General features: G+C 39.6%; 46 protein-coding genes (1 of these 46 running past the window's edge). 31 read left to right on the top strand and 15 right to left on the bottom strand.

What is annotated here, in order from left to right; translation table 11 throughout:
* The 3 genes from AACV33_RS01760 to pabB form a co-directional block, all read right to left on the bottom strand.
* Nucleotides 1–441, bottom strand: partial view of an aromatic amino acid transport family protein gene (locus AACV33_RS01760; RefSeq protein WP_017020489.1) — the beginning only. It extends 810 nt beyond the left edge of the window; 441 of the gene's 1,251 nt are visible here — the first part of the coding sequence; its start codon is at nucleotides 439–441; its stop codon lies beyond the left edge, outside the window.
* Between the two features lie 191 nt (nucleotides 442–632).
* Nucleotides 633–1,214: a CoA pyrophosphatase gene (locus AACV33_RS01755; RefSeq protein WP_182699766.1), complete on the bottom strand. Its 582-nt coding sequence runs from the start codon at nucleotides 1,212–1,214 to the stop codon at nucleotides 633–635.
* 26 nt (nucleotides 1,215–1,240) lie between these two features.
* Nucleotides 1,241–2,611: an aminodeoxychorismate synthase component I gene (gene pabB / locus AACV33_RS01750; protein ID WP_065610594.1), complete on the bottom strand. Its 1,371-nt coding sequence runs from the start codon at nucleotides 2,609–2,611 to the stop codon at nucleotides 1,241–1,243.
* Between the two features lie 170 nt (nucleotides 2,612–2,781).
* On the opposite strand from pabB, the gene AACV33_RS01745 reads away from it, so the two are divergent.
* The 6 genes from AACV33_RS01745 (at nucleotide 2,782) to AACV33_RS01720 (ending at nucleotide 10,620) form a co-directional block, all read left to right on the top strand.
* A complete protein-coding gene (locus AACV33_RS01745; RefSeq protein WP_065610592.1) occupies nucleotides 2,782–4,326 on the top strand; it encodes a fumarate hydratase in 1,545 nt (514 codons plus the stop codon).
* Between the two features lie 152 nt (nucleotides 4,327–4,478).
* Entirely contained in the window at nucleotides 4,479–4,841 is a 363-nt protein-coding gene (locus tag AACV33_RS01740; RefSeq protein WP_023603136.1) for a DUF2799 domain-containing protein, read from the top strand.
* Nucleotides 4,842–4,933: 92 nt separating this feature from the next.
* Nucleotides 4,934–5,968 carry an efflux RND transporter periplasmic adaptor subunit gene (locus AACV33_RS01735; protein WP_026025275.1) on the top strand — a complete coding sequence of 345 codons (1,035 nt, stop codon included), beginning with the start codon at nucleotides 4,934–4,936 and terminating at the stop codon, nucleotides 5,966–5,968.
* Between the two features lie 2 nt (nucleotides 5,969–5,970).
* Nucleotides 5,971–7,050 carry an efflux RND transporter periplasmic adaptor subunit gene (locus AACV33_RS01730; RefSeq protein WP_017020483.1) on the top strand — a complete coding sequence of 360 codons (1,080 nt, stop codon included), beginning with the start codon at nucleotides 5,971–5,973 and terminating at the stop codon, nucleotides 7,048–7,050.
* Nucleotides 7,050–10,127 (top strand): efflux RND transporter permease subunit, encoded by a 3,078-nt coding sequence (locus AACV33_RS01725; RefSeq protein WP_182699765.1) that lies wholly within the window; start codon nucleotides 7,050–7,052, stop codon nucleotides 10,125–10,127. The genes AACV33_RS01730 and AACV33_RS01725 overlap by 1 nt, the downstream gene beginning before the upstream one ends.
* 106 nt (nucleotides 10,128–10,233) lie before the next feature.
* Entirely contained in the window at nucleotides 10,234–10,620 is a 387-nt protein-coding gene (locus tag AACV33_RS01720; protein WP_023603139.1) for a DUF2750 domain-containing protein, read from the top strand.
* Between the two features lie 61 nt (nucleotides 10,621–10,681).
* Here the strand turns inward: AACV33_RS01720 and AACV33_RS01715 are convergent, their stop codons facing one another.
* From AACV33_RS01715 to AACV33_RS01705, 3 genes are all read right to left on the bottom strand, one after another.
* Nucleotides 10,682–10,990, bottom strand: a complete 309-nt coding sequence (locus tag AACV33_RS01715) for a hypothetical protein (protein WP_182699764.1) — start codon at nucleotides 10,988–10,990, stop codon at nucleotides 10,682–10,684.
* A gap of 1 nt (nucleotide 10,991) precedes the next feature.
* Entirely contained in the window at nucleotides 10,992–11,159 is a 168-nt protein-coding gene (locus tag AACV33_RS01710; protein WP_182699763.1) for a hypothetical protein, read from the bottom strand.
* Between the two features lie 173 nt (nucleotides 11,160–11,332).
* On the bottom strand, nucleotides 11,333–12,526 hold the full coding sequence (locus AACV33_RS01705) for a cystathionine beta-lyase (RefSeq protein WP_182699762.1): 1,194 nt from the start codon (nucleotides 12,524–12,526) through the stop codon (nucleotides 11,333–11,335).
* A 253-nt stretch (nucleotides 12,527–12,779) separates the two neighbouring features.
* On the opposite strand from AACV33_RS01705, the gene AACV33_RS01700 reads away from it, so the two are divergent.
* The 5 genes from AACV33_RS01700 to AACV33_RS01680 all read left to right on the top strand — a co-directional run bounded on the left by AACV33_RS01700 (nucleotide 12,780) and on the right by AACV33_RS01680 (nucleotide 19,311).
* Nucleotides 12,780–13,130, top strand: coding sequence for a hypothetical protein (locus tag AACV33_RS01700; RefSeq protein WP_182699761.1), 351 nt, complete (start codon nucleotides 12,780–12,782; stop codon nucleotides 13,128–13,130).
* Nucleotides 13,131–13,416: 286 nt separating this feature from the next.
* Complete coding sequence (locus AACV33_RS01695; protein WP_012550058.1) at nucleotides 13,417–13,935, top strand: Hcp family type VI secretion system effector; 519 nt, start codon at nucleotides 13,417–13,419, stop codon at nucleotides 13,933–13,935.
* A gap of 76 nt (nucleotides 13,936–14,011) precedes the next feature.
* Entirely contained in the window at nucleotides 14,012–16,276 is a 2,265-nt protein-coding gene (gene tssI / locus AACV33_RS01690; protein ID WP_182699760.1) for a type VI secretion system Vgr family protein, read from the top strand.
* Entirely contained in the window at nucleotides 16,258–16,851 is a 594-nt protein-coding gene (locus AACV33_RS01685; protein WP_182699759.1) for a DUF4123 domain-containing protein, read from the top strand. Before tssI ends, AACV33_RS01685 begins: the two co-directional genes overlap by 19 nt.
* A 15-nt stretch (nucleotides 16,852–16,866) precedes the next feature.
* The gene (locus AACV33_RS01680) at nucleotides 16,867–19,311 is read left to right on the top strand and encodes a LysM peptidoglycan-binding domain-containing protein (RefSeq protein ID WP_182699758.1); all 2,445 of its coding nucleotides are present in this window, start codon (nucleotides 16,867–16,869) and stop codon (nucleotides 19,309–19,311) included.
* Nucleotides 19,312–19,401: 90 nt separating this feature from the next.
* On the opposite strand, the gene AACV33_RS01675 is transcribed toward AACV33_RS01680, so the two are convergent.
* The gene (locus AACV33_RS01675; protein WP_182699757.1) at nucleotides 19,402–20,481 is read right to left on the bottom strand and encodes a formylglycine-generating enzyme family protein; all 1,080 of its coding nucleotides are present in this window, start codon (nucleotides 20,479–20,481) and stop codon (nucleotides 19,402–19,404) included.
* Nucleotides 20,482–20,811: 330 nt separating this feature from the next.
* On the opposite strand from AACV33_RS01675, the gene AACV33_RS01670 reads away from it, so the two are divergent.
* The 13 genes from AACV33_RS01670 (at nucleotide 20,812) to AACV33_RS01610 (ending at nucleotide 37,521) form a co-directional block, all read left to right on the top strand.
* Entirely contained in the window at nucleotides 20,812–22,575 is a 1,764-nt protein-coding gene (locus tag AACV33_RS01670) for a type I restriction-modification system subunit M (protein WP_182699756.1), read from the top strand.
* Nucleotides 22,568–23,857: a restriction endonuclease subunit S gene (locus AACV33_RS01665; protein WP_182699755.1), complete on the top strand. Its 1,290-nt coding sequence runs from the start codon at nucleotides 22,568–22,570 to the stop codon at nucleotides 23,855–23,857. The genes AACV33_RS01670 and AACV33_RS01665 overlap by 8 nt, the downstream gene beginning before the upstream one ends.
* On the top strand, nucleotides 23,857–24,924 hold the full coding sequence (locus tag AACV33_RS01660) for a Fic family protein (protein WP_182699754.1): 1,068 nt from the start codon (nucleotides 23,857–23,859) through the stop codon (nucleotides 24,922–24,924). The genes AACV33_RS01665 and AACV33_RS01660 overlap by 1 nt, the downstream gene beginning before the upstream one ends.
* A 4-nt stretch (nucleotides 24,925–24,928) precedes the next feature.
* Nucleotides 24,929–28,147, top strand: a complete 3,219-nt coding sequence (locus tag AACV33_RS01655) for a type I restriction endonuclease subunit R (protein ID WP_182699753.1) — start codon at nucleotides 24,929–24,931, stop codon at nucleotides 28,145–28,147.
* 1 nt (nucleotide 28,148) lies between these two features.
* Nucleotides 28,149–28,865 carry a M48 family metallopeptidase gene (locus AACV33_RS01650; protein WP_182699752.1) on the top strand — a complete coding sequence of 239 codons (717 nt, stop codon included), beginning with the start codon at nucleotides 28,149–28,151 and terminating at the stop codon, nucleotides 28,863–28,865.
* Between the two features lie 194 nt (nucleotides 28,866–29,059).
* Nucleotides 29,060–30,208 carry an L-threonine dehydrogenase gene (gene yiaY, locus AACV33_RS01645; protein WP_182699774.1) on the top strand — a complete coding sequence of 383 codons (1,149 nt, stop codon included), beginning with the start codon at nucleotides 29,060–29,062 and terminating at the stop codon, nucleotides 30,206–30,208.
* Between the two features lie 307 nt (nucleotides 30,209–30,515).
* Nucleotides 30,516–31,115, top strand: a complete 600-nt coding sequence (locus tag AACV33_RS01640; RefSeq protein WP_017020478.1) for a GTP cyclohydrolase II — start codon at nucleotides 30,516–30,518, stop codon at nucleotides 31,113–31,115.
* Nucleotides 31,116–31,322: 207 nt separating this feature from the next.
* Nucleotides 31,323–32,576, top strand: coding sequence for an imelysin family protein (locus tag AACV33_RS01635; RefSeq protein WP_065610582.1), 1,254 nt, complete (start codon nucleotides 31,323–31,325; stop codon nucleotides 32,574–32,576).
* Nucleotides 32,577–32,705: 129 nt separating this feature from the next.
* A complete protein-coding gene (locus tag AACV33_RS01630; protein ID WP_065610580.1) occupies nucleotides 32,706–34,094 on the top strand; it encodes a di-heme oxidoreductase family protein in 1,389 nt (462 codons plus the stop codon).
* 9 nt (nucleotides 34,095–34,103) lie between these two features.
* Nucleotides 34,104–35,117 carry an imelysin family protein gene (locus tag AACV33_RS01625; RefSeq protein WP_017020475.1) on the top strand — a complete coding sequence of 338 codons (1,014 nt, stop codon included), beginning with the start codon at nucleotides 34,104–34,106 and terminating at the stop codon, nucleotides 35,115–35,117.
* Nucleotides 35,098–36,219, top strand: a complete 1,122-nt coding sequence (locus AACV33_RS01620; RefSeq protein WP_182699751.1) for a DUF1513 domain-containing protein — start codon at nucleotides 35,098–35,100, stop codon at nucleotides 36,217–36,219. The genes AACV33_RS01625 and AACV33_RS01620 overlap by 20 nt, the downstream gene beginning before the upstream one ends.
* Nucleotides 36,220–36,278: 59 nt before the next feature.
* The gene (locus AACV33_RS01615; protein WP_012550370.1) at nucleotides 36,279–36,932 is read left to right on the top strand and encodes an MBL fold metallo-hydrolase; all 654 of its coding nucleotides are present in this window, start codon (nucleotides 36,279–36,281) and stop codon (nucleotides 36,930–36,932) included.
* Between the two features lie 202 nt (nucleotides 36,933–37,134).
* On the top strand, nucleotides 37,135–37,521 hold the full coding sequence (locus AACV33_RS01610) for a hypothetical protein (RefSeq protein WP_012550369.1): 387 nt from the start codon (nucleotides 37,135–37,137) through the stop codon (nucleotides 37,519–37,521).
* 295 nt (nucleotides 37,522–37,816) lie between these two features.
* Here the strand turns inward: AACV33_RS01610 and AACV33_RS01605 are convergent, their stop codons facing one another.
* Nucleotides 37,817–38,731 carry a DUF3943 domain-containing protein gene (locus AACV33_RS01605; RefSeq protein ID WP_012550368.1) on the bottom strand — a complete coding sequence of 305 codons (915 nt, stop codon included), beginning with the start codon at nucleotides 38,729–38,731 and terminating at the stop codon, nucleotides 37,817–37,819.
* Between the two features lie 161 nt (nucleotides 38,732–38,892).
* Nucleotides 38,893–40,065 carry an aromatic amino acid transport family protein gene (locus tag AACV33_RS01600; protein WP_023603146.1) on the bottom strand — a complete coding sequence of 391 codons (1,173 nt, stop codon included), beginning with the start codon at nucleotides 40,063–40,065 and terminating at the stop codon, nucleotides 38,893–38,895.
* A 227-nt stretch (nucleotides 40,066–40,292) separates the two neighbouring features.
* On the opposite strand from AACV33_RS01600, the gene AACV33_RS01595 reads away from it, so the two are divergent.
* Nucleotides 40,293–41,525 (top strand): CinA family nicotinamide mononucleotide deamidase-related protein, encoded by a 1,233-nt coding sequence (locus AACV33_RS01595; protein WP_017020469.1) that lies wholly within the window; start codon nucleotides 40,293–40,295, stop codon nucleotides 41,523–41,525.
* A 58-nt stretch (nucleotides 41,526–41,583) separates the two neighbouring features.
* On the opposite strand, the gene yfaE is transcribed toward AACV33_RS01595, so the two are convergent.
* The 5 genes from yfaE to ubiG form a co-directional block, all read right to left on the bottom strand.
* Nucleotides 41,584–41,859 carry a class I ribonucleotide reductase maintenance protein YfaE gene (gene yfaE / locus AACV33_RS01590; RefSeq protein WP_017020468.1) on the bottom strand — a complete coding sequence of 92 codons (276 nt, stop codon included), beginning with the start codon at nucleotides 41,857–41,859 and terminating at the stop codon, nucleotides 41,584–41,586.
* Between the two features lie 57 nt (nucleotides 41,860–41,916).
* Nucleotides 41,917–44,007 (bottom strand): sensor domain-containing diguanylate cyclase, encoded by a 2,091-nt coding sequence (locus AACV33_RS01585; protein WP_182699750.1) that lies wholly within the window; start codon nucleotides 44,005–44,007, stop codon nucleotides 41,917–41,919.
* Nucleotides 44,008–44,191: 184 nt separating this feature from the next.
* A complete protein-coding gene (gene nrdB, locus AACV33_RS01580; protein WP_012550364.1) occupies nucleotides 44,192–45,325 on the bottom strand; it encodes a class Ia ribonucleoside-diphosphate reductase subunit beta in 1,134 nt (377 codons plus the stop codon).
* A 168-nt stretch (nucleotides 45,326–45,493) separates the two neighbouring features.
* A complete protein-coding gene (nrdA, locus tag AACV33_RS01575) occupies nucleotides 45,494–47,770 on the bottom strand; it encodes a class 1a ribonucleoside-diphosphate reductase subunit alpha (RefSeq protein WP_182699749.1) in 2,277 nt (758 codons plus the stop codon).
* A gap of 483 nt (nucleotides 47,771–48,253) precedes the next feature.
* Nucleotides 48,254–48,958 carry a bifunctional 2-polyprenyl-6-hydroxyphenol methylase/3-demethylubiquinol 3-O-methyltransferase UbiG gene (ubiG, locus tag AACV33_RS01570; protein ID WP_017020465.1) on the bottom strand — a complete coding sequence of 235 codons (705 nt, stop codon included), beginning with the start codon at nucleotides 48,956–48,958 and terminating at the stop codon, nucleotides 48,254–48,256.
* 322 nt (nucleotides 48,959–49,280) lie between these two features.
* Between ubiG and gyrA the strand changes: the two genes are divergently transcribed.
* The gene (gyrA, locus tag AACV33_RS01565; RefSeq protein ID WP_023603148.1) at nucleotides 49,281–51,920 is read left to right on the top strand and encodes a DNA topoisomerase (ATP-hydrolyzing) subunit A; all 2,640 of its coding nucleotides are present in this window, start codon (nucleotides 49,281–49,283) and stop codon (nucleotides 51,918–51,920) included.
* Between the two features lie 483 nt (nucleotides 51,921–52,403).
* Here gyrA and AACV33_RS01560 read toward each other — a convergent pair whose 3' ends face one another.
* Nucleotides 52,404–53,111: a DUF3581 domain-containing protein gene (locus AACV33_RS01560; RefSeq protein WP_017020462.1), complete on the bottom strand. Its 708-nt coding sequence runs from the start codon at nucleotides 53,109–53,111 to the stop codon at nucleotides 52,404–52,406.
* A gap of 213 nt (nucleotides 53,112–53,324) precedes the next feature.
* Between AACV33_RS01560 and AACV33_RS01555 the strand changes: the two genes are divergently transcribed.
* The 5 genes from AACV33_RS01555 to AACV33_RS01535 all read left to right on the top strand — a co-directional run bounded on the left by AACV33_RS01555 (nucleotide 53,325) and on the right by AACV33_RS01535 (nucleotide 57,631).
* Nucleotides 53,325–53,888: a phosphatase PAP2 family protein gene (locus AACV33_RS01555; RefSeq protein ID WP_023603150.1), complete on the top strand. Its 564-nt coding sequence runs from the start codon at nucleotides 53,325–53,327 to the stop codon at nucleotides 53,886–53,888.
* A 63-nt stretch (nucleotides 53,889–53,951) separates the two neighbouring features.
* The gene (yegD, locus tag AACV33_RS01550) at nucleotides 53,952–55,304 is read left to right on the top strand and encodes a molecular chaperone (protein ID WP_023603151.1); all 1,353 of its coding nucleotides are present in this window, start codon (nucleotides 53,952–53,954) and stop codon (nucleotides 55,302–55,304) included.
* A 90-nt stretch (nucleotides 55,305–55,394) separates the two neighbouring features.
* Nucleotides 55,395–55,712, top strand: a complete 318-nt coding sequence (yqfB, locus tag AACV33_RS01545) for a N(4)-acetylcytidine aminohydrolase (RefSeq protein ID WP_017020459.1) — start codon at nucleotides 55,395–55,397, stop codon at nucleotides 55,710–55,712.
* 23 nt (nucleotides 55,713–55,735) lie between these two features.
* Nucleotides 55,736–56,818 (top strand): site-2 protease family protein, encoded by a 1,083-nt coding sequence (locus AACV33_RS01540; RefSeq protein ID WP_017020458.1) that lies wholly within the window; start codon nucleotides 55,736–55,738, stop codon nucleotides 56,816–56,818.
* Nucleotides 56,819–56,884: 66 nt separating this feature from the next.
* The gene (locus AACV33_RS01535) at nucleotides 56,885–57,631 is read left to right on the top strand and encodes a sporulation protein (protein WP_023603152.1); all 747 of its coding nucleotides are present in this window, start codon (nucleotides 56,885–56,887) and stop codon (nucleotides 57,629–57,631) included.
* Nucleotides 57,632–57,671: the final 40 nt, after the last annotated feature.

The following is a 57,671-nucleotide window of genomic DNA, read 5'->3' as shown; positions in this document are numbered from 1 at the left end:
CAGAGTGATAAGAACACCTGATAGTAACCAACGAGGAATGGATTCCATACCCATTTGGTTAACCATGAAAGAATCGACTGTATTGGTAATACCAACACCGTAAATTAATACAATTGGGTAAATCGCAAAAAAGTAAGCAAAAGTGATTAGGTTTGCGCCAGTTTTACCAAAATGCTCTTCTACCGTATCGGTAATATCAGCGTCTGGGTTCTTAGCAGAAAGAACAAAACGAGCCAAACTTTTGTGTGCAAACCAAGTCATTGGTGCAGCGATTAGAGCAAGAATAACAAGAGGCCAAAAACCACCCGCACCCGCTTTAATTGGAAGGAATAAAACACCAGCACCTACGGCTGTACCGAATAGAGAAAGACACCAAGTGAAATCTTTATAAGTCCACTTTGCTTTTTTTGCACCTGTCGATGCAGTCGTTGTTGTTTGCATAGTAATTATACTCTTAATTTTTTTAGAACAGGAATTTTGGGAACGGCGCTATTGTCGTTATTTTGACAAGAAAAACCTTGACCCAGATCGACAAATGAAAAAATATGAATGGAGATCTGAAGATTATTGATAATGATCACAGTAGGTATTGAGTTCGGATTAGGAAAACTTATTAATGAAGGCTAGTTTTTCTAATTTGAAATGTGATTCATTGAATGAATGATTTCCGCGGTAATTCCCCAAATGAGTTTTTTATTAAAAGGAATGAAAATTAACTCATACGTATGTTTTTTGTTAAAAACTTTGTGCTTTGTCGTATTTATTGGGTTAAGAAGGTGGGAGAGTGGTGCTTCAAATGTGCTACTAACCTCACCGTAATCGATTGCGGTGGTATAACTTTCATCAATAAGTGCAACGATAGGGGTTACTTTATAACCGGATATTGTTGGTATTGTGTTAAGTTTTACTAATGGGTGTATGTGCTCAAATTGAATACCGATCTCTTCATTTGTCTCACGAATTGCAGTATGAATTAAGGATAAATCAGAGGGTTCGGCCTTGCCTCCAGGGAAGCTAATTTGACTTGGATGATGACGTAAATGAGCGGCTCTTTGAGTCAAAATTAAATGCAATCCAGAGGGTCTTTTTACGAGAGGAACAAGAACGGCGGCTTGCTTAAAATTTGTGTTTTTAAAGCGAGGGTGCAGCAATAAATTTTCACTGTATGAATTCGGCTTATTGAGTAATAAATGAGAAAATAAATGTGTATCCATAAGCCGGATCCTTAGTTTAGGTGACGTTATAATATCGGTAGAATTTTACTTAACTTATGTAATGTCTCTTCATATTCTAGTTCAACTTCGCTATCAGCAACAATGCCACCACCAGCGGAAGCATATAAAGTATCGTCATAAGCTATTAATGTTCGAATGGTAATACTGGTGTCCATCGCACCACAGCGACTGATATAACCAATACTGCCACAATATAAATTACGACGATGTGGTTCTAACTCTTCAATAATTTCCATTGCTCTAATTTTTGGCGCTCCAGTGATAGAGCCTCCAGGAAAAGAGGCTTTTAATAAATCAAAAGCGCTGTAACCAGTATTAAGTTCACCTGTGATGGTGCTAACAAGGTGATGGACAGCAGGAAATGATTCAATCGCAAAGAGGCTCGGTACGTTAACCGATCCCGGTTTTGCTACTCGACCAATATCGTTACGTAATAAATCCACAATCATTAAGTTCTCTGAGCGATCTTTTGCGCTATTACGTAATATTTCAGCTTCTTTCGCATCTATTATTGGATCTTTTGAGCGAGGACGAGTGCCTTTGATTGGTTTGGTTTCTATCTGCTTGTCTTTAACGTGTAAAAAACGTTCAGGCGATACGGAAATAATGGTTAATTCAGGTGTTCTAATGAACGCCGAAAAAGGGGCTCCGTTATTTATCGCGAGTTTTTGATAAGCCAACCATTCAGAACCTTCATAGTGTGCACTAAAGCGCTGGGCAAGATTTATTTGGTAGCAATCACCCGATTGAAGATACTCAGAAATAACGTCAAATTTTTCAGAGTATTCAATTTTTGTCATGTTTGATGACCAAGGTGTCGTTAATTGGAACGACAGTTTCTCTTCTTGAATGGCGGTGAACGGTTGCAACCATGCTAGGCGATCACTGTTGTTTGGCTGAATTAACGTTAATGTTTTCTTTTTATGATCAGCAACCAGTGCCCAATCATAAATCCCTATCGCCATCTCTGCGGTGGGGATGTCTTTTTCTGAAATATCAGGTATCGATTCAACTCGGCGGCCCAGATCATAACTAAAGTAGCCTAAAGCGCCGCCAATAAAAGGAAGATCAGTGATGGAATCGCAGCTTGGTGTTAGGAATTCTTGATAGTGAGCTAACAATTCAAAGGGGCAATCCTCACTGGTTATAAGATCTCTTCCTTTTATATTAATAGAAGTGATTTTATCGTGAGTTTGTAACGTTGCTATTGGATCAGAAACGACGATGTCATAACGATTATCGACATGACCAACCGCAGAGGAATGCAATAACATCGACCATGGTTGAGATTCAATTGCAGAAAACAAATCAACCAAAGAGTTGGATTGATAATCAAGGGATGTCATTTGTAATTTTGCGTCTAATTGATTGTTCATTTTGAGTTTTTATGACCAGAATGTGATGAGCAACGATAGCCTTGAATAGAGAGCAAGAGTATCATACTGAGAGTTCTAAAAGAAAATAATAGATGACGATTGCTCACGTCATTACTAAAAAGAACGACATTACATTATTGCCATGGAAGCATATATTTTAAGAGGGCCCTATGACGAACGTTAATAAAGAAATGGTTGCTCAAACGAGAACAACTATTCGTAATGAAGATGTGATCAGCTCTGTTGCTGATGCACTGCAGTATATTTCTTACTACCACCCACTTGATTTCGTTCAAGCGCTTGAAAAAGCCTACCATAGAGAACAGAGTCAAGCGGCTAAAGACGCAATTGCTCAAATATTAATTAATTCACGTATGTCAGCAGAAGGGCGTCGTCCTATTTGTCAGGATACGGGGATTGTGACTTGCTTCGTTAATATTGGTATGAACGTACAGTGGGAAGGGGATTTAACCGTTCAACAAATGATCGATGAAGGTACTCGTCAAGCGTACCTTAACCCAGATAATCCACTACGTGCATCAATACTGTCTGATCCTGCTGGCAAACGTATTAATACGAAAGACAATACGCCATCGGTCGTGCACATCAATATGGTTCCGGGTAATACCGTTGAGATTCAAATCGCAGCAAAAGGCGGCGGTTCTGAAAATAAAACCAAAATGGTGATGCTAAACCCATCAGATGATATTGCGGAATGGGTAGAAAAAACCTTGCCGTTAATGGGCGCGGGTTGGTGTCCACCAGGCATGCTAGGTATAGGCATTGGCGGAACCGCAGAAAAAGCGGCGGTATTAGCGAAAGAATCGTTAATGGGTCACATTGATATTCAAGAATTGATTGACCGTGGTCCAGAGAATGCAGAAGAAGAACTGCGTCTTGATATTTTTAATCGTGTGAATAAGCTGGGCATTGGTGCACAAGGTCTTGGCGGATTAACCACGGTTGTTGATGTGAAAATAAAATCTGCACCGACACATGCCGCTTCTAAGCCTGTGTGCATGATCCCTAACTGTGCTGCAACACGTCACGTTCATTTTACCCTTGATGGTTCAGGCCCTGCTGATCTTCAGCCGCCAAAACTAGAAGAGTGGCCAGACATCACATGGGAAGCGGGCGCGAATACACGTCGTGTGAATCTTGATGGACTGACCAAAGCTGACGTACAAGAATGGCGCACAGGTGAAACGGTTCTACTAACTGGCAAGATTTTAACCGGTCGTGATGCGGCTCATAAACGTCTACAAAGCATGATTGAAAGCGGCGAAGGTTTACCTGAAGGTGTCGATTTTAATGGTAAATTCATTTATTACGTTGGCCCTGTTGACGCAGTGCGTGGCGAAGCCGTTGGTCCTGCGGGTCCAACGACATCAACTCGTATGGACAAGTTTACTGACATGATGTTAGAAACGGGTCTAATGGGAATGATCGGTAAAGCAGAGCGTGGCCCTGCAACCGTAGCGTCTATTAAAGCCAAAAAAGCAGTGTACTTAATGGCCGTCGGTGGTGCCGCATATCTCGTATCTAAAGCGATTAAAAAAGCAAGAGTGGTTGCTTTTGAAGAGCTAGGAATGGAAGCGATTTATGAATTTGATGTGGAAGACATGCCAGTGACTGTTGCGGTTGATTCAACGGGCGCAAATGCACACCAAATTGGTCCCGATACGTGGAAAGTAAAAATAGCAGAAATGGAATAAGTTAGTAATTTACTAAATAGTTTCTATAATTTATGAGAAGCACTCAATTATTGAGTGCTTTTTTATGCGTGTATCTTTAATGTTAACTAATTGAGTGTACTATGGTTCTTTATTATGATTGAAGCAAAGTACGTTATTTATTTGGAGATTTTATGAAATTATTTATTTCAGCGATATTGGCATTGTTATTGGTTGGATGCTCGTCATCATCTCAAGCAGAAAAAGAAAAAAATGCAGATGATTGGTTTAATTATGGCGAGTTTAGAGCAAAGAAAGGATTTGTGGTTCAGACTCAAGAGCAATTAGAGGCGATGAATCCTAAAGAGGTGATTACGGGTGAATTTTACAATGCCTATTTTTCGGGTCATGAGGAAGGTACTATTGTGTACTGTACCCAAGTTCCTTATATCTTAGGGTTAAGTGAAGAACCTTACTTTGGTTTGTGTGACCAATCTCATCCAAAGTTTAAAGAAGAATATGAGAAAGGTGTTAACCATAAGAAAAATAAAAAATAACGTTTATTAATTTTATTTCAGATTTTCTGGACGAACGAATTTATAGGTAATAATGCTTTTATATAAAAAATTATCATTACAAGGAATTGTTTATGTTTAAAAAAACAGCGGTGGCAACGCTACTTAGTTCTGTTTTATTAATGGGGTGTGATAGTAAGGCTCCACAGATTGCAGAGCCAGAATCGAGACCTGCGAAAACAATGGTTGTATCTATCGGTAATCAAGCCACCTCACGCTTATTCCCTGCCCAAGCAGAAGCCGGAGATAAAGCGGTATTAGCGTTTAGGGTTCCGGGGCAATTAAATACCTTAGAAGTGCATGCGGGTGAAATGGTATCAAAAGGACAGCAACTTGCCACGATAAATCCAGATGAATACCGTTTATTGCAAAAGCAAGCACAAGCACAATATCGCTTGATTGATGTTCAATACCAACGAACCAAGAAGTTGCGTAAAGACCAAGTTGTTTCAGAGCAAGATTACGATACCGCAGTAGCAAACCGAAAAACCGCCAAGGCGACCTTGGATCAAGCAAAAGCCAATCTCAGCTATACCAAATTAATTGCTCCCTACGAGGGAACCATTTCCTTGTTACCAAGTGAAAACTTTGAGTACGTAAGTGCCAAGCAATCGATCATGCATATTCAAACCAATGATATTTTTTATGTGGTTTTTCAACTTCCAGATTATTTATTACAACGGTTTAGTTTTACTGAAGTCGAAGCAACGGTAACGTTTGATTCATTTCCTAATTTTCAATTCCCTCTTGAATTTGAAGAAATTGATACCGAAGCGGACAGTAAAACATCAAGTTACACCGTTAAAATGAGCATGGCTCGACCAACAGAATTAGGTATTTTGCCAGGAATGTCTGGTCAAGTAAAAGTCACGATCCCAAGTGGTGAAAGTGAAAAATTACCAATAGGGGCGATTGACACAGAAGGTGATAAAACGTACGTGTGGCGAGTGGCCGAAGATGGCAGAGTCGAAAAAGTAGAGGTAGAGCTTAGTGATAAGCGTCAAATTCTTTCTGGCATTAATGATTCAGACCAAATCGTCTCTTCAGGAATTGCTGGATTAGAAGAAGGCATGAAAGTACGTAAGTGGGTTAAGGAGAGAGGATTATAATTATGCAGAAATTAATGAGATTTTCTTTATTGTCGACAGCCTTATTACTTACGGCTTGTAAACCAGCGCCTATTGATACGGTGTTAGAAGCACCTGATGTCATTATTAAAACGATTAATTCCGGTTTAGTGAGTGATCATCTTTATCTTCCTGCAGTTGCTACAGCGGCTGATCGCTCCCATCTAAGTTTTCGTTTATCTGGTGAGATTAAAGAGTTAAATGTTCGCTCGGGAGAAACCGTTAAAGCAGGTCAAGTCTTAGCGATTTTAGATAAGACGGATTACAACATTGATGTAGATAATGCGAGAGCAAGATACAACGTGGCAAACAGCCAGTATCGACGTTCGAAACCGTTAGTCGATAAAGGATTACTTGCTAAATCGCAATTTGATGAATTAGCCGCCCAACGTCAGATTGCATTGGCTGATTTAGAATTGGCAAAATTGCGTTTAAGTTTTACTGAATTAAAAGCCCCAATTGATGGGATCATTTCCCGAGTGAGTGTCGAGCAATTTGAAAACATTCAAGTTGGGCAGCAAATCTTTAATATTCATAATCGTAGCGCGGTTGATATTACGGTTCAGGTGCCTGATAAGTTATATGCTAAACAACCAAATAAAGGATTAGTCGATAAAATCAAAGCTTCTGTTCGTTTAGATGATGGCTCATCGTACCAAGCGACAGTTAAAGAATTCACCACAGAGCCAGATCCTGAATCGGGTGCGTACTTAGTGACGTTGACGATGCCAATGCCAAAAGATCAATTTATTTTGGATGGTATGGCGGTTGAAGTCACTACTGAGCAAAGTTCGCTAGGTGCATCGAGTCAATTTGGTATGGTTATTCCGATCGAAGCTGTTTTTAATGAAGATGGGGACAACATTGATAGAGATGAAAAATACGTTTGGCTTGTTGGCTCTGATAATAAAGTGAAAAAGCAAAAAATAATCACAACCAAGGCCACATCTTCGGGTTTACGAGTCGTAGAAGGTGTCACAACGGGAGATCGTATTGTTATTGCGGGTGTTTCTCGCTTACGTGATGGCATAGAAGTGAATATCATCAATACGGAGGAGAAATAATGAGTCAAGAAAAGGGAATTGCAGCGTACTTTATTCAAAATAAAGTGATCAGCTGGATGTTGACTTTGATTTTCATTATTGGTGGAACCTCTGCTTTCTTTGGTTTAGGGCGATTAGAAGATCCTGCGTTTACCATCAAAGATGCAATGGTTGTGACCAACTATCCGGGTGCCACACCAGAGCAAGTTGAAGAGGAAGTGACGTATCCGCTTGAAAAAGCGATTCAACAACTTACCTATGTTGATGAAGTGAATTCATTATCGAGTCGTGGTTTATCTCAAATTACGGTAACCATGAAGAATAATTATGGCCCTGATGATTTACCACAAATTTGGGATGAACTGCGCCGAAAGGTAAATGACTTAAAACGTCAATTACCACCGGGAGTCGGAGAACCATCCGTTATTGATGATTTTGGTGATGTATACGGTGTACTTCTTGCCGTTACAGGACAAGGGTATTCGTATAAAGAACTTCTTGATTATGTTGATTATTTACGTCGTGAATTAGAACTTGTTGATGGGGTAAGTAAAGTCTCAGTCTCTGGTGTTCAACAAGAGCAAGTCTTTATTGAAGCGTCACTAAAACGCATGACAAGCTTAGGTATTTCACCTCAAACACTCTACAGTTTACTTTCTGAGCAAAATACCGTTTCAAGTGCGGGTGCCGTAAAAATTGGTTCTGAATACATACAGATCCACCCAACGGGCGAGTTTCAAGATGTGTCGCAACTTGGTGATTTAATTATTACTGAAGGTGGAGCGCAAGGTCTTATTTATTTAAAAGATATTGCGACCGTAAAACGAGGTTATGTTGAAGTACCAAGTAATTTAATTAACTTCAATGGTAATTTTGCACTCAATATGGGGATCTCATTTAGTGCGGGGGTAAACGTTGTTGAAATCGGTAAATTGGTTGATCAACGAATGTTGGAGTTAAAAAACCAACAGCCCATTGGTATTGATATTTCTGAAATATACAGCCAGCCAAAAGAAGTTGATAAATCGGTGAGTGGTTTTGTGGTGAGTTTAGCCCAAGCCGTTGCCATCGTGATTATCGTTTTACTTTTCTTTATGGGGGTGCGTTCAGGCTTATTGATCGGATTAATTCTGTTAATCACCGTCTGCGGTACGTTTGTTTTCATGAAGTACTTGGCCATCGATTTACAACGAATCTCATTAGGTGCGCTCGTTATTGCACTAGGGATGTTGGTCGATAATGCCATTGTGGTGGTTGAAGGGATCCTCATCGGTATGCAAAAAGGCCGAACGAGGATGCAAGCGGCCACCGATATTGTTACGCAAACCAAGTGGCCCTTATTGGGCGCTACGGTTATTGCCGTGACAGCCTTTGCTCCAATTGGTTTATCTGATGATGCAACGGGGGAATACTGTGGAACCTTGTTTACGGTTCTATTGATTTCATTGATGCTGAGTTGGTTTACTGCCATTTCTCTTACGCCATTCTTTGCGTCTTTATTCTTTAAAGAAACGGTTCAGGTTGAAGGGGAAAATAACGAAGAGAAAGATCCGTATAATGGCATGATCTTTGTTATTTATAAGCGTTTTCTTGAGTTCTGTATGCGCTACTCAATCGCAACGATGCTGATCCTTGTTGTTGCACTTGGTGGTAGTGTCTACGGTTTTACTAAAGTGAAGCAGTCGTTCTTCCCGTCATCAACAACGCCAATTTTCTTGGTGGATGTATGGATGCCAGAAGGAACGGACATTCGCTCAACCAACAAGACGCTAAAAGAATTAGAAGATTGGATCCTAGAGCAGAAACATATTGATCATGTCACAACCACGGCGGGTAAAGGTCTGCAGCGGTTCATGTTGACCTATGCACCAGAAAAGAGCTACGCCGCGTATGGCGAGATAATGACTCGTGTTGATGATTACAACGAATTGCCGGCATTAATGGCTAAATTCCGTCAGCATATTGAAACTAATTATCCGCAGATCCAATACAAACTGAAGCAGATTGAATTAGGACCCGGTGGTGGAGCTAAAGTTGAAGCTCGCATTGTGGGTGCCGATCCAACCGTTCTTCGCAGTTTAGCCGCGCAAGTTATTGAAGTTATGCACAATGACCCATCAGCGACGAACATTCGTCATGATTGGCGTGAGCGTACTAAGGTATTAGAGCCTCAGTTTAATGAGAGTCAGGCTCGTCGTTACGGCATCTCTAAAACAGATGTGAACGAACTGCTTGAGATGGCCTTTGCGGGTAAAGCGATTGGTGTGTACCGTGATGGTACAACGTTAATGCCTATTGTGACGCGTTTACCTGAAAATGAACGTGTTGATATCAGTACGATTGAAGGAATGAAGATCTGGAGCCCGGCATTATCATTGTATATTCCATTACAGCAAGTGGTATTGGGCTACGATGTCATTTGGGAAGATCCACTGATCGTGCGTAAGAACCGTAAACGTATGTTAACCGTAATGACGGATCCAGATATTCTAGGTGAAGAAACAGCGGCGACACTGCAAAAACGTTTGCAACCACAAATAGAAGCGATCGATTTCCCTACAGGCTACAGCTTAGAATGGGGGGGTGAATATGAATCATCACGTGATGCACAAGCGTCTCTGTTCCAAACCATGCCAATGGGGTATTTGTTCATGTTCCTAGTGACGGTGTTCCTCTTTAATAGTGTGAAAGAGTCCGTTATTGTGTGGTTAACTGTTCCATTAGCTCTCATCGGTGTAACTACTGGCTTATTAGCACTTAATACTCCCTTTGGCTTCATGGCGCTATTAGGTTTCTTGAGCTTAAGTGGCATGTTATTGAAAAATGGCATCGTCTTACTCGACCAGATAGAGATAGAGATACATTCAGGTAAAGAACCGTATCATGCGGTGGTTGATGCGGCGTTAAGTCGTGTTCGTCCTGTATGTATGGCGGCGATCACTACGATTCTAGGTATGATCCCGCTACTACCAGATACCTTTTTCAAACCAATGGCAGTAACCATTATGTTTGGTTTAGGTTTTGCAACGGTACTGACCTTAATTGTGGTTCCTGTGTTGTACCGCATGTTCCATAAAATTAAAGTCGTCGAATATTAATCAAAGATTGCTATAAACTCTAATTGAAGCTCACATTGTCATACGCAGTGTGGGCTTTTTTTGTTATTATCCGTAGGATAATCTTTCCCACTGATAGGAATTGGTAATGAGTCAACTAGATCAACAAGCAATGGACAAAATCGTAAATTCTCATGAAGAAGAGCGTTTTACTTACTTTATGAAAGAAGTTGTCGCTAATCGTGAAATTTGGATTTTGACTGATGAACACGGTTGTGTGATGTTGAATACCGAAGAAGAAGATTGTGTTCCTGTATGGCCAAATAAAGAGTTTGCAGAAGCATGGGCAACAGGCGAATGGGATGTATGTAAAGCAGAGTCTATTTCATTAAACAAATGGCACAGCCGTTGGACGACAGGCCTTGAAGATGATGAATTAGCGGTTGTTGTATTCCCAAATCAAAATGAAGAAGGGCAAGTCCTTTTTCCCGACGAATTTGATTTTGAATTAACAAAGCAAGAAAGAAAGCGTTAATAGTATTTTTAGATTAGGTTATTTTTATTATTGAAATAGCCTAATTTATATTGTGCTTTAATTAATTGATAATGCCGTAAACCATGACGGTTGAATCTTGATAAGGATTCTCTATTCTTGCCGCTCGATAAGGTGAGCATATTGGTTTTAAATGATTTGCTACAAAGAAAGGAGAACTAGCATCACACTCTTCTTTTGTATAATCAAACCATTCAGGGCAATGCTCTAACATATCCTTCCAAATAATATTATCTTCTAATGGTACGGTAAATTGGCCCACCATCTTTCCAAGGTATTGTAGAGAGCTTAATTTACCATTGATAAAAATAGCTTTAACTAAATTGGTTGCTGTGCAGTCTATATTATTCATTTTATACTCCCACCAATACTGCTATACCAGCCGTAACGGTAATAGTACCGAAGATTGCTGCCATCACTTTGTAGACTTGTTGCCATGCTTTTGATTGGGATTTATCTCGACAAGCGAGAACGAGGAGAGCTGTGCAAGGTGAAAGGGTAATGAATAAAGATGAGGTCATAGTGGTCGCCTTATTAATAAGTATTAATATGAAACGCAAAATAAGTATTTCATAATCAATTATTGATAAGGATAAAAGCTAATAGTAAGTAAATCTAATTACGGGTGATAATATCACTGATAAGCAGTACTTATGAGAGGGTTGCACCCATAAGTACTTTAGTTATCTGATAATTATTGTGTATCTAATGTCGTTTGATAACGATGTAACCCTTCTTCTAAATCCTCAATCAAATCATCCACATCTTCCAAGCCAATATGCACACGGACTAATGTTCCTTCAAACTGAGGATGAGCAACCGTTCTTAACGCATTAAAGCTTTTTGGTTCATTAGCTAGGATCAAACTTTCAAATCCGCCCCAAGAATAACCCATACTAAAATGACTCATGCCATCAAGCAGTGCGGTTGTTGCTTTGGTATCAGACTGTTTTAGAACAAAAGAGAACAATCCATTACAGCCTTTAAAATCACGTTGATAAATATCGTTACCTGGGCAACTTTCAAGCGCAGGGTGACGAACGTGATCAACAAGTGGATGTTCAGCCAACCAACTTGCTACTTTAAGGCTGCTTGCTTCATGCTGTTTCAGACGAACGCCCATAGTACGTAAACCACGCATAGCAAGATAAGCATCATCAGGTGAGATACATTGGCCCATTAAATAGCTTTGTTCACGCAGTTGATCCCAATGTTTTTCATTTGCTACTGCTGTACCTAGCATTACATCAGAGTGGCCGACAATGTATTTAGTTGCGGCTTGAATAGAGATATCAACACCATGGTCAAAAGGAGAGAAATTCACACCTGCAGCCCATGTATTATCAAGCATAACCACAATGTCAGACTCATGTGCGATACGAGCAAGCAGTGGAACATCTTGCACTTCCATCGTGATAGAACAAGGCGATTCAGTGAATAGCACTGTGGTATTTGGTTTGATTAGATCACGAATGCCTTCACCAATCATTGGATCGTAGTAGGTGGTTTCAATGCCCATTTTCTTCAAGATGGTGTCGCAGTAATCACGAGTAGGCTCGTAACAGCCATCAACCATTAGAATATGATCGCCCGTTTTTACAAAACACAAAATCGCATTCGCAATCGCAGCGGTACCACAAGGGTATAGTGCACAGCCTGTGCCACCCTCTAATTCAACCATCGCATCTTGCAGGGCAAAATGGGTTTCAGTACCGCGACGACCATAGAAAAGAGTTTGTTTGGCACGATTAGCCATCGCATGATTTTTTTCAGCAACGGTAGTAAACACCACGGTAGAAGCACGTTGAACGGGTGGGTTAACCACGCCTTTTGTCCATTTCTTACTGCGACCTGCCGTAACATATTTAGTATCTAATTTATCTGACATCTGAATCCATTCAATTATAAGTAAGCAATACCTCCATAAAGCCAAATTGAAGCCAAAATATCAAGGATTAAAAGGAATTCAGGTCGAATAAATTTGTATTACTGTTAAAATCAGCTTATCTACATTAAATATTGAATAATACCAACCCGGATAAGTCGTTGTTCAGATAATTGCGTAGTTATCATCGATCTTAACAAGCAAAAATGACCAAATACTTATGTGAATTGGTATCAACATAAGAGTTGACTAAAAAATGCAACAGAATGAATTTGAAATACTGGTTAAAGAACTGTGTCAAAAAGAAAACCTTCCTCAAGTGCTAGAAGCATTAAAAGCATGTGAAGACCAAGATATCGTTGAAGCGGCTGAGTCACTGGCAGGTCAATTCCGTCTTGCAGAAGTAGAAGGCGAGCAACGTATTTATCATGTATTTAATGATGAAGACGAAAACGGCGAGACGCAAGAGCTTGCAGAATGGATAATGACAGAAGGCGATGATGTGATTAAGTTCATTGCTTGGTTCTTCTACGCAATGTTTGATATGAAGCAAAAAGAAACGTACCAAGCGGCAGGTAAGACGTACCAGCAGCCAAAGCGTTCTTAGTTTCAGATCTTATATTTACATAAAGTGAATTTAATAAAACCGAGCCAATGAGTGCTCGGTTTTTTATTTCCACACCAATAGTAAAGAAGGAGGTACGATAAAACAGTCGATCCAATTTATTGGATTATTTCCCAATTTATTGTATCTATTTTCTGGTTGTTTAAAACGAAAACAACATAAGCTTTTGAATAAATTGACTTTAATATTTGGCATCTTAATTGCTCTATTCAATGTAACTCGTGACGTTCACGGTTCTAAATAGAATTCAATATTAAGGAATAAAGCCATGCCAACTCCAGCATATATGTCAATTAAAGGTGAAACTCAAGGCGATATCACTAAAGATGCGTACTCAGCAGATTCAGTCGGTAATACATGGCAGGAAGCTCATATTGATGAGTTCCTAGTTCAAGAGCTTGACCATGTATTAACGGTTCCACGTGATCCACAAAGTGGTCAACCTACTGGTCAACGTGTTCACCGTCCAGTTATCGTAACTAAGCAACAAGACCGCTGTTCTCCATTATTATTCAATTCTTTAGTCTCTGGCGAGAAACTGCCTGAATGTAGCATCAACTTCTACCGTACCTCTATTTCTGGTAAGCAAGAGCATTACTACACAATCAAACTGATTGATGCACTATTGGTTGATATGCAAACTCGTATGGCTCATTGCCAAGATGCAGCAACGTCTGATCGTGTAACGGAAGAAGTGCTTAAGTTCACTTACCGTGCCATTGAAGTAACTCACGAAACGTGTGGTACGGCAGGTGATGATGATTGGCGTAAGCCACGCGAAGCGTAATTGCCTCGAAAATAATTTATAAAAACTAGGGCCTCATGTTGGCCCTATTTGTCGTTATACTTATCAGGTGAATACAATGGCTAATGAGGTCGAGTTTAAGTTTGAAGTCCTTGGCACGAATCATGAATTTCGTGTTGAGAGTTTTAATGTGGTCGAAGAGGTATCCCAACCTTTTAAAATAACCTTGTCGTTATTGTCATTAGACCCTGATATAGCGTTTGATGTATTAAGCCGAAAACCCGCATTATTAACCGTTCTTGGGCAAGGGATGAATGCCGGACGATTATTTCATGGTGTCGTGAATGAAGTTCGTTATTTAGGCGCAGGTCGTCGTTTCGCTCATTATCAAATTACGCTCGTACCTCAACTGTGGTTTTTAACCCAACGCCAAGATTGTCGTATTTTCCAAGATAAGTCGATTGTTGATATTTTAACTGAAGTGCTCGATGGGGCGTCAGTGACTGATTATCGCTTTGAACTGTTTAATACCTATCCCAACCAAGAATACTTACTTCAATATCGTGAAACTGACAGTCATTTTGTTCAGCGTTTATTAGCAGAGCATGGCTTATGGTATTACTTCGAACATACTACAAGCAACCATAGCATGGTGATTATTGATAAAAATGATGCCATTCCAGAGTTAATTAGTACTCCTCTAAACGCGTCTTATATTGGCCCTTTGGTGTACCAATCTGAAGGTGGTGGTAATGCTGACAGAGAGCATATATTTGAGTTAAGCAGCTATAACCGTGTTCGTACTGGTCATGTAATTCAAACCGATTATAACTACGATCAACCCCGCATCCCACAACAAGTGCAACAACAGGGTGATCGAGATACTGATTTAGCATTCTTTGATTACCCAGGACGCTATGGGGAAAGCGTTGAAGGCCAACAACGTAGCAATTATCTTATCGCTGATCATCAGGTTGAAAATCATCAAATTGAAGCCGAAAGTAACATTATGCGTTTAACTGCTGGTTATAGTTTTGATTTGGCAAAGCACCCAAGAAACGCAATCAATCGAGATTACACGCTCATTGCGATAACGCACAGTGGTTATAACCCACAAGTGCATGAAGAAGAATCAAGTGGTCTGCCGACGACGTATCAAAACCATTTTAATTGTATTCCCCGCGATGTTGGCTATAAAGCACCTAAATTAGCCGCCCCAGTGGTTGATGGCCCTCAGACGGCAGTCGTGGTTGGCCCCGCAGGAGAAGAAATATATACCGATCCAATGGGGCGTATTAAAGTCCAATTCCACTGGGATCGTTATGGTAACAACGATGAGCATTCAGGTTGTTGGCTTCGTGTCAGTCAATCGATGGCAGCACCCACGTGGGGCGCGGTGTATTTACCAAGAATAGGACATGAAGTGGTGGTGACCTTCTTAGAAGGAGACCCAGACAGACCCTTAGTGACCGGTGCGGTATACAACGGCTTACACACGCCCCCTTATGCCTTGCCAGAGCATAAAACCAAAACGGTATTTCGGACTCAAACCCACAAAGGGGAAGGGTACAACGAAATGTCGTTTGAAGACGAAGCCAATCAAGAAGAAGTCTATTTTCATGCTCAGAAAGACATGAGAACTAAGGTTCTAAATAACCGATTCAGAACCATAGGGAATGATGAAGAGTTAGAAGTTGGCCGTAACCAAGAAAACATCATTAACAAAGACAGAAAAGAAACCATAGAAGGCCATAAAACATCAATAACAAACCAAACCTTCTCAGAAACCGTCGAGCAAGACGTAACAGTTAAATACAACGCCAACATAGAAAAGAGCGTGGCTGTTGAACAGACGTTGACAATCTACGAAAACCGACAGAGTACGATAGGTAAGAACGACGAACTCACGATTAAAGGTGAACAAAGCCGCATCATTATGGGAGCAAGTAGCAGTGATATTAGCGCTGACGATACGCTAACCGTTGGGCAGAATCTCACAATAGAAGTCGGAAATAATGCATCCATTAAATCGGATGCTGACCATACCATAATCAGTGCTGATGAAATTAAGGCTCAGGTGGGAAGCTCGGGTTTTATTCTAAAAAATAACGGCACCATTACCTTGTATGGCTCAGATATTACGGTTGATGGCTCTGGCTCGGTCGCCTTGGTTGGGGGGAATGTTGCGATTAACCCTGGCGCGGCGGCCAGTCAAAGTAGCAGTGTGAGCGTTAACCCTCCTCGTACTTTTTCAATGTCACCATTGGCATCAACCAAACCAGTGATGAATTCAGCGGCGTACAGTGAAATGGTTGAAGATGGCGCATTAATGAAAGAGTTATGCCAATGTGGTAAGGAGGGCGTATGCAAGCTGCACAGCTAAATAATGAATGGCGAGTAAATTCTGTTGAAGTGCCATTATTTTCTGCATCAGAAAGTATTTATGCGTTTATTGAACCGGAGTTATGGCCTGAGTGGAATGCCGAGTTAAGTTCTCATATTGATGAACTAGACATCGTCAATTTATTTAATGCGACACAATTTAGTGCGATAAAAAATGGCCCAGTGGTGGTGAACTTATTGAGCTCTCAAGTTTTGTTAGATGTGTGTATAAAAAAAATGAGCGCGACACATTGTGGTGCGTTATTTCATACCGACATCGAGACAAATCGCAGTGCATTGATGTATTCCTTACGTAATGCATTGGTGGTTAAAAAGGGGCGTGGGGAAGTGTTTCTTCGATATTACGACTCAAGAGGGTTGTTGCCTTTAGTTGCTTCTATGTCTAATGAAGAGCGTCGCGACTACTTTTCTCCTATCAATAAAATAACGTGGTTTAGCAAAGCGTGGCTCAGTGTATCTGTCTTCGCTCCGATTGCCCCTTCATTTTCAGATTATCAATGGAGCATAACTGAACAGCATTTTGCGTCCATGCAATCCATCTTAACTCAGTGGTAAAGGAGTCATAACACCATGAGCCAATCTTATATTGTTCAACGCGGTGACACGCTGCTTAAAATTGCCATTGATAATGATGTCCCTTTTACCACGTTACTTGAGCTGAACCCAAAATATCAACCTAATCCAGATTTAATTCATGTGGGTGATAGCATTCGCCTACCAGAAGAAGTTGAAGATGAAGAGGTAGAGCAAGATTACCTTATTGAGCCTGTAAAACCTCGCCCAGTATCAGACACCTGTACATTAATGGCTGCACCAGAATGTGAAGCTAAAGAAGTACATGATGTTTTGTTTGTTACAGGAGTACATAAAACAGAGTTTTATTGTGTGGATGAAAAAGCGCTTAAATTTATAAAAGAAGAAGTCAGAGAGACAAATAAACTTATTCAAGGGTATGTTGATCTTGTCAATACAACGCTTAATGCAGAAAGTGCCACAAAAGAGCAGATTGCAGCACATGCCAGAAAGAGACAAGCGTGGTTAGAGGCTGCAAATTACGCAGGAGCGATTTTTCTATCAGAATCAAGTCTTGATAAACAAAGAAAAAGAAATGAAGCCATACAAATAAAAAAACAAGACAACGAGAATTGGGAGGCTCTACAAACACAAATAAAAGAGCTTGAGAATACAAAACTGTTTGTGAAAAAGTATGACGAAAACTCTCTTTATATTGATAATTTGTCTGTTGGCACATTAAAAAGAGAAGCGCTTGAGCGTATTGATGCTGATTTAGGGCGATTAAGTCAACAACAATTGGCGATGGTACAACAAAGTGCAGAAAAAGCGCAGAGTAGCCCATCACCTATAAAACCAAATAATCAATCGGTTAAGTTAAATAACATAAAAGGAAAAAGCACAGCCAAACGTCATGTTATTGAAGTGTTCTCAGTATTAGATAATAGGTATATGTATATTCGCGCTGATTTTTTTGAGCGAGAGTATGCGCATTGGCGTCAAGTACCAGATAGAACCAATACCAGACAAGCGCTTATTGATAATAATAAAAAAGGGTTAATGCAAGCAGTAGCAAAAGACATTGCTGCGGATATAAAAAGTGGACCACTAAAAAAACAGATAGCGGAATGGAAGGCTGACGGTAACTACTGGTTGGAATCCAAAAAGGAATATGACCTTTGGGGAGAAGGCGATAACACCAAAATAGCCGTAAGCCATGAAGCACAGCTAGTTCGTTGGGGAGCAAATGCTGCGGCAAGCTTAGATAAAACAGGCATGGCGATTGGTGGCTCAGCGGCAATTGCTCTTGCAGAAGCATCAGCGAAAATAGAAGGGTTTCTGCCGTATAAAGGTGGTTATGCCGCTAAGCTAACCTACACCGATGCAAATAAAAATACCGCTACCTATGCTTTTGGGTGCTTTAGACTTAAAGGGGAAATACAACTCAGTGCGTTTGTGGGCGTAATAGTGAATGGAGATGCGTCAGCAAAAATATTATTACCTGAAGCGGGTGAAGGCAGTGTTGGTGCGCTATATAGCCCAAATGTAGGGTTAGCAACGTCCAATTCTGGTGGCGAAGTTGGCCTTAAAGTCGATGGTTTTGCGGGTGGACAAGTTGGCGGAAAAGTTACTGGCAGTGCAGAATGGCAAGCCCCACCAACAACGAACGTGAAAGAAAAAGAGAAGGTTAAAATCGACTTTCAACAGTTAGCCGAAGTATCAGTCGAAGGAAACATCGCAGGTGGCCTTGGTGTTGGGGTTGATTTTCAATTGAGATTAACTCCTGATGGATTTTATTTTGCGTGCTCAGGACGCTTAGTATATGGCTTAGGAGGCAGTGGCAGTTTTGCTTCATTGATCAAGTTAGAGCAGTTGTGGGAGCTAGCTAAAGTTATTTTGCAAGGATTGCAATGGGTAGGGTATCGACTGCTTGAGAATATTGATGATCGAGCGTATGAATATTTAGTTAGAACCAGTTATTTAACCTTTGCTTCTGATATTGTTAAAGACCCTGTTGAAGCATTAAAACAAGGGGTTATGTTAGGTCAAACGATTATTAATGATATTTGGAGGGATCGTGATGCTATTCGTGTACGTCAAAAAGAAGCGGAAATGCTCTCTCAACGTATCATAAATGAAGAGGTATTTAGTGGTGTACCTTCTGACCAGTTGTTGCCTGAAGTGGTCGGTATGATGCTCAATACTTTAGTGGAAGACTTTTTTTTACGCCGTGAAGAAGCGCAAGAGAGTGCTATTTGTTATCTATTAAAGAAAACCACTTACAGTTGGCGTAAGTTTGAAGAGATTTTATCTCGTATGAATGATTTTGGTACAAGAGAGGCGGGTTACGAAAAGTTATTCGCTAATTTAAAACGTATTAATACGGTATTAGATGGTGAGCAACAAAGAGAGTTTAATGGTTGGGTTTATCGTTTAGCAAAAGCGAAAAAACAATCAGAAATACCGTCGATGCCATTTACGCCAAAGACCGAAATTGGTTGATGATATGATTGTTAGGTTAGACAGTGAAAAGAAAGCGTCTACTTAATAAAGATACGCCCCTAAAGATTAGAGGCGACAAATACTCAAAGGTTAATTGAGGGCGATAGCAGGCGTTTGTTGTTGAAGAGAGCAGCGAAAACTATAACTGGCATAATATCTATCTTCCTCAATTTTATTTGGGACTCTATCAATAGTCATTGCTCCCATTCCATCACGCATGACTTTTTCTTCGCCTGTATTTGGCCCTTGTGGGTTCAACTCTGGAGATTCTTGGTAATAGGTTGGTGAATACCAATCATTGACCCACTCTCTGATGTTATTACTCATACCGTATATTCCTAACGGATTAGCGGGCCATTGGCCTAGACTGTCTTCTAGTCCTGCTCCTGCATTGACCTCATCTTCAGTATAACGAATATAATAGTCAGTATTTGGGTTGAAATGTTGCCCATTGCGGTATTGCAAATAACCATTATTAGTCGCGTAATAACGATTTTCGCCTCGGTTACGAGCGGCATATTCCCACTGCGCTTCGGTTGGTAAGTCAAAAGGTAGCGCAGTGAGGTTACCTAACCATTGACAATAATCTTTAGCTTGTTGCCAATTTATTGTTTCTGTTGATTGATCTTTTCTGCGTGTTAATTGATATTCATAATCTTCAGATCCTCTTTGGATGACTTCGCCTTCAACAACATGATAACCATCCATTTTATCAGCAGCGACAGGCAACCCATTAATTTGGCGCATCCATTCCATATCCATAAAACTGGTTTCATAAGTAGACATAGAATAAGAATCAAGAGTGATTTTGTGAAGGTAATCAGCTCCTTTACGTGTACTTAGTGGGGAACTTAGACATTGAGCATCAGGTGACCAGTCTATTCGATTTGTTGTTCTGCTTGGAATGTCACAAGGTGCTTTAAAATCACCCATCTCAAAACTGCCGCCTTTTACGAACACTAAATTCTCAATAGCACGAACCGCGGTGTTTAATGTATTTTGTTTTAATTCATTGGATGCATCAGGGTACTGCTTGTTGATGTAGGTAATAATGGTATCAATCTGTTGTTTTGATACCGTGTCACTTGATGCACTAATAGAGGAGTGCGCATCATTACAGCCGCTTAGTAATGGTAGTAAGCAAGCCAATCCTAACCATTTGTTTTTCATAATTCTTCCTTATGATTTTATGCTTCTATTTTAAGCTATTTAGCGCTCTCATTGAAGATGTAACGGGAAATGAAATGTGATATTTGTTCCGCGTTTTTAGGTGGTATGAAAAAGAATTAATTTTCAAATTAAGCAGGGTGCGTGATGCAACTTACTTAATAATTTATATCACGATAATAACCCCATATTCCTTTCCATTTTAAATCAATACTGCGCCGCTTTCGATTGCCCCCAACCCTATAACCCCGTAAAATTCGCACATATCAATTCGTTTGAATAAACTCGTGCCACTTTGTACGAGTTTGCCCCTAATTTAATAGGCACAATTGCATGACTAACAAGCTTTCTCTTCAACAGCTCGAATCCTTCTTGTGGGAAACCGCCGACATTCTTCGTGGCAATATGGATGCGTCTGAATTTAAAGATTACATCTTCGGCATGATGTTTTTAAAACGTCTATCGGATGCGTTTGAAGAATCTCAAGAAAAAGTCATTCAATACTACCTAGACAAAGGCAAAACGCAGGCACAAGCACAAGAGTTAGCGAATGATGAAGACGAATACGACAGCACCTTTTTTATTCCTGAAAACGCTCGTTGGTCAGTGCTTAAAGACTTAAAGCACAACATCGGTGAAACGCTAAACAAAGCGACAGAATCAATTGAAGAGTTCAACTCGGCGCTAGAAGGCGTGTTAGTGACGATTGATTTCAACATCAAAAACAAATTGTCAGATAAAAAACTGCAAGATTTATTGTCTCATTTTAATAAATACCGTTTACGTAATGAAGACTTTGATCGTCCTGATTTACTGGGTACGGCTTACGAATACCTGATTAAAATGTTTGCCGATAGCGCAGGCAAAAAAGGCGGCGAGTTTTATACCCCAAGTGAAGTGGTTCAGCTATTGGTTGAGCTATTAAAGCCCCATGCAGGAATGCGTATTTACGATCCAACATCAGGGTCGGGCGGCATGCTTGTTCAAACGCGTAACCAATTAGAAAAGCAAGGTGAAAATGCCGCTAACTTGTCACTGTATGGTCAAGAGATGAATTTGAATACATGGGCAATTTGTAAGATGAACATGTTCTTACATGGCGTACAAAATACCGATATTCGTAAAGGCGATACACTGCGAGACCCACAGCACACCGAAGGCGGCGAGCTAATGAGCTTTGACCGCGTTATTGCCAACCCTCCATTCTCGCTGAAAAAGTGGGGTAAAGATGAGTGCGATAACGACGGTTTTGGACGTTTCCCTTACGGCACACCACCAAAAGACGCAGGTGATTTAGCCTTTGTACAACACATGATCGCCAGCACCAACAGCGAAGGCATGGTTGGCGTGGTAATGCCTCATGGGGTGTTATTCCGTGGCTCAAGTGAAAAAGCGATCCGCCAAGGGATTTTAGAAGACGATTTATTAGAAGCCGTGGTGGGTTTACCATCAGGATTATTCTACGGTACGGGCATTCCTGCGTGTTTGCTTATCATCAATAAGAACAAACCAAGCGCACGTAAAGGCAAGGTGTTGTTCATTAATGGTGAATTGGAATTTGCAGAGGGCAAAAACCAAAACAAACTGCGCCCAGAAGACATCGCTAAAATCGTAGCCACCTTTGAAAACCATTCGTTTGAAAGCAAGTGTGATATTAAGCGTTATGCGCGAGTGGTGCCATTCTCTGAAATTGCTGAAAACGATTTTAACCTCAATATTCGCCGTTATGCTGATACGTCACCTCCGGCGGAGATCTTTGATGTGCGCGCGATCCTTCACGGTGGCATTCCACTGCGTGAAGTGAATGATGCTTACATTCAAGAAGAGATGTTAAACGGCTTTGATGTGTCGGTCGTCTTTGATATAAAAAGTGATAAAAAAGACAACGACTATTATGCATTCAAACCAAGTATTGAAAGCAAAGAGCAGATCCGTCCGGTTATTGAAGAACAAGTGGGCGATGTTGATGCGAAGATCATCAGCCAATTAGAACACTGGTGGGACAAATACCAAGTATCACTGCATGAGTTAGATGCACAAGTGACCGAAGCCGAACAAGTAATGCAAGGTTACTTGAAGGAGTTAGGTTATGAGTAATCAAATGCCTAGTGACTGGATAATAAAATCATTAGAGGACATTTGCTCATGGGTTGGTGTCGGAATTGCAACGTCAACCACTCATGCATATTCGGCTTCTGGTGTACCTATTTTAAGAAATCAAAATATATTACCGAATTCCATTAGGGATTCAGACATGCTTCATATTAAAGAAGAGTTTTCTGATGAAAATGCTTCTAAAAAACTTAGAACTGGTGACTTGATTTCGATTAGAACAGGATACCCAGGTGTTACAGCTGTTGTGCCTGCAAAATATGATGGTTGCCATAGCTTTACAACTTTAATATCAAGACCAAATTCAAAAAAAATTAACTCTTTCTATTTGTCTTTTTTAATAAACTCTGATTATGGACGTAAATTTGTTTTGGGTGGACAAGCTGGTGGGGCGCAGCAAAATCTGAATGTTTCAGTTCTAAAACAGTTTCCTGTAATTATCCCACCACTCCCTGAACAACAAAAAATCGCCGCTATCCTCACCTCAGTCGATGAAGTGATAGAAAAAACACAGGCACAAATTAATAAGCTCAAAGACCTAAAAACAGGCATGATGCAAGAGCTACTAACGCGCGGTGTCGGTGTAGATGGAAAACCACATACCGAGTTTAAAGACTCGCCAGTGGGCAGAATTCCGAAAGGTTGGGATTGTGTTCGACTAGAGTTTTTATTAAAAAGTAGTAAAAATTCTATGCGAAGTGGGCCTTTTGGTAGCGCTTTGCTTAAACATGAGTTAGTTCCAAGTGGGCATCCGTATTTGGGTATAGATAATGTTCACATTGAGCGTTTTGAGAATAAGTTCAAGCGATTTGTTTCGGATGAGAAATTTGAACAACTCCAAAGATATGCGGTTCAAGAAGATGATGTGATGATTACCATTATGGGTACGGTTGGTCGTTCTTGTGTTGTACCTAAAGGTGTAGGTAAAGCATTATCATCAAAACATGTATGGACAATGTCTTTTGATCAACAAAAATATATACCTGCATTAATTTGCTGGCAACTTAACTATTCTGATTGGATTAAATTACAATTTAAGAATGAATCGCAAGGAGGGGTTATGGAATCTATTAGTTCAAAAACATTGAAAGAACTTTGGTTGCCTTTACCTCCTATTTCAGAACAAAATAAGATTAATAAAGTACATAAGAGTTTATCTGAATCAATTAGAGTAAAAGAGGGGTTGTTGTATAAACATAAACAACTCAAAAATGCCCTTATGCAAGATCTCCTAACAGGTAAAGTACGAGTCAAGGTAGATAGCTAATGACATACTCTCCTCCTTTCACATTAAACAATAAAATCGTGTCACTGGTTGCCAATATCAGTGAGCAACTTGGTCGCTTATCTGCTACTCAAAGTACAGAGCAATCGCTCTTATTACGTAAAGTAAACCGAGTGCGAACCATTCAAGGCTCACTAGCCATTGAAGGTAATCAGCTAAGTGAAGAGCAAATTACCGCGATTTTAGATGGGAAGAGAGTCATAGCGCCTGCACGAGAAGTACAAGAAGCAAGTAACGCATTAACTGTTTATGAGCAATTAGACAGTTTTCAATTTGATAATGAAAAAGCACTGTTACTTGCACATAAACAACTGATGTTAGGGTTAATCGACAGCGCAGGCCAATACCGTTCAACAGGTGTTGGCGTGTTTAAAAATGATCAAGTGATCCACATGGCACCACCAGAAGGGTTGGTCCCTCGATTAATGAATGACCTGTTTGCATGGTTAGCTACCAGTGACGATCATCCACTAATAAAAAGCTGTGTGTTTCATTACGAGTTTGAGTTTATTCACCCGTTCGCCGATGGCAATGGAAGAATGGGCCGTTTATGGCAAACCCTTATTCTAAAACAATACCATGAGGTGTTTACCTATTTGCCTGTCGAAAGCTTAATTTCATCGCATCAAGATGACTATTACAAAGCCATTGCTGATAGTACCAATGGCACAAACAGCGCACCATTTATTGAATTTATGCTATCGATGATAGAAAAATCATTGCAGCAATTACATCATAATAATCAAGCAGTAGAATACGCGACCCCCCAAGTCACCCCTCAAGTCACCCCCCAAGTCGCAGCGTTATTAAAAGCGATGGTTTCAGCACAAGATCAGCAGAAAATATCACCTAAAGTCATCGCCTTTAAACGTGAAGAATTACAGCAATTACTTGGTTTAAAAGATAAGAAGTCATTCAATCAACTTTATCTTAAACCGGCCTTAAATGAGGGGGTTATTGAAATGACCATCCCAGATAAACCAACCAGTCGATTACAACAATACCAACTCACTGAGTTAGGTAAATTAACGCAGTCACAGCAAGGCTAGGTACATGAAAAACAACGAATTCAATAAAGTAGAAGCCCCTGCCATTGCTCAGTTGGTTCAACTAGGGTGGACTTACATTCAAGGCAAACAATTGTCACCAGATTATGCTTGCGCCGATGGCATTCCTGAGCGTACTTACCTGCGTGATGTAGTGTTAGTCAAACGCCTTGAAGCTGCGATTAAACGCATTAATCCGTGGATAAGTGATGAGAACCTTCGCAAAGTCTCTCGTGAAATCACGCACCCCAATTTCGCCGCCTTAATGGAATATAACCACGCCTTCTATCAAACCATGGTTAATTACCTCTCAGTAGAGCAAGACCTAGGCAAAGGGCGAAAAGGGCAGACGGTTAAACTGGTTGATTTTGAAACCCCAAGCAACAACGAATTCTTATGTACTAACCAATTTAAAGTAGAAGGCGCAAACCAAAGCATCATTCCTGATATTGTCTGCTTTGTTAATGGCATTCCGCTAGCCGTGATTGAGTGCAAATCACCGTATATTTCCGCGCCGATGAGTGATGGCATTAATCAATTACGCCGTTACGCGAATCTACGTCATACCGATGATCACGAAGGGGCTGAAAAACTGTTTTGGTATAACCAACTCATGGTATCGACCTGCCGAGATCAAGCCAAAGTGGGCACCATCAGCTCAAGCAGTCAACATTATGGTGATTGGAAAGACGCCTATCCATTTTCTGATGCACAATTAGCGCAGCAATCATTACGCAATAATATCGTTCCACTTCATTCTGCTATTACGGTTCAAATCCCTGACGATGCGTTAGACGAGAGTGAAGATAACGCCACAAAGCATGATGAATGGCAACAAGCCGCCGAGCCAGCAGCAAGTTATGACGTATTAACCGAAGTTACCGCGCAGCAGCGTTTATTAGCGGGTATGTTCAGTATTTCAAACTTTCTCGATATTCTGCAAAACTTCATATTATTTGAAACTGATGACGGTCGCTTGATTAAAAAAGTGGCGCGTTATCAGCAATATCGTGCCGTTAATAAAGTGATTGAACGCTTGAAATCAGGCAAGGATCGAAAAGAAAGAAGTGGTGTCGTTTGGCATACACAAGGCAGTGGTAAATCGCTGACCATGGTGATGCTTGCAGTCAAAATGCGTCGTGATGCCGAATTAAAACAGTACAAATTGGTGTTTATTACCGACCGAACTCAGCTTGATGAGCAGTTATCAAATACCTTCCGCGATGCGCAAGGTGAGACGGTGTATAACGCAGGCTCTGTGGCAGAATTAAAAGAATTACTAAAAAAAGACAGCTCTGATCTTGTGACCGCGATGGTACAAAAATTTGCTGATCTCGAAAAAGAACAAGAGAAGCAAAAAACAGTAGCAGAAGGGTTTGCTGATTTAAACCCAAGCGACAAAATCATTGTCTTGGCTGATGAAGCGCACCGAACCCAATTTGGTGGTTTGGCAATGACGATTAATGCTGCATTACCTAATGCGCCTAAAATTGGTTTCACCGGAACTCCATTGCTGAAAACTCAAAAAATGAACCAAGCGTTTGGTGGTTACATCGATGAGTACAAAATAAACCAAGCGGTAGAAGATGGCGCAACGGTTAAACTGCTTTATGAAGGCCGTGAAGTGAAATCGGAAGTGGCAGGTGATTCACTCGATAAACTGTTTGAAGAATATTTTGGCGAATACACCGAAGAGGAACAGCGTGAGATCAAAAGAAAATACGGCGTAGAGAAGGCCGTTCGTGAAGCGCCTGCTCGTATTCGTTGGGTGTGTATCGATTTAATCAAACACTATAAAGAACATATTCGTCCTGATGGCTTTAAAGCAATGATCGTGGTGGGCAGTCGTCATGCGGCGACTATCTTTAAAAAGACGTTAGATGAATTAGGTGCGCCTCACTCAGAGGTGATTATCTCGGGCGATCACAATGATGAAAAGTACCTGACTCAATACACCGATAAAGTGCATCAAAAGAAAGTCATCGCTAATTTTAAAAAGCCCTTTGGTATCGATAAACAAGGCACTAAAGAGAAAAATAAAAAGTTTAATAACACCGCGTTCTTAATAGTCAAAGACATGCTGTTAACCGGCTTTGATGCGCCTATTGCTCAAGTGATGTATATCGACAGAAAGCTGCAAGATCATACTTTAATGCAGGCCATTGCCCGCGTTAACCGGACTTATAAAGGTAAAGAGTGTGGTTATGTGGTGGATTATCATGGGTTAGCGACGCATCTTACTGAGGCGTTAGAGTTGTTTAGCAGCGATGATGTAGAAGGGTCGTATCAAAGCTTAAAAGATGAAATACCAAAGCTAAAAGCCAAGCATACTCGTGCGATGTCGTTCTTTAAGCAGGTACTTAATAACGGTAAACCGAGTGACGATATTGATGATTACGTTTTAGCATTAAAAGATGAAACAGTGCGAGCGCAATTTGACATGGCATTCAAACAGTTTGGTAAGCAGCTTAACGTTATTTTGCCTGATGCCGAAGCAGCCCCGTTTATTCCTGATATGAAGTTATTAGGCAAGATCCACAATGCCTCGAAAACCAAATATCGAGACGAAGGGCTAGACATGAACGACATTGGTGCCAAAGTGCGCCAATTAGTGGATGAGCATATTCTTAGCACGGGGGTTGATCCGAAAATCGCACCGATTGATTTACTGGCAGCCAATTTTAAAGAAAGCATTACAGCGATTAAATCGGACGAATCTAAAGCGTCTGAAATAGAAAGTGCCATTAAGCACCATATTACGATTAATTTGGATGAAGACCCTGAATTTTACCGTTCGTTGAGTTTACGTCTGCGCGACATTATCGAAAAAACAGCCGGTAAATGGGCGCAGCAACTTGAGTTAATGTTAGAGATGAGAGGGGATATTGGCTCAGCGTATCAACAGGCGGCGCAAGATGTCGGTTTGTCTGAAACTGAGTTCGCTTTTTACAATATTCTTATCGCCGAAGTCACCAACGTCAGTGATGGCGATGTGATTGCCGAATCAACCCATGATGAGATTAAAGCGGTAACGCAAGCGTTAGTTATCATGCTTGATGAAGCGACGGAAATTGTCGATTTCTTCAATAAACAAGATGAAATAAAACGCATGAAGAAAGAGATCAAGCGTGCTGTGCTTGATCAACCATTTGGCGATAAAGCCTTGGTAACGGTTCTACAAGATCGCTTCATGGACTTGGCGAAAACCAAGTTTGGAAACAAATAGCATGGCAAAAGAGAAAAAGGCAGAACTGATTCAACGAGAAAGTTATTGCGTTTACATTGAGCGTACTTCTCGCAGAAAAACCGCGTCCATTAAAGTGGAAGAGGGAAAGGTCATTGTCGTTGTGCCAAGAAAGCTCGATCTTGAACGCATAGAAAAGTTAATTACAGATAAACACCAGTGGATTATCGAAAAGCTCGCGTTAAATCAGCATGCGACACCGATGAATGCGAGAGAGTATGTGTCAGGTGAGGCTTTCCCTTACCTTGGGCGTAATTATCGCTTAAAAGTGGTGGCAGGTGATCTAACTCAAACCAAATTGATTGCAGGGCGTATTCTTGTCACAGTGCCTGAACCTAAACATCAACCACAGTATATTAATCGTGCCTTGGTGAATTGGTATAAACGGAATGCTGAAAAGAAAATTCGTGAAAAAGTTCACCGCTATGCGTCGATGGTGGGGGTTGAAACTGCGGTTATTCGTATTAAAGAGTTTAAAAGCCGTTGGGGGAGTTGTACGCCTTACGGGGATTTAGAATTTAATTGGTTAATCATGCAAGCGCCAAATCGCGTAGTGGATTATGTGGTGATTCATGAATTGTGTCATCTCATTCATCACGATCATTCGCCTCAGTTTTGGAAAGAAGTTGAAAGAGTGATGCCAGATTTTCAAGAGTGTAAAAAATGGCTTAAAGAGAATGGTCATTTATTAAGTGTTTAACTTGTTGTTTTTATTATCAATAAATTAGCGTGTTTTTATGTGACCTTACGCATTAGAGCTAGTGCTCTAGGTCGCATTTTTACTGTAACAAAATAAACCCGTTACAGAACTTGTCTCAGATCAAAAATAAACATAATCAAAAAGTGGTACAACATAACCAGTTGTTAAATTTTATATGAATTATATTGGAGTTGATTATGAGTGCATTTTTTATCCCTAGCATAAATCTAATGGGTGCGGGTTGTCTTACAGAAGCAATGGACAGCATCAAATCTCAAGGCTACAAAAAAGCGTTAATCGTGACTGATAATGTATTAGTCGCTATCGGCATGGTAAAGCAAGTTTCTGATTTATTAGCTGAGCGCGGTGTAGAAGTTGCGGTGTTTGACGGCACTCAGCCAAATCCAACCATTGGTAACGTAAACGCAGGTCTTAAAATCCTACAAGAAAATCAGTGTGACTTAGTTATATCTTTAGGTGGCGGTTCTCCACATGATTGCGCTAAAGGTATTGCTTTAGTTGCGGCGAATGGTGGTGAAATTGCAGATTATGAAGGCGTAGACCAATCGCCAAAACCTCAAATGCCTTTAGTTGCTATCAATACAACCGCAGGCACGGCATCAGAAATGACCCGTTTCTGTATTATTACTGATGAAGCACGTCACATTAAAATGGCGATTGTGGATAAGCACACAACGCCGTTAATGTCAGTGAACGATCCAGAGCTAATGCTTGCTAAACCGGCCTCATTAACGGCAGCTACAGGTATGGATGCATTAACGCATGCAATTGAAGCGTATGTGTCTATTGCGGCAACACCAATCACAGATGCCGTAGCGATTAAAGCGATGGAACTAATTCAAGCGCATTTACGCACCGCAGTAGCCGATGGTCAAAACCTTGAAGCCCGTGAGCAAATGGCGTACGCACAGTTCATGGCTGGCATGGCATTCAACAACGCTTCTTTAGGTTATGTTCATGCAATGGCGCACCAATTGGGTGGTTTTTACGACCTTCCACATGGCGTATGTAATGCCATTCTTCTTCCTCATGTACAAAGCTACAACGCAAAAGTATGTTCAGAGCGTCTAAAAGACGTGGCAAAAGCAATGGGCGTAAATGTAGAAGGTATGACGAACGAAGAGGGCGCACAAGCGGCTCTTGATGCTATTAAGGTCTTATCAAAAGACGTAGGTATTCCTTCTGGTTTAACTGCATTAAATGCAAAAGAAGAAGATTTTGATACCTTGGCGGAAAATGCGCTTAAAGATGCGTGTGGATTTACTAACCCTAAACAAGCAACGCATGACGAAATTGTGAGCATTTTTAAAGCGGCAATGTAAGAATACCCATTTTAGTAATTATTTGCTCATTCTTACTGGTTAACTCACTTAATAGCGGCGTTAAAAATTAGGATGGTAGAATAACTACTTATCATAATTTTTGTCTTGCTCTTAAATGACTTTCCTGCGTAATAATTGAGCATTTAATTAATGTTATTGGTATAAATAAGTAATTTATTAATAAAGGCCTAATATTTATTAGGTCTTTTTTTTGATTCTTGCATTTTTACTAGATATGCTTATGATCTTTTTATCTGATTAAATCGTAGAAGAGTCATCTTCTCATTGAAAAAGGCAGTAAATCAGCATGACAAAGGTAAGAGCTCGTATCGAGTTAAGTGTAGGGCAACACAGTAATATCCCTGCGGAAATGCTTTCATTTGAAGGGTTAGAAACAGAAAAAGAGCACGTTGCTATTGTTTTTAATCAAGCAGATAAAACACAAAAAACGCCTTTGGTTCGTATGCATTCAGAATGCTTAACAGGCGATGTTTTTCACTCTTCACGATGTGATTGTGGTGAACAGTTAGAAGAAAGTATCAATAAAATGGCGATAAGTGGCGGCATTATCTTATATCTCCGCCAAGAAGGTCGTGGTATTGGTTTGTATAATAAGTTAGATGCTTATGAGCTTCAAAGTAAAGGCATGAACACGTACGAGGCAAATAATCATCTAGGCTTTGGTGATGATTTACGTGATTTCAAAGAAGCGGCTCAAATGCTAGGAGCGTTAAATATCACCACAATTAAGCTTGTGACGAACAATCCAAAGAAAATTAAAGATATTCAAGATTATGGTATTACGCTAGATGAAGTGGTTCATACTCATGCTCATATAAAAAAAGGCAATGAGAATTATCTGCAATCAAAAGTAGATCATGGACATCAGTTAGATTTAGATAAATGATCAATTGAGTGGTTAGAAAAACGTTGAAGCCTCATTAATTAATGGGGCTTTTTTATATCTAAGTAATAATTGTTAATCTTAATGATAAATATTTGCATTTATATTTGTTTTTAGTATATTACGCAAATAAAAATAATTATCATTAATACTTCCTAACAAGAAAGGCAGGTTAATGACTAAAATTCATTTGCTCAACAAGGATGATTCATGAATCACGTCAACATTACTCGGAATTTACTTACTGCATCACTATTTGTTTTACCTACTTTTTCCTATGCAGCAACTCAATCTGAAGTAGTCGAACATTACGCAGATATCGCTCATGCGGTTTATAGCGATGCATTAACCACAGCACAATCGCTTGATACCACGTTAAATGCTTTTTTAGCGAACCCTTCAGAGAAAACACTAGAGCAAGCAAAAATCGCATGGAAAGCCGCTCGTGTTCCTTACCAACAATCCGAAGTTTTTCGTTTTGGTAACCCAGTGGTTGATGATTGGGAAGGGCAATTAAATGCATGGCCACTTGATGAAGGGTTGATTGATTATGTGGCTGATGATTACCAATACGAATTAGGTAATGATGGCGCCAAAGCAAATATTGTCTCTTCTGAAAGCATTAAAATCGGAGCAGAAACAATTGATGTTACCGACATTAAAGCCGATCACTTAGCTGCTCTTAATGAGTTAGGTGGATCTGAAGCGAATGTAGCAACTGGTTACCATGCGATTGAATTTCTTCTATGGGGTCAAGATCTCAATGGAACGAATGCCGGAGCTGGTGAGCGTCCTTATACGGATTATGCCATCGGTTCGGCATGTACGAACGGTAATTGTGAGCGTCGTGCTGAATATTTAAAAGCGGCGTCTGAATTATTGATCAGTGATTTGTCTTGGATGGAAAAACAGTGGAAAGAAGGCGAGACAAATTACCGAGCAGAACTACTGGCAGAGTCTTCAAAGCAAGGTCTTCGTAAAATGCTATTTGGTATGGGCTCTTTGTCTTTAGGTGAGCTTGCTGGTGAGCGTATGAAGGTAGCATTAGAGGCTAACTCGACAGAAGATGAGCATGATTGTTTTTCTGATAACACGCATAACTCTCATTATTATAATGAACAAGGCATCTACAATGTTTATACCGGTACATACAAACGTACGGATGGAACAACATTAGCAGGCCCAAGTATTCATGAATTGGTGGCTCAAAAAGACAAAAAAGCGGCCAAAGAGATCCAACAACAGTTTGATCAAGCTCGCGAGCAAGTGAAAACATTGGTGATTTCTGCAGAAGAAAACAATCAACATTTTGATCAACTCATTGCTGCAAATAATGCGGCAGGGAATGCATTGGTTAATCAATCGATTATGGCATTAGTGACTCAAACGGCGTCGATTGAGCGTGCGGCTAATATCATTGGCATTACAAGCTTAAATCCTGATACCGCGGATCATGAGTTTTAATTTACGACTCTTTATTCGGTAACGTTGTACCTAGGCTCAATTACTTTTCTTCCCCGAGAAAGTGATTGAGCCGTTTTTCGTTTAACCATTGGTTAATTATTGCTAATGAATATCAGGATCTTAGATATCATGAAATCTTCAGTCGCTGGAACGCTTCTTCTGCTTATCGTTACTTCTTTTTCTGTGCATTCTTCTGATGTTGCTTCTGGAGGAAAAACCAGTGTGCGAAAAGAAGGGGCAAATGCGTTTTCTTTACCTGCCGCCAATCTTCCAATGAGTAAGCGTTTAGATTTTAGTGTGGGCAACAGCTTTTTTCGTAACCCTTGGGTGCAAGCCCCTGCATCAACGGATGCTAGAGATGGATTAGGTCCATTATTCAATACTAACGGTTGTCAAAATTGCCATATTAAAGATGGTCGAGGTCATGCACCAAGAGAAGGGGATACTAATGCCGTTTCAATGCTGGTGCGTTTAAGTATTCCTGCATTAACACCGGAGCAGAAAAAACGCGTAATTATTGAGGGTGTTATTCCTGAACCTATCTATGGCGGACAGTTACAAGATTTTTCGTTGTCTGGTGCAAAGCCTGAGGGCCAGATACACATTACTTACAGTGAAAAGAAAGTGCAGCTGTCTGATGGTGACGTTGTCACTCTTCGTAAACCGAACTTATCTATTAAAGAGTTAGCTTATGGGGAGATGGATAAAAATGTGCTGATGTCTGCACGGGTTGCACCACCCATGATTGGCTTAGGATTACTAGAGTCAATTCCTGAATCAACGATCCTAGAGTTTGCAAAGAAACAGCAGCAGGACAATAACGGCATCTCAGGGAAAGCGAATCGTGTATGGGATGTAAAAAACGAAGCATTGGTTTTAGGTCGATTTGGCTGGAAAGCCGGCCAACCGAGTTTAATGCAACAAAATGCGGCGGCATTTAATGGTGATCTTGGATTAACCAGTAATTTATTCCCGAAAGATGATTGCACTCAAGCTCAAACTATTTGTGAAAAGCTACCCCATGGCGGTACGCCAGAAGTGAGTGATAAGATCCTAAACTTTGTTGAATTTTATTCACAACATCTTGCTGTTCCTATTCGTCGTAATGTAAAGGATCCTCAAGTGATCGCCGGTCAAAGAATCTTTAAAGACATTGGATGTGAAAGTTGCCATCAGTCGAATATTAAAACAGCCAATATTACGAACAGACCTGCATTGTCGAATCAAACCATTCATCCTTACACCGATATGTTATTGCATGATATGGGGGAAGGGCTCTCTGATAATCGTCCCGAATTTTTAGCGGATGGACAAGAGTGGAGAACGCCACCGTTATGGGGGTTAGGTTACTTACAAGAAGTGAATGGGCATACAGAGATGTTGCATGATGGGCGTGCTAGAAACGCCCTTGAAGCCATTCTATGGCACGGTGGTGAAGCGCAGCAAAGCCGTGATGATGTCGTCAAACTATCAACCCAAGATCGTAACGCATTATTAGCGTTTTTAGCGTCGCTATAGGGATTAGCTATGAAACCTCTTTATTTATTATTCGTCTCCGTGGTTTTTTTAACGGCTTGTCAAAGTACAACGAGTGAGCAACCAGATTCCATTCAAATGGTCGATCATGTTTATTTTATTGAAAAACAATCGGCTGAGCGTTTAGCGGCTTCAAGTCAACGATTGTCGGATAAGTTTGCGGCTTATTGCACTAGTGGACAGCATAAAGGTGAGTTAACTGAACAATGGCAACAAACAATGGAAGCGTGGATGGCTTTACAAGGACAAGAGAGAGGTCCTGAGTCAGCATTATCATTAAATTGGAATATGCAATTCTGGCCTGATAAGAAAAACACCACAGGTAGAAAAATGAGCCAATTGCTGACTAAAGATCAAGAGTGGAATATCCCGGAGATCCAACGGCAAAGTGTGACAACTCAAGGGTTAGGAGCGATAGAGTGGTTGTTATTTGATGATGCCTCAACACTACCAAGTGAAGGTTCGTGCGAATTAGGCAGTGCAATAACGAGTAACTTTTCATTAAACGCTCAGAAAATAGCACAAGCGTGGCAAACTAACCCGTGGGACGAAGTAGATGAAACCATGTGGTTAAACGAATACGTTGCGTTGCTTGCGAATCAACTTGATTACAGTATGAAAAAAATAAGCAGACCGTTAGCAAAAATAGGTCAACCGAGACCTTATTTTTCTGAGGCATGGCGTTCAGAAACCTCATTACTTATGCTGGAAAAAAACGTTGAGGCAATGCAGGCGTTGTATTTAGCAAATGGTTTCGGATTAGATCATCATTTGAGAATGGAAGGGCATGTAGATTTAGCGGATCGTATTGTTGACCATTTTTCATCTACGTTAGAAACGTGGCCTGAAAGTCCTTCTTTATTTACGACATTACAAAGTAAACTTGGATACCAACAAACCCTCTCTTTATACAATAAGTTAGAGTATTTGAAATACTTAATCCACGAAGAAGTCGCCATCGAATTGAACATCGCAATAGGATTTAATGCCACTGATGGAGATTAATAAGCAAAGACGGAGCTTATTGAAAGGTGGTGTTGGGGTGGTTACGTTGTCCCCTTGGTTAGCCGCTTGCTCTGGAATCAATACTCATGAGAAAAATGGTTCGCCATCACTGATCTCTTGTGCTCGTACTGCTAATGGGCACTTTAATGCGATTGTGGCTGACAGCGAGGGACTTCCTATTCATGCTATTTCTTTACCTGAAAGAGGGCATGGTGTTGCGATAAGCCCTGATGGTTCGCTCGCGGTTGCGTTTGCTCGTAGGCCCGGCAGTTATATGCAATTGTTTACTGTTAAAACGGGTGAGAGTTTTTCAATTACCGCGGCGATGCCTAATCGCTATTTTTATGGTCACGGTGTGTTTTCTTCTGATGGTAAGACGTTGTATGTCACTGAGGGAGAGAAAGAGACCAGTAAGGGAATTGTAGGTGTTTACCACCTTTCAAATAACCAATTAACGAAAGTGCATGAATTTACCGATTTTGGAATTGGTCCTCACGAAATTATAAAAGTCGATGACACCACATTGGCCATTGGGGTTGGTGGTGTGCATACCAAAGACAGAGAGCCGATGAATATTGAAACGATGATTCCTGCATTGGTGTATCTGTCGACGGTTACAGGGGAGGTCCTTGAAAGCGTAGGGCTTCCAGATCATAAGTTAAGTATTCGTCATTTATCATTAGCGGATGATGGGCGAGTATTGTGCGGACAACAATATCGTGGGGAACCCGAAGATGGTATGCCGTTAGTGGCCATCCATGAACGTGGTAAACCGTTAGTTCAATTAAATGCAGAACCAGAAGAATGGCTTAGATTTAATCATTACATTGCCAGTATCTCCGTATTGGGTGAGCACGTGATTGCAACGTCTCCTAGAGGGAATTGCTATGGTGTATGGGATTTAAAACAAAATGCTTTGGTTGAGATTGTGACTTTAGTTGATGCCTCTGGGGTGGTGGTAAGTCGTAATTATAAAGATATTCCACGGTGGTATATTAGTTCAGGTGCCGGAAAGGTGGTTGGGCGAACTGAAAGTGGCGAGGTTGAAAGCCATCAAACAACGGTAATGTGGGATAATCATTGGAGTAAAATTCTGGTCTGAATACCACTTAAATAATAGTCATGTTATTCTTAGGATAATTTATTTAAGAAGAGATAAACATGAGCTTACAATATCAAATTATTCCGGTTACGGCTTATGAGCAAAACTGCTCTATTGTTTGGTGTGATGAAACAATGAAAGGTGTGGTGGTTGATCCTGGTGGTGATGTGGACCTTCTAAAACAAGCGATAGACGCATTGAATATCGATGTTGTTAGTTTGGTATTAACTCATGGTCACCTAGACCATGTTGGTGGCACAGAGCCTTTAGCTGCATTAACGGGTGCTCCAATTATTGGTCCGCATAAAGAAGATGAATTTTGGTTACAAGGGCTTCCAAGTCAAAGTCAACGATTTGGTTTTCCACATACTGATGCGTTTGAACCCAATCAATGGTTAGAGGAAGGCGATATTGTTGAATTTGGTAATCAAGCACTGCATGTGCTGCATACTCCGGGTCATACTCCCGGTCATGTAATACTGTTTAATCAAGAAGCTAAGATGGCATTTGTTGGTGATGTATTGTTTAAAGGTGCGATTGGTCGTTCTGATTTCCCTAAAGGTGATTACGAAACATTAATTGCATCAATTAAAACAAAACTGTGGCCTTTAGGTAATGAGATGAAATTTGTACCGGGACATGGACCTGAGTCTACGTTTGGTTATGAACGTAAAACAAATCCATTTGTAGCGGATGAATTGCCTCTTTGGTAAGTATTTTGGCAAAAGTGCCGCACTTTTCGCCATACAGTGCAGCCATGCCTATAAATATTGCGCGTTTTTTGGTATAAAACGCGCTTCGCCAATTCCGATACAACTATTTGAGTTTCATTTTAGGGATTGACATCTTTTTTCCGCTATCGTTTTCGAGCTTTATTGCTTTAAAATAGATATAGCGCAACGGAGTTTAAGTTTCATGAAAATTGCTCACAAACGTAAAGTACAGTCAAAGCTGCATAAACGCATTAAAGCAACTACACCAAAAACTGAAGTGAAAAAAGCAGTTAAACCTGCAAAAGTAGCTAAACCAGTTGAGAAAAAAGTGGAAGCAGTAGTTGTTGCAGCACCTACAGTGGCAGCAGTAGCGACGGACATCGCTCTAACGCCAAAGCAAAAGGCTGTATTTGATATTGTTTGCCAGAATCCTGAAGGTATCAATTCAAAAGAGATTGGCGTAGCAGCTGGTCAAGAAGAAGCAAAAGCGGCAGCATGGGCGACAGGTGGCTTGAAAAAGCTAGTTGAAGAAAACCTTGTTGTACGTGAACAACTTGCTGGTAATAAAGTAATTTACAAAGCAGCGTAATGTTTTAGTAAGTAGCTTTAAGACACAAAAAAGCCGAGATTGCCTCGGCTTTTTTGTGTCTGTAACTTTGTGTTTGTAATCTAACTAAGCTAAGCATTCTAATTAACATAAACACCAGATTATTTTCTTTGTTAAAATCAGACTCATATGACATTAATTAGATGAGCGATTTATTCTGTCGCGATTAATCATTAAAAATGAAAAGATAACGACTGGAATCAGGATTAGGTTAGGGCGAATTTTAGATATAAAAAAAGACACCGCTTAGGATGTCTTCTTTTGAGTGTCGATACGCTTAGAATTTTAATTTAACTTCAAGGCCGACAAATTGGTCGGTGTAAGGCATGCCTGCATCATAAGCAAATTGTGCAGCATCACCATTACTAAACCAAGCATTATAAGCAAGGTTAACTTCAGTATCTCCACCCCATGCATCGGTTACCCAATAATGAATATGACCCACTGGGTTTAAGAAGAATAAGCTGACGCTACCTAATGTGTCTGATCCTAATACTTCGCCACCATTTGCAGTGATACTAAGCTCTTGTTGCAGCATTAGTTCACCAACAACGGCACCAAAGAAAGGCGTTACAAATAAATCTTGAATTGATGGGACTTCAGCAAATGCTTCTACACCATATTCCCAGAAAAAAGTAGACATCGTTGTTGAGTATAGGAATGATTCAAATTCATTAAAACCGGCATGTCGAGCTGCGGTATAGTACACACCACCAAAATAAGGGTGCATTACATAGTTTAAGAAATGCTCATCTTTATCCCAAACAGGACCCGCAGTGACATTATCTTTCCATTTAGAGCCAAGACCTTTAAGACTTGAATCTTCAGAATCCCATTTAGTGATACTTTCTGGTAGAAATGTCATTAAACCAACAGTGGCGACACTTAAGCCAAGGATTGTATAGGATTGCGCGAGTAAGTAATCCCAATCTCGTTGATCAGATACGCGTAGATAATGGGGGACTTGTTCTGTCGCGAAATCGTTATTATCCGCTTTTTTTGATGGCGTCACATCGCCCGCTAATCGTACCGGGGAGAAATCAAATGAAGCCGCAGAGCAATAGCTTGAATAAATGTTGCTAGAACAATCACTTTTATAATCGATGTCATAAGCGCTGTTAGTATCAAGTGCAAATGCTTGTGTTGACGCAGTGCACCCTAAAAGCAAACTGGCTATTGCTTGTTTTTTCACTGAAAGTCCTTAACTATATTAAATACGAGCTAGGTCACAATTATCTACTATTAGAGATAAAATGCAAAACATAAAAGTAAAAACACTCATAAAAACGAGTGTTTATAACTTTTAATGATAGTTCAGACTTCGGTTAATAAAACTATTATTAGGTATTATATTTAGAGTGATACCACTATTTGGCAGCCAATTATTGTTACTCCAAGGATGACCGCTACGATTAACCCTAAGTTCTTGCTTGCTACTTGGTAATGAGTACCTGTATGTACTTTTCGTGCAGAAAGAACCAAAGCAACAGGCAAGAATAACGCTAAAATAACAAGTGCAATAGCGGCATACCCTAGTGCCATAATAAATCCTTGTGGATAAAACAAAGCAAATAACAAGGGAGGAGTGTAAGTTAGTAATGCTGTAATAATGGTAGATTGTTGCCATTTTTTAGATGAATCACGTAAAAAGTCAAACAATCCAAGACTGACTCCTATAAATGACGTGATCAAAGCGAGATCGGCAAATAAGGACAAGGCTTGTTGAATGTAAGCTTTATCTATCGAGTTTTGAATCGTCGTTATAAAGGCGGTTAAGCTATTTATCGTTGAGAATTCACTTTGCGACAATAGACCAAGTGTAATGCCTTGCCAAAAAAGGTAAATGACAAGTGGAATTGATGATCCAACCAATAAACTGATTTTAATTTTCTTAATATCAAGTTCTAAGTATTTCACTATCGAAGGAATACTTCCGTGGAAACCAAAAGAGGTAAACACTACAGGTAAAGCCGTAATGAAAACACCTTGTTCAACCGGTAATGCTAATAAGTACTCGCCACTAATATTCGGGGTTAAGAAGAAGAGTATCGCAATTAGCATTACGATTTTTAAGCTAAATAACCCACGATTAATAAAATCGACGGTTTTTGTGCCTAGTGAAATAATGAACGCGATAATAAGGGTGAATAGAATCGTTGAGCTCGTTTTCGATAATGAAATAAAAGAAAGTTGATTAATTTTGGTGTGAAATTGCTCACTGCCTCCGGCAATGTAAGCGGCACATAAAGCGTAAAAAAGAAAAAGCATCGAAAAGGTAGCCAGTCGTTGTCCATTCTTTCCCAGAAACTGCAAAGCTAAGCTATGCAATGTTGCTGAACGATCACTGTGCTGATGAACTTCTAGCATCAGCAAACTCGTATAGCTCATCACTGCCCAAATGGCTATCATTAATACACTTGCTGTAAAGAATCCAAGACTTGCCGAGACTAATGGCAAGGCTAGCATGCCTGCACCGATGGTCGTTCCTGCAATTATAAGTGAACTTCCGAATACTTTTGACTTCATAGACTGTCTCTTTTTTTCTGTAATACTTTGTTAGTGATGCGAATGTACTGCCTATTTATCTCTAATTCAAATTATTGTAAAAATAAGAATACACTAGGTGTAAACTTTTAATTACAAAATATTGAGTGGGCTTTAATAACGGTAATATTTACTCAACATCATAGTTTTTGAATAGCCTAATGTGATAAATTAGAGACAATTATAGAAATATCAAAGAGGAAAAGTGCATGTTGCAAATTGCAATGATCAGCACAGGAGAGGAAGTCTTACATGGCGACATTGTTGACACCAATGCAGCATGGATGTCTCAGTTATTTTATCAGCATGGGTTTAAGTTATCTAACCGCTCAACGGTTGGGGATAACATAGATTCATTGGTTTCTGAAATTCAGCATCAAAGCCAAAATGCCTCTATTGTGATTGTAAATGGGGGTTTAGGCCCTACCTCTGATGATATTTCTGGTGAAGCGGCAGCGAAAGTAATGAACTGCCCACTTGTGATGTCACAATATTGGCTAGATCGCATGCAGGCTCGTTATTTAGAGCAGGGTAAAGAGATGCCACGGAGTAACATTAAACAAGCAATGTTACCTGAAGGTGCTCAGTTGATTGAGAACCCTGTTGGTACTGCGTGTGGTTTCTTCATTGAATTAAATAAAACAATCGTTATTTTTACTCCAGGCGTCCCATCGGAGTTTAAAGTAATGGTTGAGCATCAAATCTTGCCACGTATGAAACAATGGCATCCAATGACTGAAGCGTCTGAATGCAGCCGATTGTTTACGTTTGGTTTATCAGAATCGGGTATTCAGGATAAGCTTCAAAGTGTACGACTTCCGTATGGTTTTGAAATTGGATACCGATCTTCGTTACCTTTTATTGAAGTGAAATTATTTGGTCCGGCAAATCATGATGGACGGTTCCCTACGTTAGAGACGATATATCACCTTCTAGGGGACAATGTTGTTAGTGTTGATGAGTCAATGCTCCCTAATGTAGGTGCATTACTGTCTGAATTTATGCTGAACTTTACGGTTGCGGAGCAGGCGACGGGTGGGTGGTTAACCAATTGGTTGCAAGAAGATGAACAAATTCGTTCTTGCATGAAGCAGGGTTGGATTTTATCTTCTAAAATTGATCAGCAAATGGCAGGGCAAGATCCACTGGCTGCTGCTTTAGCACTGGCGGCGGCAACACGAGAGAGAACTCAAACGTCAATTGGTTTAGCTTCTGGTCCTATGTTTAATGGCAAAGTTGCTGTTGCATTGTCAACGGCTTATGGCGAATGGGGACAGTTAATCAGCCTAAAGCGTGATTATAATTATAATGATATGCGTTCATTAGTCTCGACACTTATGTTAGATATGCTGCGTCGTTGTTTAGAAAAAAAACCGATGTTTGGTCAATATGAATCGATAAATCGTGAATCAGAAATTTACGTACCACAGAGTGCGTTATAGTTTAACGTATTGGTGTGCTTGATAACCTAATAATGCGATCCTAGAAGGGTCGCTTTTTTTATGCTTTTTTTGCGAGAGTTTGGAACGTAAGATCGTCGATAACAAGATCTGTTTTTGCTGTACAAACGCAAGGCAATATTTCATTAGGGGCTAAAAAAGCAAGTGGGAACGTAGAGTAACTGACTTCTCCAGACACTAACGTGCACCGGCAAGTGCCACAATCACCGTTACGGCAGTGTGATTCGACGACCATGCCTTGTTGTTCCATCACTTCTAGCAACGAAATATTTGGTTGGTTGGTGATCGTTATAGTTTTATTTATATGTATTTTCATTGTTTGATTAAGGATGATAAAAATAGATTAGTGACTATAACATAGTTTAAAAATGAATTAATGCCTTAAGGTTTCAGCGTTTAATTTGGTAAATTGAGACCGCTCACAAAACTGATTTCGGCCGTTTCGCTTTGCATGGTAAAGCGCTTTATCTGATTCATCAATCAATTGATTTAGCGTGATATTTTTTTCATTATCAGATAAATAAGCAATGCCAACTGACGCTGAAACGTAGGTTGAGCACGTTGAGTTTTTATGTGGAATTTGCAGAGATGTAAGCTCTTCAAGCATACAAGATAGTTTATGCTGTGTTTTTTCTTGATCAATGCCTTCTAATAAAGCAAAAAACTCATCCCCACCATAGCGGTAGACATTTGTGGTTAAGCTGTAAAAATATTTTTTGATGATATTACTGACTTGAATTAATACCTCGTCGCCAGCAACGTGCCCATAAGTATCGTTGTATTCTTTATAATGGTCGATATCAATCATTACCCCTGTGAAGTATTTTATTTTTTGAGACATTAATTGATGAAAATGAATGTCTAGGGATTTTCTATTCCAAACTTGCGTAAGGTGATCGGTTTGAGATAACGCTAAAAGTTGTTGTCTGTTTTGTTGATTTTCAAGTGATATAGAGATGTAGCTAATCAGTTGAGAAAATAACTCAAAATGAAAGGCTTGGTATTGGTAGCTCTCTTTTGCTTGAATTGTAAATACCGCATTTACTTCATTATTAATAAAAATAGGGGCAAACATTGCAGAGTGAAAGTTAACTTTTTTATTGCAGCTATCTCCCAGTAAGGCTATTTTTTCTTCACAAGTCATGTGATTAAAATAAAATGGGGTCGCGGTACTAATACAATAGCTCATGTAAGTTGCTTCTTTATCACAATGAGAGACATAAGGAGCATCTACAATAGTAGAGTCATCTAAATAATGAATGACTATCTCATTTCTATGTTGTTCGTAAAACCCTAGTGCGAGAGTGTCTGTTTGAAATAATGAAGAAAGGTCATGTTGTATCTTTGGTAAGATACTTTGTATATCAGTCGAGGTACTAATATATTGGCCAATTTTATTAATAACCGCCAGATTGTCTGATAAGGCTTTCATTGTACTTAATTCAAGTTTAGTGGTGTTTAAACGATATAATTGTTGTAGGTACTCATTTTCGCGTTTTAAGAGTTCACGTCTTGAATTAAGAAGAGAGGAGGTGAGTGTTTTATAGTGCTCCTCTCTAATTGTAATATCTTTAATATCTTGAATTCTAAGTAGAATGATATCGTTGAAACCATCAATTAATTTATCACTCTCTAACGATTTAGCAATGACTAACCCCTGTTGAATATAATCATCAAGGGCATCAAATTTATTGTTACTCGTAAGAAAATGGCAATATTCTAAAATCATTTCTGATAGATAATAATCGTTATTAGATGCTTTCATATTTTCAATTGAAAGTAGGTGGTACTCTTCTGCTTTGTCACCGTCTTCTTGGCTGCCTGCAATCTCTGCATTAATTTTATAATAAAAACCTAAGTATCTGGCTTCATTTTTTATTACTGGGTACAAAGAAGATAAAATTATTTCGGCTTCTGAAAAGTGGAATTGTTTGGCTTTAATTTCTGCAATATTAAACAGAGGGAGCGCGGCTGATCCTTGAGGACCATATTGTTTTAAGGTCTCTGCGGCGGAAGATAAATAAGTGAGTGCTTCAGTGAAGTTACCAAGCTGACGAAAAATATCCCCAATATTATTTTTAATAATAGCGCAGATATAATGATCGCAAAATTGTTGTGATTTTTCTGCTTTCGTTAAAAATTTATTCGCATAGAAATAATTACCGAGCATGCCATAAAGGGTGCCAATATTATAATGGCAAAAGCAGATCAAAAATTCTTGGTTGGTTTGTTGAGCAAGACTGATCGCATCAAAAAAAGTACTGATAGCGGCGATGAGTTTACCTGTTCTAGCTTGCATATAGGCTGTGAAAATTAATTCAAATTCCTGAGGGATCAATCGATTTAGCTTCGATGCTTCCACTTCAATCGTGTTGAGTTGAAATTGCACTTGCTGTTTTGATGATGCCATTGGCAGTTGGCGTACTTGCTCAAGTAAGTAACCATTCCATTGATTAATAGCCATAATTTCAATCTATAGTCCTTGTATAATTACAAGATATTATGTCATAAGGGTAGGATTACATGAAGTGATGTCTCATTTTTTGGTGGGGTTAGTATGATTTTTGTGCGCTTTGTCATTGTTGTAAATAAGATACAAAAAAGCCGAGTTAATTAACTCGGCTAATATGCAGATGAAAGATTTCAAATTAGAGTTCGAAATCCCCTAAATCGTCGGCACTCACGTCATTATCAATTTGTCCAACAAGGTATGAACTGATTTCTGTTTCTTGTGGCGCAACCTGTACATTATCAGAGCTTAACCATGAGTTAATCCAAGGGATAGGGTTTTGAGTTGCACCATCATAAGCGCCTGATAGTCCAACAGCCTTCATACGTAAATTCGTAATATATTCTACGTATTGGCATAGAATATCCTTGTTTAAACCAATCATAGAGCCGTCTTTAAATAGGTAATTAGCCCATTCTTTTTCTTGCTCTGCTGCGGCTTTAAATAAGTCGAAACAGTCTTGTTCACATTCTGCCGCGATTTCTACAAATTCAGGATCATCTTGACCGGTACGAAGTAGATTTACCATATGCTGAGTACTGGTTAGATGAAGGGCTTCATCACGAGCAATCAGTTTGATTATTTTTGCATTTCCTTCCATTAATTTGCGTTCTGCAAAAGCAAAAGAACAAGCAAAACTTACGTAGAAACGAATGGCTTCGAGTGCATTTACCGACATCAAGCAAAGATACAACGTTTTCTTTAATTCACGTTTTGAAACGATAATTTCTTCACCGTTGACAGTATGAGTGCCTTCGCCAAAGCGGTGGTAATCGTTAGTGGCTTGAATCAGGTTATCGTAATAATGAGCAATGTCTTTTGCGCGCTTTAGGATTTCTTCATTTTCAACAATATCATCAAAGATAATGGCTGGGTCATTCACTATATTACGAACAATATGCGTGTATGAACGTGAGTGAATCGTTTCAGAAAAAGACCATGTTTCGATCCATGTTTCTAGTTCAGGAAGAGAAACTAAAGGAAGTAGGGCAACATTAGGGCTACGACCTTGAATTGAATCAAGCAGTGTTTGGTATTTAAGGTTACTGATGAATATATGCTGTTCATGCTCCGGTAAATTATTGTAATCAATGCGATCACCAGAAACATCAACTTCTTCAGGACGCCAGAAAAAGGAAAGTTGCTTTTCGATCAGTTTTTCAAATACTTGAAATTTTTGTTGATCATATCGAGCAACGTTTACAGAATTACCCAAAAACATTGGTTCTTTTAATTGATCGTTTTTTTCTTGTCGAAAAGTACTGTACGCCATGTAAACCTCAATCTTATGAAAGCCAAAAGAATGCAAGGGCTTTCTGTGTCTTACTATTATAATAGCAATGCCTATCAATACATAGATTCGTATTTATGGGCGTTGATATGAATGATTAAAAAATGAATAAGCCCGCAATGAAAGCGGGCTAAATATTGAAGGGGCTATTTATATTTTACAGCCGCCGCCTTCACAATCATCATCTTGAGCTAAATCGCCTTGTGAATCGCTCGCGCCATCACGGGTGTTATGGTAGTACAATGTTTTTAGACCTAGCTTATAAGCCGTTAACAAGTCTTTAAGCAATAGTTTCATTGGTACTTTGCCATTTGGCTGACTGTTTGGATCATAGTTTGTATTCGCTGAAATTGCTTGGTCGACAAATTTCTGCATGATACCGACTAATTGCAAGTAGCCATCGTTAGAACCGATGTTCCAAAGCAGCTCATAATTATCTTTTAAGTTCAAATAATCAGGAACAACTTGTTTCAAAATACCATCTTTTGATGCTTTGATTGATACAAAACCACGTGGTGGTTCAATGCCATTCGTTGCATTTGAGATTTGTGAAGAAGTTTCAGACGGCATCAATGCAGATAACGTTGAGTTGCGTAAACCGTGAGTTTTAATGTCTGAACGTAATTCTTCCCAATCTAAATGCAATTCTTCACTACATATATTATCGATGTCTTTTTTGTAAGAATCGATAGGTAAGATACCTTGAGCATAGGTAGTTTCATTGAAAGCAGGGCAAGCGCCTTGTTCTTTCGCTAAATTTACAGATGCTTTTAGAAGATAGAATTGAATTGCTTCAAACGTTTTATGCGTTAATCCGTTTGCACTGCCATCAGAGTACTTAACGCCATTTTTTGCTAGGTAATAAGCGTAGTTAATAACCCCTACACCTAACGTACGACGGTTCATTGTTGATTTGTAAGCTGCTGGTAATGGGTAGTCTTGGTAATCAAGAAGTGCATCAAGTGCACGTACCGCTAATTCAGCTAATTCTTCAAGCTCTTCTAATTTCTCTATCGCACCTAAGTTAAATGCAGACAGAGTACATAATGCAATTTCACCTTCTTCGTCATTAACGTGTGTTAGTGGCTTAGTTGGTAGAGCAATTTCTAAACATAAGTTAGATTGGCGAATTGGAGCAACACTTGGGTCGAATGGGCTGTGTGTATTACAGTGATCCACGTTTTGAATGTAGATACGGCCTGTTGAAGCACGTTCTTGCATTAGTAACGAGAACAGCTCAATCGCTTTAATTGTTTCACGCTTAATTGATGTATCTTGCTCGTATTTAAGATACAGGCGCTCGAACTCTACTTGGTCAGCAAAGAAAGCCTCGTACATGCCAGGAACATCAGAAGGTGAAAATAAGCTGATGTGTTCCCCTTTAATTAGGCGAGTATACATAAGTTTGTTAATTTGAACGCCGTAATCCATATGACGAACACGGTTTTCTTCAACGCCACGGTTATTTTTAAGAACCAATAGTGATTCTACTTCGCGGTGCCAAATAGGGTAGAACAAGGTTGCAGCGCCGCCACGAACACCACCTTGAGAACAACATTTTACCGCTGTTTGGAAGTATTTATAGAATGGGATACAACCTGTATGGAATGCTTCACCGTCACGAATTTCAGAGCCAAGCGCACGAATACGACCGGCGTTGATGCCAATACCTGCACGTTGTGATACGTAACGTACAATAGAGCCTGCCGTGGCATTGATTGAATCAAGGCTATCATCACATTCAATTAGAACGCATGAACTAAATTGACGTGTTGGCGTACGAACACCAGACATAATCGGTGTTGGTAACGATATTTTAAATTTAGAGGTTGCGTCGTAGAAACGTTGAATGTAATCCAGACGAGTATCTTTTGGGTATTTAGCAAATAAGCACGCCGCAACTAAAATATAAAGGAATTGAGCACTTTCGTAGATCGCGCCCGTTACGCGGTTTTGTACGAAGTATTTCCCTTCTAGTTGTTTAACAGCAGCGTAAGAGAAATCCATATCACGGCTGTGATCGATCATTTGATCCATCAAGTCGAATTCGGCTTCTGTGTAATCTTCTGTAATGTGCTTGTCGTATTTACCTAATTCGATCAGGTTATTGACGTGCTTAAATAGCGTTGGTGGCTCAAATTGGCCATACGCTTTTTTACGAAGATGGAAAACAGACAAACGAGCAGCGAGGTATTGGTAATCTGGCGTTTCTTCAGAGATAAGATCGGCCGCTGCTTTGATGATGGTTTCATGAATATCAGACGTCTTCATGCCTTCATAAAACTGGATGTGGGATTTCATTTCAACTTGTGAAACAGAAACATTATCCAGATTTTCAGCAGCCCAGGTGATCACTTTATGGATCTTTTCTAAATTGATCTTTTCTGTGGTGCCATTTCGCTTAGTAACGGTAAGCTGTTGGGTCATTTGTCTACTTTTCCTTAGAATGAAGAATAAACAACGAAATATGTAATTTTTGTAATTTTCGTTGTTGTTTTGTGATCAGTCTCTATTTTAGTGAAACTCAGAGTAAACACTACATATAGGGGCTAATCATTAGTTGGATACAAGATAGTGATTATTTGCAAAAGGATCAAGTCAGGAAATGAGACAATCTTGTGAATAACCTCTTAATAAAAAAAAACAGTAAGTAACTACTAACCGAGTCAGATTAGCTATATCAAGCTATCAGAAATGGTGGATTTAATAATGGTTGAGAAGTAAGCAGCTAAAAAAATATTTCTCTTGATTTTTGTGGTTTTGATGGATCTCTGTTTATCGAAAAAAATTGCTGATTTGTTGTTCTAAAATGTGATGTTGTGAGAAAAAGAGTAGGGGATAAAATGATAGGAGCGGCGTAGAAAGAAAAAGCTCTTTATTTACATTAATAATAAATAAAGAGCCTGAATTTTACAGTGTTGTGTGAATGATGTAATTAACATCAACATTTGTGCCTAATGAATAAGCGTCTGTTAATGGATTGTAATGAAGGCCAGTGATCCCACGCTCTTGTAATGCCGTTTGATCGAGCATTTTTAATAATTCAGAAGGGCGGATGAACTTATCGTGATCATGAGTGCCTTTTGGGACCAATTTAAGAACGTGTTCTGCGCCAACAATAGCAAATAGATAGGATTTGATATTGCGGTTTAAGGTGGAGAAGAATACATGCCCACCCGGTTTTACCATTTTAGCGCAAGCACGAATCACAGATAAAGGGTCTGGTACATGCTCTAGCATTTCCATGCAGGTTATTACATCGTATGTTTCAGGGTATTCTTCTGCGTGCTGCTCGGCAGTAGATTGAATGTATTCTAACGTAGTACCCGTTTCTAATGCATGAAGACGAGCGACAGTTAGAGGCTCTTTCCCCATGTCCAACCCAATAACTTCTGCACCTTGCTTCGCCATACTCTCAGCTAAAATACCGCCGCCACAACCAACATCTAATACTTTTTTACCAAATAGACCATTGGCGTTGGTCAACACATAATTAAGGCGTAATGGATTGATTTGATGTAGAGGTTTAAATTCACCTTCAAAATCCCACCAACGGGAGGCCATATCTTCAAATTTTTTGATTTCTGCTGGATCGACATTTAACTGCTGAGTCATAATTCACATTCCTTTTTTATCTTCCCTTCATTATATACAAAAAAAATAAGAAAGAGAGCCTTTAAAATGATGCTTTTTTCATCAATTTGTTTAGGTTTTTCAAGAATATGATGGCTTGATTTGTGACTTGCTCCCGATTTCGTAGGATTCTTAAGCTTAAGAGTGATTTTGCGAATTAAAACGATGCGAAATAGAAGCGTTATGTGCTATATTTTGCAATCTTGCACGTTTATCAGTATCAATTACTTTATCTTTATAGATAGTATGATTGGTAAAGTAATTGATATTGATACGACAGAACTAATTGAGGGATATTGGCTCTATGAGCGATCTTGCTAAAGGGATCACGCCCGTAAATATTGAAGATGAGCTTCGAGGTTCATACCTAGACTACGCGATGTCAGTAATCGTTGGTCGTGCTCTTCCAGATGTGCGTGATGGTCTAAAACCTGTACACCGCCGTGTTTTATTTGCGATGGATGTATTAGGTAATGATTGGAATAAACCATATAAAAAATCTGCCCGTGTAGTCGGCGACGTAATTGGTAAGTATCACCCACATGGTGATAGTGCTGTATACGACACGATAGTACGTATGGCGCAGCCGTTCTCACTACGCTATATGCTTGTTGATGGCCAAGGTAACTTTGGTTCTATCGATGGTGACTCTGCTGCGGCAATGCGTTATACCGAAGTTCGTATGTCGAAAATTGCCCACGAATTGTTGGCCGATTTAGACAAAGAAACCGTCGATTACGTTCCTAACTATGATGGTACAGAACAGATCCCTGCGGTATTACCTACTCGTGTGCCTAACTTATTAGTTAATGGTTCATCAGGTATCGCAGTTGGTATGGCAACTAATATACCTCCTCATAACTTAACTGAAGTGGTTAATGGTTGTTTAGCATTCATCGAGAATGAAGATATTACTATCGATGAACTAATAAACTACATTCCAGGTCCTGACTTTCCGACAGCTGCATTAATCAGTGGTCGTAAAGGCATCGTTGATGCATATAAAACAGGCCGCGGTAAAGTTTACATGCGTTCTAAAGCAAATATCGAAGCGGACAAAAATGGTAAAGAAACCATTATTGTTACTGAGATCCCTTATCAAGTTAACAAAGCACGTGTGATCGAAAAGATCGCTGAGCTTGTTAAAGATAAGAAAGTCGAAGGTATTTCAGCACTGCGTGACGAATCTGATAAAGATGGTATGCGTATTGTTATCGAATGTAAGCGTGATGCAGTGGGTGAGGTGGTTCTTAATAACTTATTCTCATTAACTCAGCTTCAAACTACATTCGGCGTAAACATGGTGGCACTTGATAATGGCCAACCAAAACTGTTCAACTTAAAAGAAATGTTGAAGTGTTTTGTTGATCACCGTCGTGAAGTGGTAACTCGCCGTACAATTTTTGAATTACGCAAAGCGCGTGATCGTGCTCATATCCTTGAAGGTTTGGCGCTGGCATTAGCAAACATTGATGAGATCATTGATCTAATCAAAAATGCGCCATCACCAGCAGAAGCAAAACAAGGCCTAGTCGCTCGCGGTTGGGATCTTGGTAATGTTGCCGACATGCTAGAGCGTGCTGGTACAGATGCTGCTCGTCCTGATTGGTTAGAGCCAGAGTTTGGTATTCGTGAAGGTCAATACTTCTTAACGGAACAACAAGCTCAAGCAATTCTAGAATTACGTCTACACCGTTTAACTGGTTTAGAACATGAAAAAATTCTAGATGAATACAAAGCACTATTAGATGAAATCGCAGAGCTAATGCATATCCTTGCAAGCACTGAACGTCTAATGGAAATCATTCGTGATGAATTAATTACGGTTCGTGATACTTATGGTGATGAGCGTCGCACTGAAATTGGTGCTGCTATTCACGATATCGATATCGAAGACTTAATCACACAAGAAGATGTTGTAGTAACACTTTCTCGTGAAGGTTATGTTAAGTACCAAATTCTAGGTGATTACGAAGCGCAACGTCGTGGTGGTAAAGGTAAGAGTGCAACTAAGATGAAGGACACCGATTATATCGAGCGTCTACTTGTTGCTAACACTCATGATAATATCCTTTGCTTCTCTACACGTGGTAAAGCATACAGCTTGAAAGTATTCCAACTTCCTCAAGCAAGCCGCACCGCTCGTGGTAAGCCTATCGTGAACATTCTTCCTCTAGAGGAAGGTGAGCGTATTACAGCGATTCTACCAGTATCTGAATATTCTGAAGATAAGTTCATCTTCATGGCAACAGGTGATGGTACGGTTAAGAAAACATCTCTGGATCAATTTGCTAAAGTTCGTGCAAACGGCCTGATTGCAGTTAATCTACGTGAAGATGATTCATTAATCGGCGTCGATATTACGACGGGTTCAAATGAAATCATGCTGTTCTCTAAAGCAGGTAAAGTCGTTCGTTTCAGCGAAGAACATGTTCGTGGAATGGGTCGTACTGCTTCAGGTGTTCGTGGTATGAAACTGACTGGTGAAGATCAGGTTGTTTCATTGATTGTTCCTTCTAATGAAGGCGACATTCTAACGGTGACAGAAAATGGGTACGGTAAACGTACTAAGATTTCTGAATACCCAACGAAGAGCCGTGCAACACAAGGTGTTGTTTCTATCAAGGTTTCTGATCGTAACGGCAGTGTTGTCGGTGCGGTTCAAGCTGAAGATGGTGATGAGTTCATGATGATCACGGATGCAGGTACGTTAGTTCGTACACGCGTATCGGAAGTAAGCCAAGTGGGTCGTAATACCCAAGGTGTTACACTGATCCGTACTGCTGAAGATGAAAATGTAGTTGGTCTACAACGCATTGATGAACCAGAAGAGCTTGAAATTCTTGAAGGTGATGTAGTAGAAGGTGAAGAAGAGGCGACAGTAATTACTGAAGCAACTGAAACTCCTGACGCTGAATCAGATGAAGATACGACAGAAGAGTAATTTTTCTTAGCGTATTAAAAAGCCCGCTTATTTTTAAGCGGGCTTTTTTGTCTCTGTAATTTGACAAATTTGAAGTAGTTTTAGCAAATATCAAATTTACGCTGTTCAGAATAGAGATCGGTTGTGATGACAAATTTTTCTTTGCCACATGCGATACAAATAGGTTGTCCGAACCATGCTGCATAACACTCACAACAAGTATAGTGACTGTTTATAGGGAAGGAGGTTGATTTTTCTGACCGAGAATCTAATTCAGATCGTCCAAATTTTTCCTGCTCTTCAGGTTTTATTACTGTTTTCATCATCGCCAACTTTTAAAGTGTCGTGAAAGTCATGGCCTTCACATTCATTATAGTTATGAATAAGTATGGTATGATATTGGTCGTAAAACAATAGGACGTTTTGTGATTTACCTTGCCTTATGGCAAATAAAAAGAGCACAAAAGCGCTCTTTTTATAGGATGTTTGAGGGACTTATAAACTTTAGTTGTTATATGCCGTTTTTAAAGCAGTAAAGCGTTCAACGAGATCATCAATAGCTTCTTGATCGTATGTTTTTAAACCGGTAGCAATCATGCGTTTAGTACCATGACCGACTTCTTCACCGTTTTCAGTGAATTTGAAGTTTAACTTAACAAGTCCTCGTTTTCCTTCTATATCCATTGTTGCACCCGTAAATTCAACGCTAGGTTTAACAATATCAAGGCGAGTAAACTCGATGTCCATACTTTCATAAATCACTAATGGACGTTGGCAGTTGATCATTAACTGCTTCTCTTCCATTAGAGGGACCATTATATGTGGGAAGTTCATGCCTGAGAATTGAACATATTGTTTTACAACGTTTTCAATGAATTCAGGATCGATATTTTTATCACCACTGCGGCTAACGTGTAAATATTCTTTATTGTTTTGATCAGATAAAGAGTATTCACCTTGTTCTGCATGATTGATATGAAGTGACGTACTGTCCGATACCATACCAGCAAAATTAAAATGCATTTTATTACTGATGCCTGTTTTTGAAAGTAAAACAGCAAACAGTAAATCACCAGGAACACAGAAACGCTTTGAGATTACGTCATGAATAGGGTTGAAATCACCTGCCACTTTTTTCGCAAAATCACTTGCTTGTTGGCGTGTAAATTCAAATGAATTATCTGTTTCCGAAAAATATTGATTTAACTGCATAATATATTTGGTAAAACCTAGCTAATGAAATAACCACGCTAGTATACCTAATCTCTAATCCTTTAATGGTCTATCCAGTCAAGATAGTAAAAAAAGGATAGAAATAAAAGAATAAACCTATTTTTGAGCTAAAACACCTAGAAAGGTGACGAAGAGTTTACATATCGTCGGGTATAATTGCGTACTTCCAACATTTTGTAGTAAAGGTCACAAATGAAATCGTTCGTCAAAGTAGGGCTTATTAGCGGTGCTATTTTTTCAAGTATTATTCTTTTTAGTCATGACGCAGAAGCTTCTGAGGATCAGCCAGGCGATATAGCCGCAAACATAGGTGCGGTAGGTATTCCTGTTGTTGCTGGTTCGGTTGCCTTATTTAAAGAAGATTACGATGGGTTTTGGATGTTTGCAAAAGGAGCTGCATATACACTCGCTGCCACTCAAGCTCTTAAGTATACAGTAAGAGAAGAAAGGCCGAATGGAGAAGATGATTTAAGTTTTCCATCAGGTCATTCATCATCGGCTTTTCAGGGGGCATCTTATTTACAATTTCGTTATGGCTGGAAGTATGGTTTACCTGCTTATATTAGTGCAGGATTAGTTGGTTATTCGCGAGTTGAGAATGATCACCATTATTGGCGTGATGTGATTGCGGGTGCAGTTTTAGCAACAACCATTCAATATTTAGTGACAGATGCATATATAGATTCAAATAAGGTCATGATTACCCCCGTTATTAACCAAGATCATGTCGGAATTGCAGCATCTTTTTCATTTTGATTGGCAAATGGGTAGCAAGCGAGTAAAATCAGCTCCCTTTTATTCGATGCTAGGTGTACAACAATGTTTATTGGATTTGACTACGGAACGGCAAATTGCTCAGTGGCAACCATTCAAAATAATCAAGCTAAACTGCTTAAACTAGAAGGGGATAGTACTTTTATACCTTCCGCGTTATGCGCACCTACTCGAGAAGCGGTTTCTGAATATCTATTTCGTATTTGGGGTGTTCAACCAAGTACGAATATTAATGAACGTTTACTTCATACGGCCATTGCTTATAACCGTGAAGAGGATATTGATGTTGATGCAGGATCTCTGACGTTTGGTCAAGCGGCTTTAAATGTTTATATTGATGATCCAGAAGACGTATATTACGTAAAGTCACCTAAATCTTTCTTAGGTGTTTCTGGTTTACGTGATGTACAAGTTAGCTTGTTTGAAGATCTTGTAACTGCCATGATGAAAAACATCAAAAATAATGCAGAGCAAGAATTACAGGCTGATATTACATCTACCGTTATTGGGCGTCCTGTTAACTTCCAAGGGGCAGAAAGTGATGAGGCAAACAGCCAAGCCATCTCTATTTTGTCACGTGCAGCGATGCGTGTTGGTTTTAAAAATATTGAATTTCAATTTGAACCAGTGGCCGCGGGTCTAGACTATGAGCAAACATTAACTGAAGAAAAAACGGTTCTTATTGTTGATATTGGCGGTGGTACGACTGATTGCTCGATGATCGAGATGGGACCATCTTGGAAAGGTAATCATGACCGCACAAAAGGGATCTTAGCTCACAGTGGGTCTCGTATTGGTGGTAATGATTTAGATATTCATTTAGCACACCGTAAATTTATGCCAATGCTGGGATCTCAAAGTCGAACTCATAAAGGCTTAGAGTTACCAATGACTCAATTTTGGAATCCAATTGCTATTAATAATATTGTGGCACAATTGGATTTCTTTGGTTTTGCTAACCGTAAACATTTATTGCAAATGATGAATGAGACACAAGAGCCAGAAAAACTAGCTCGATTGATTAAACTGTACGATGAAAAATTAAGCTATAAATTACTTCGTGACGCTGAACAAACAAAAATTGCGCTATCAGAGCATTTAGAGCATTCGGTTGATCTCAGCTATCTTGATGAAGGCTTATCATTATCTATTGATCAACAAAGTCTTACTGAGGCAATTGCGAAACCGCAAGAGAACATCAATAGACTTGTTAAAGAAGCCATTCAACAAGCGGGTAAAACGCCTGATATTATTTATGTTACTGGTGGTTCTGCTCGTTCACCAATTTTACAAGCAGCATTGCAGAAACAATTACCAAATATTGAAATTGTAGGTGGTAATTACTTTGGTTCAGTGACAGCGGGCTTGGCTCACTGGGCAAATTACTGCTTCGCATAAATTCAGTGATTCACAATAAATTCGAGTATCAAGCGGCTGATAAAGTCGCTTGGTTTTGTGAAATATTAAATAAATTTTAGGTAAAATTAAATGACAAACATACCAACAACGATGACTTTTTTTGAGCGTTTTGAATCAGATATTATGTCGGGCAAAAAAGTAATTACGATTCGAGATGAATCAGAAAAAGATTATGCGGTAGGTTCTGAGGTTTCAGTCAGCACGTATGAAGACAATCGTTATTTTTGTCGTTTAGCAATTGATAGCGTTACGCCCATTACGTTTGATGAATTAAACCAATATCATGCCGATCAAGAAAATATGACATTAGATGAGTTAAAACAAATTATCGAAGAGATTTACCCAAACAAAGGTCAACTTTACGTAGTTTCTTACCATTTAGTTTAACAATTACTTATATAGGATAAATAATGGAACTGTTATCCATTGATTTTCTTGGACAGCCATTGCGTTTAGAAGGCTCAATGGCTGGCTGGCAGCAAGTGTTTTGGAGTAATACATTAGTTGCTCAACAGGCGGCATCCGCGGATCATCAAGATCTATTTATACACGAATTTAAATTGAATCAAGGTGAGACGATAGTAACGTGTCGTTTAGAAGCGAAAGTCACTTGGCAACCATTTTTGATCGAGTATCGTGCAAGCGTTGATGACCAGTTGATCGCAGAAGGCTCTCGTAATACAAAAGACATTGAGCAACAAGTACCACATGAGCCAATAAAAGCAGAGCGCCGGTTTAGTTTGATCGGGCTTGTGTCATTAGGCATGAAAGCATTAAAAAGCGTTAAACTGGTTAAAGTTGTATTAGCGTCAGCCAGTATTGCAGCTTACTCATGGTTATTTTCTATTGAATTTGCATTATCACTGATAGCTTGCCTAGTGTTTCATGAATACGGTCATATTCGTGCTATGAAATACTTTGGAATGAAGACGAAAGGGATTTATTTGATCCCATTTTTAGGGGGATTAGCACTCAGCGATGAGAAAATAAATACACGTTGGCAAGATGTTGTTATTTCGATTATGGGACCATTTTTTGGTTTGATACTGTCGCTGATTTTAATTGTCGTGTATTGGATAACAGGAGAGATGTTCTTTGCGGGTCTTGCTGTATTTAATGCATTCTTAAATCTCTTTAATTTACTGCCCATTTTACCCTTAGACGGTGGACACGTATTAAAAAGTGTTAGCTTCTCTATGAACAGCAAAGTTGGTATTGCATTGTGTGCTTTAGCTGCCATTGGTGGGATAATATTAAGTTACCAATTAGGCCTCGCTCTTTTTGGTTTCCTACTTATTATGGGGAGTTTAGAAATCGTCTTTGAGTGGAAGCAACGTCATCATAGTCATTTGTTGCCTTTAGATAAATATGGACAAATTGTTTCATCAGCTTGGTATGTAGGGCTTGTCAGTTCGTTAGTTGGTATTATTTGGTATTTTGCAAGTAGCGGAGATGCTTTATTACAACTGCCAATGCAGATTTTAGGAACGTAATAGTAAGAAGCCTATTTTAGAATATAAATGAGAAGCCCAAGAAGGGTGCATAGAAAGGATAAAAGGATGTTTAAAAAATTAAAGGCGTCATTAGGTATAGGTGCCGCAAAGGTAGATACCATTTTAGAAAACCCTGAATTGTTCCAAGGTGATACGTTAATAGGTACGGTTCATATTCAAGGGGGAGATATTGAGCAAAAAATTGATGCAATCCATTTGAAGCTGAATACTGAAATCAAAGTAGAAAATGACAATGGAACTAGCTATCAAACATTAACCCTGTTTCATACTCAAGCCGTGAATCCATTTGTGATTCAAGCTGGGGAGACTCAGGAAATGAAATTTACAATTAAGTTGCCAGATGAAACTCCGATTACAGCGCTTAATGTGAACAATAACCATTGTGATGTTTGGGTTGAAACCGTATTAGACATTGATTTTGCTATTGATCCTACGGATCGTGATTTATTAGTTGTTAAGCCAATGCGAGTTGCTGCAGCTATTATCAGCCAAATCGAACAGGCTGGGTTTAGTATGGTAAAAGCGGATGTAGAGCAGGGGTTCCTAAATGGAGGGCACTTTAAGTCACATTCTGGTGGTTACCAAGAGATCGAATTTAAAAGTAATGGTTTCATCAACAAGAAAGAAATAGAACTATCATTTGTTCTGGATGGTCAAGTTCTTCACTGTTTAGCTGAAGTGGATCGTTCGATGGGCTTTAATCGTGGTGACCAATATGCTTCTTTTTCATTAAACGTCAATGCGTCAAGTGCTGATATCCATCATGCTGTACAGAAGATATTACGTGTGTAGCTAAGCACGATTGTATTTTTACCATAAAAAAAGAATCGAT

The sequence above is a fragment of the Aliivibrio sp. SR45-2 genome, from assembly GCF_963890165.1.
Lineage (GTDB): Bacteria > Pseudomonadota > Gammaproteobacteria > Enterobacterales > Vibrionaceae > Aliivibrio > Aliivibrio salmonicida.
Note: the sequence above shows the minus strand (reverse complement) of the source record. Positions and strands in the feature narration are given on the sequence as shown.

What these genes read in the sequence shown, in the direction of transcription:
- AACV33_RS01625 (WP_017020475.1), top strand. Translation starts at nt 34,104, where the DNA reads ATGAAACCTCTTTATTTATTATTCGTCTCCGTGGTTTTTTTAACGGCT.
- AACV33_RS01640 (WP_017020478.1), top strand. Translation starts at nt 30,516, where the DNA reads ATGACAAAGGTAAGAGCTCGTATCGAGTTAAGTGTAGGGCAACACAGT.
- AACV33_RS01560 (WP_017020462.1), bottom strand. Translation starts at nt 53,111, where the DNA reads ATGCAGTTAAATCAATATTTTTCGGAAACAGATAATTCATTTGAATTT.
- tssI (WP_182699760.1), top strand. Translation starts at nt 14,012, where the DNA reads ATGGCTAATGAGGTCGAGTTTAAGTTTGAAGTCCTTGGCACGAATCAT.
- AACV33_RS01740 (WP_023603136.1), top strand. Translation starts at nt 4,479, where the DNA reads ATGAAATTATTTATTTCAGCGATATTGGCATTGTTATTGGTTGGATGC.
- nrdA (WP_182699749.1), bottom strand. Translation starts at nt 47,770, where the DNA reads ATGACCCAACAGCTTACCGTTACTAAGCGAAATGGCACCACAGAAAAG.
- AACV33_RS01595 (WP_017020469.1), top strand. Translation starts at nt 40,293, where the DNA reads ATGTTGCAAATTGCAATGATCAGCACAGGAGAGGAAGTCTTACATGGC.
- ubiG (WP_017020465.1), bottom strand. Translation starts at nt 48,958, where the DNA reads ATGACTCAGCAGTTAAATGTCGATCCAGCAGAAATCAAAAAATTTGAA.
- pabB (WP_065610594.1), bottom strand. Translation starts at nt 2,611, where the DNA reads ATGAACAATCAATTAGACGCAAAATTACAAATGACATCCCTTGATTAT.
- AACV33_RS01555 (WP_023603150.1), top strand. Translation starts at nt 53,325, where the DNA reads ATGAAATCGTTCGTCAAAGTAGGGCTTATTAGCGGTGCTATTTTTTCA.
- yfaE (WP_017020468.1), bottom strand. Translation starts at nt 41,859, where the DNA reads ATGAAAATACATATAAATAAAACTATAACGATCACCAACCAACCAAAT.
- AACV33_RS01695 (WP_012550058.1), top strand. Translation starts at nt 13,417, where the DNA reads ATGCCAACTCCAGCATATATGTCAATTAAAGGTGAAACTCAAGGCGAT.
- AACV33_RS01705 (WP_182699762.1), bottom strand. Translation starts at nt 12,526, where the DNA reads ATGTCAGATAAATTAGATACTAAATATGTTACGGCAGGTCGCAGTAAG.
- AACV33_RS01665 (WP_182699755.1), top strand. Translation starts at nt 22,568, where the DNA reads ATGAGTAATCAAATGCCTAGTGACTGGATAATAAAATCATTAGAGGAC.
- AACV33_RS01535 (WP_023603152.1), top strand. Translation starts at nt 56,885, where the DNA reads ATGTTTAAAAAATTAAAGGCGTCATTAGGTATAGGTGCCGCAAAGGTA.
- AACV33_RS01725 (WP_182699765.1), top strand. Translation starts at nt 7,050, where the DNA reads ATGAGTCAAGAAAAGGGAATTGCAGCGTACTTTATTCAAAATAAAGTG.
- AACV33_RS01615 (WP_012550370.1), top strand. Translation starts at nt 36,279, where the DNA reads ATGAGCTTACAATATCAAATTATTCCGGTTACGGCTTATGAGCAAAAC.
- AACV33_RS01685 (WP_182699759.1), top strand. Translation starts at nt 16,258, where the DNA reads ATGCAAGCTGCACAGCTAAATAATGAATGGCGAGTAAATTCTGTTGAA.
- AACV33_RS01630 (WP_065610580.1), top strand. Translation starts at nt 32,706, where the DNA reads ATGAAATCTTCAGTCGCTGGAACGCTTCTTCTGCTTATCGTTACTTCT.
- AACV33_RS01650 (WP_182699752.1), top strand. Translation starts at nt 28,149, where the DNA reads ATGGCAAAAGAGAAAAAGGCAGAACTGATTCAACGAGAAAGTTATTGC.
- AACV33_RS01715 (WP_182699764.1), bottom strand. Translation starts at nt 10,990, where the DNA reads ATGAATAATATAGACTGCACAGCAACCAATTTAGTTAAAGCTATTTTT.
- AACV33_RS01675 (WP_182699757.1), bottom strand. Translation starts at nt 20,481, where the DNA reads ATGAAAAACAAATGGTTAGGATTGGCTTGCTTACTACCATTACTAAGC.
- AACV33_RS01680 (WP_182699758.1), top strand. Translation starts at nt 16,867, where the DNA reads ATGAGCCAATCTTATATTGTTCAACGCGGTGACACGCTGCTTAAAATT.
- AACV33_RS01655 (WP_182699753.1), top strand. Translation starts at nt 24,929, where the DNA reads ATGAAAAACAACGAATTCAATAAAGTAGAAGCCCCTGCCATTGCTCAG.
- AACV33_RS01635 (WP_065610582.1), top strand. Translation starts at nt 31,323, where the DNA reads ATGAATCACGTCAACATTACTCGGAATTTACTTACTGCATCACTATTT.
- AACV33_RS01730 (WP_017020483.1), top strand. Translation starts at nt 5,971, where the DNA reads ATGCAGAAATTAATGAGATTTTCTTTATTGTCGACAGCCTTATTACTT.
- gyrA (WP_023603148.1), top strand. Translation starts at nt 49,281, where the DNA reads ATGAGCGATCTTGCTAAAGGGATCACGCCCGTAAATATTGAAGATGAG.
- AACV33_RS01600 (WP_023603146.1), bottom strand. Translation starts at nt 40,065, where the DNA reads ATGAAGTCAAAAGTATTCGGAAGTTCACTTATAATTGCAGGAACGACC.
- AACV33_RS01620 (WP_182699751.1), top strand. Translation starts at nt 35,098, where the DNA reads ATGCCACTGATGGAGATTAATAAGCAAAGACGGAGCTTATTGAAAGGT.
- AACV33_RS01610 (WP_012550369.1), top strand. Translation starts at nt 37,135, where the DNA reads ATGAAAATTGCTCACAAACGTAAAGTACAGTCAAAGCTGCATAAACGC.
- AACV33_RS01720 (WP_023603139.1), top strand. Translation starts at nt 10,234, where the DNA reads ATGAGTCAACTAGATCAACAAGCAATGGACAAAATCGTAAATTCTCAT.
- AACV33_RS01755 (WP_182699766.1), bottom strand. Translation starts at nt 1,214, where the DNA reads ATGGATACACATTTATTTTCTCATTTATTACTCAATAAGCCGAATTCA.
- yqfB (WP_017020459.1), top strand. Translation starts at nt 55,395, where the DNA reads ATGACAAACATACCAACAACGATGACTTTTTTTGAGCGTTTTGAATCA.
- AACV33_RS01540 (WP_017020458.1), top strand. Translation starts at nt 55,736, where the DNA reads ATGGAACTGTTATCCATTGATTTTCTTGGACAGCCATTGCGTTTAGAA.
- AACV33_RS01660 (WP_182699754.1), top strand. Translation starts at nt 23,857, where the DNA reads ATGACATACTCTCCTCCTTTCACATTAAACAATAAAATCGTGTCACTG.
- AACV33_RS01710 (WP_182699763.1), bottom strand. Translation starts at nt 11,159, where the DNA reads ATGACCTCATCTTTATTCATTACCCTTTCACCTTGCACAGCTCTCCTC.
- AACV33_RS01670 (WP_182699756.1), top strand. Translation starts at nt 20,812, where the DNA reads ATGACTAACAAGCTTTCTCTTCAACAGCTCGAATCCTTCTTGTGGGAA.
- AACV33_RS01735 (WP_026025275.1), top strand. Translation starts at nt 4,934, where the DNA reads ATGTTTAAAAAAACAGCGGTGGCAACGCTACTTAGTTCTGTTTTATTA.
- yegD (WP_023603151.1), top strand. Translation starts at nt 53,952, where the DNA reads ATGTTTATTGGATTTGACTACGGAACGGCAAATTGCTCAGTGGCAACC.
- AACV33_RS01745 (WP_065610592.1), top strand. Translation starts at nt 2,782, where the DNA reads ATGACGAACGTTAATAAAGAAATGGTTGCTCAAACGAGAACAACTATT.
- nrdB (WP_012550364.1), bottom strand. Translation starts at nt 45,325, where the DNA reads ATGGCGTACAGTACTTTTCGACAAGAAAAAAACGATCAATTAAAAGAA.
- AACV33_RS01585 (WP_182699750.1), bottom strand. Translation starts at nt 44,007, where the DNA reads ATGGCTATTAATCAATGGAATGGTTACTTACTTGAGCAAGTACGCCAA.
- AACV33_RS01700 (WP_182699761.1), top strand. Translation starts at nt 12,780, where the DNA reads ATGCAACAGAATGAATTTGAAATACTGGTTAAAGAACTGTGTCAAAAA.